At 54.7% G+C, this 56,726-nt stretch carries 53 protein-coding genes, 4 tRNA genes, 1 rRNA gene and 1 other annotated feature (1 of these 59 running past the window's edge); of the genes, 46 read left to right on the top strand and 12 right to left on the bottom strand.

Annotated elements, in window-relative coordinates; translation table 11 throughout:
* Window positions 1–432, top strand: partial view of a phosphoadenylyl-sulfate reductase gene (locus ACTJKZ_RS12970; RefSeq protein WP_222925048.1) — the 3' portion only. It extends 303 nt beyond the left edge of the window; 432 of the gene's 735 nt are visible here — the last part of the coding sequence; its start codon lies beyond the left edge, outside the window; it ends in the stop codon at window positions 430–432.
* Between the two features lie 63 nt (window positions 433–495).
* Here the strand turns inward: ACTJKZ_RS12970 and ACTJKZ_RS12965 are convergent, their stop codons facing one another.
* Window positions 496–780 (bottom strand): YciI family protein, encoded by a 285-nt coding sequence (locus ACTJKZ_RS12965; protein WP_161732792.1) that lies wholly within the window; start codon window positions 778–780, stop codon window positions 496–498.
* A 9-nt stretch (window positions 781–789) separates the two neighbouring features.
* Window positions 790–1,803, bottom strand: coding sequence for an aminopeptidase (locus ACTJKZ_RS12960; protein WP_161732790.1), 1,014 nt, complete (start codon window positions 1,801–1,803; stop codon window positions 790–792).
* 365 nt (window positions 1,804–2,168) lie between these two features.
* On the opposite strand from ACTJKZ_RS12960, the gene cysG reads away from it, so the two are divergent.
* From cysG to rpoS, 13 genes are all read left to right on the top strand, one after another.
* Window positions 2,169–3,584, top strand: coding sequence for a siroheme synthase CysG (cysG, locus tag ACTJKZ_RS12955; RefSeq protein WP_253419877.1), 1,416 nt, complete (start codon window positions 2,169–2,171; stop codon window positions 3,582–3,584).
* Window positions 3,585–3,593: 9 nt separating this feature from the next.
* The gene (gene cysD / locus ACTJKZ_RS12950) at window positions 3,594–4,502 is read left to right on the top strand and encodes a sulfate adenylyltransferase subunit CysD (protein ID WP_013358871.1); all 909 of its coding nucleotides are present in this window, start codon (window positions 3,594–3,596) and stop codon (window positions 4,500–4,502) included.
* Window positions 4,503–4,513: 11 nt separating this feature from the next.
* Window positions 4,514–5,941 carry a sulfate adenylyltransferase subunit CysN gene (cysN, locus tag ACTJKZ_RS12945; RefSeq protein ID WP_161732786.1) on the top strand — a complete coding sequence of 476 codons (1,428 nt, stop codon included), beginning with the start codon at window positions 4,514–4,516 and terminating at the stop codon, window positions 5,939–5,941.
* Window positions 5,941–6,546, top strand: a complete 606-nt coding sequence (cysC, locus tag ACTJKZ_RS12940) for an adenylyl-sulfate kinase (protein WP_161732784.1) — start codon at window positions 5,941–5,943, stop codon at window positions 6,544–6,546. Before cysN ends, cysC begins: the two co-directional genes overlap by 1 nt.
* A gap of 54 nt (window positions 6,547–6,600) precedes the next feature.
* Entirely contained in the window at window positions 6,601–6,921 is a 321-nt protein-coding gene (locus ACTJKZ_RS12935; RefSeq protein ID WP_150014624.1) for a DUF3561 family protein, read from the top strand.
* Between the two features lie 169 nt (window positions 6,922–7,090).
* Complete coding sequence (gene ftsB, locus ACTJKZ_RS12930; RefSeq protein ID WP_003849108.1) at window positions 7,091–7,408, top strand: cell division protein FtsB; 318 nt, start codon at window positions 7,091–7,093, stop codon at window positions 7,406–7,408.
* Between the two features lie 3 nt (window positions 7,409–7,411).
* Window positions 7,412–8,128, top strand: coding sequence for a 2-C-methyl-D-erythritol 4-phosphate cytidylyltransferase (gene ispD, locus ACTJKZ_RS12925; protein ID WP_161732782.1), 717 nt, complete (start codon window positions 7,412–7,414; stop codon window positions 8,126–8,128).
* Entirely contained in the window at window positions 8,128–8,610 is a 483-nt protein-coding gene (ispF, locus tag ACTJKZ_RS12920) for a 2-C-methyl-D-erythritol 2,4-cyclodiphosphate synthase (RefSeq protein ID WP_008927107.1), read from the top strand. The genes ispD and ispF overlap by 1 nt, the downstream gene beginning before the upstream one ends.
* The gene (gene truD, locus ACTJKZ_RS12915) at window positions 8,607–9,647 is read left to right on the top strand and encodes a tRNA pseudouridine(13) synthase TruD (protein ID WP_440829696.1); all 1,041 of its coding nucleotides are present in this window, start codon (window positions 8,607–8,609) and stop codon (window positions 9,645–9,647) included. Before ispF ends, truD begins: the two co-directional genes overlap by 4 nt.
* A gap of 191 nt (window positions 9,648–9,838) precedes the next feature.
* Complete coding sequence (gene surE, locus ACTJKZ_RS12910; RefSeq protein WP_440829695.1) at window positions 9,839–10,600, top strand: 5'/3'-nucleotidase SurE; 762 nt, start codon at window positions 9,839–9,841, stop codon at window positions 10,598–10,600.
* Entirely contained in the window at window positions 10,594–11,220 is a 627-nt protein-coding gene (locus ACTJKZ_RS12905; RefSeq protein ID WP_253419867.1) for a protein-L-isoaspartate(D-aspartate) O-methyltransferase, read from the top strand. The genes surE and ACTJKZ_RS12905 overlap by 7 nt, the downstream gene beginning before the upstream one ends.
* 162 nt (window positions 11,221–11,382) lie before the next feature.
* Complete coding sequence (nlpD, locus tag ACTJKZ_RS12900; RefSeq protein WP_161732888.1) at window positions 11,383–12,483, top strand: murein hydrolase activator NlpD; 1,101 nt, start codon at window positions 11,383–11,385, stop codon at window positions 12,481–12,483.
* A 57-nt stretch (window positions 12,484–12,540) separates the two neighbouring features.
* Window positions 12,541–13,533 (top strand): RNA polymerase sigma factor RpoS, encoded by a 993-nt coding sequence (gene rpoS / locus ACTJKZ_RS12895; RefSeq protein ID WP_161732776.1) that lies wholly within the window; start codon window positions 12,541–12,543, stop codon window positions 13,531–13,533.
* 133 nt (window positions 13,534–13,666) lie between these two features.
* Here the strand turns inward: rpoS and mutS are convergent, their stop codons facing one another.
* Together mutS and narL are read right to left on the bottom strand one after the other, a co-directional pair.
* The gene (mutS, locus tag ACTJKZ_RS12890) at window positions 13,667–16,228 is read right to left on the bottom strand and encodes a DNA mismatch repair protein MutS (RefSeq protein ID WP_161732774.1); all 2,562 of its coding nucleotides are present in this window, start codon (window positions 16,226–16,228) and stop codon (window positions 13,667–13,669) included.
* A gap of 307 nt (window positions 16,229–16,535) precedes the next feature.
* A complete protein-coding gene (gene narL / locus ACTJKZ_RS12885) occupies window positions 16,536–17,183 on the bottom strand; it encodes a two-component system response regulator NarL (RefSeq protein ID WP_222925053.1) in 648 nt (215 codons plus the stop codon).
* A 311-nt stretch (window positions 17,184–17,494) separates the two neighbouring features.
* On the opposite strand from narL, the gene ACTJKZ_RS12880 reads away from it, so the two are divergent.
* The 7 genes from ACTJKZ_RS12880 (at window position 17,495) to ACTJKZ_RS12850 (ending at window position 27,338) form a co-directional block, all read left to right on the top strand.
* The gene (locus tag ACTJKZ_RS12880; protein ID WP_260059931.1) at window positions 17,495–18,886 is read left to right on the top strand and encodes a NarK family nitrate/nitrite MFS transporter; all 1,392 of its coding nucleotides are present in this window, start codon (window positions 17,495–17,497) and stop codon (window positions 18,884–18,886) included.
* A 101-nt stretch (window positions 18,887–18,987) separates the two neighbouring features.
* Window positions 18,988–22,749, top strand: a complete 3,762-nt coding sequence (locus tag ACTJKZ_RS12875) for a nitrate reductase subunit alpha (RefSeq protein WP_440829694.1) — start codon at window positions 18,988–18,990, stop codon at window positions 22,747–22,749.
* Window positions 22,746–24,290 (top strand): nitrate reductase subunit beta, encoded by a 1,545-nt coding sequence (gene narH / locus ACTJKZ_RS12870; protein WP_161732766.1) that lies wholly within the window; start codon window positions 22,746–22,748, stop codon window positions 24,288–24,290. Before ACTJKZ_RS12875 ends, narH begins: the two co-directional genes overlap by 4 nt.
* The gene (narJ, locus tag ACTJKZ_RS12865; RefSeq protein ID WP_161732764.1) at window positions 24,287–25,015 is read left to right on the top strand and encodes a nitrate reductase molybdenum cofactor assembly chaperone; all 729 of its coding nucleotides are present in this window, start codon (window positions 24,287–24,289) and stop codon (window positions 25,013–25,015) included. The genes narH and narJ overlap by 4 nt, the downstream gene beginning before the upstream one ends.
* Window positions 25,012–25,689 carry a respiratory nitrate reductase subunit gamma gene (gene narI, locus ACTJKZ_RS12860; protein ID WP_098052529.1) on the top strand — a complete coding sequence of 226 codons (678 nt, stop codon included), beginning with the start codon at window positions 25,012–25,014 and terminating at the stop codon, window positions 25,687–25,689. The genes narJ and narI overlap by 4 nt, the downstream gene beginning before the upstream one ends.
* A gap of 150 nt (window positions 25,690–25,839) precedes the next feature.
* Window positions 25,840–26,922, top strand: coding sequence for a lytic murein transglycosylase B (gene mltB, locus ACTJKZ_RS12855; protein WP_161732760.1), 1,083 nt, complete (start codon window positions 25,840–25,842; stop codon window positions 26,920–26,922).
* An 80-nt stretch (window positions 26,923–27,002) separates the two neighbouring features.
* A complete protein-coding gene (locus ACTJKZ_RS12850; protein WP_222925060.1) occupies window positions 27,003–27,338 on the top strand; it encodes a zinc ribbon domain-containing protein YjdM in 336 nt (111 codons plus the stop codon).
* 33 nt (window positions 27,339–27,371) lie between these two features.
* Here the strand turns inward: ACTJKZ_RS12850 and ACTJKZ_RS12845 are convergent, their stop codons facing one another.
* Window positions 27,372–28,259 (bottom strand): dihydrodipicolinate synthase family protein, encoded by an 888-nt coding sequence (locus tag ACTJKZ_RS12845; protein ID WP_161732756.1) that lies wholly within the window; start codon window positions 28,257–28,259, stop codon window positions 27,372–27,374.
* Window positions 28,260–28,424: 165 nt separating this feature from the next.
* Here ACTJKZ_RS12845 and tam point away from each other — a divergent pair, with 165 nt between their 5' ends.
* From tam to luxS, 14 genes are all read left to right on the top strand, one after another.
* A complete protein-coding gene (gene tam / locus ACTJKZ_RS12840; RefSeq protein WP_440829764.1) occupies window positions 28,425–29,237 on the top strand; it encodes a trans-aconitate 2-methyltransferase in 813 nt (270 codons plus the stop codon).
* A gap of 68 nt (window positions 29,238–29,305) precedes the next feature.
* Window positions 29,306–29,800, top strand: coding sequence for a nicotinamide-nucleotide amidase (pncC, locus tag ACTJKZ_RS12835; protein WP_161732754.1), 495 nt, complete (start codon window positions 29,306–29,308; stop codon window positions 29,798–29,800).
* Window positions 29,801–29,895: 95 nt separating this feature from the next.
* The gene (gene recA, locus ACTJKZ_RS12830) at window positions 29,896–30,966 is read left to right on the top strand and encodes a recombinase RecA (protein ID WP_161732752.1); all 1,071 of its coding nucleotides are present in this window, start codon (window positions 29,896–29,898) and stop codon (window positions 30,964–30,966) included.
* A gap of 120 nt (window positions 30,967–31,086) precedes the next feature.
* Window positions 31,087–31,605: a regulatory protein RecX gene (locus tag ACTJKZ_RS12825; RefSeq protein ID WP_150014588.1), complete on the top strand. Its 519-nt coding sequence runs from the start codon at window positions 31,087–31,089 to the stop codon at window positions 31,603–31,605.
* Between the two features lie 133 nt (window positions 31,606–31,738).
* Window positions 31,739–34,366 (top strand): alanine--tRNA ligase, encoded by a 2,628-nt coding sequence (gene alaS / locus ACTJKZ_RS12820; RefSeq protein WP_440829693.1) that lies wholly within the window; start codon window positions 31,739–31,741, stop codon window positions 34,364–34,366.
* A gap of 250 nt (window positions 34,367–34,616) precedes the next feature.
* Window positions 34,617–34,802 carry a carbon storage regulator CsrA gene (gene csrA / locus ACTJKZ_RS12815; RefSeq protein WP_008927091.1) on the top strand — a complete coding sequence of 62 codons (186 nt, stop codon included), beginning with the start codon at window positions 34,617–34,619 and terminating at the stop codon, window positions 34,800–34,802.
* A 282-nt stretch (window positions 34,803–35,084) separates the two neighbouring features.
* Window positions 35,085–35,177, top strand: a tRNA-Ser gene (locus ACTJKZ_RS12810).
* A gap of 8 nt (window positions 35,178–35,185) precedes the next feature.
* A tRNA-Arg gene (locus ACTJKZ_RS12805) sits at window positions 35,186–35,262 on the top strand.
* Between the two features lie 209 nt (window positions 35,263–35,471).
* Window positions 35,472–35,548, top strand: a tRNA-Arg gene (locus ACTJKZ_RS12800).
* 209 nt (window positions 35,549–35,757) lie between these two features.
* Window positions 35,758–35,834: transfer RNA gene (locus tag ACTJKZ_RS12795), tRNA-Arg, on the top strand.
* Between the two features lie 609 nt (window positions 35,835–36,443).
* A complete protein-coding gene (gene yqaB / locus ACTJKZ_RS12790) occupies window positions 36,444–37,010 on the top strand; it encodes a fructose-1-phosphate/6-phosphogluconate phosphatase (protein ID WP_440829692.1) in 567 nt (188 codons plus the stop codon).
* Window positions 37,007–37,435: a YqaA family protein gene (locus tag ACTJKZ_RS12785; protein ID WP_010248498.1), complete on the top strand. Its 429-nt coding sequence runs from the start codon at window positions 37,007–37,009 to the stop codon at window positions 37,433–37,435. Before yqaB ends, ACTJKZ_RS12785 begins: the two co-directional genes overlap by 4 nt.
* A 31-nt stretch (window positions 37,436–37,466) precedes the next feature.
* Window positions 37,467–39,074 carry a glutamate--cysteine ligase gene (gene gshA, locus ACTJKZ_RS12780; RefSeq protein ID WP_161732746.1) on the top strand — a complete coding sequence of 536 codons (1,608 nt, stop codon included), beginning with the start codon at window positions 37,467–37,469 and terminating at the stop codon, window positions 39,072–39,074.
* A 150-nt stretch (window positions 39,075–39,224) separates the two neighbouring features.
* Window positions 39,225–39,740, top strand: a complete 516-nt coding sequence (gene luxS, locus ACTJKZ_RS12775; RefSeq protein ID WP_003849049.1) for an S-ribosylhomocysteine lyase — start codon at window positions 39,225–39,227, stop codon at window positions 39,738–39,740.
* Between the two features lie 60 nt (window positions 39,741–39,800).
* Here luxS and ACTJKZ_RS12770 read toward each other — a convergent pair whose 3' ends face one another.
* A complete protein-coding gene (locus tag ACTJKZ_RS12770; RefSeq protein ID WP_013358821.1) occupies window positions 39,801–41,087 on the bottom strand; it encodes an HlyC/CorC family transporter in 1,287 nt (428 codons plus the stop codon).
* A gap of 15 nt (window positions 41,088–41,102) precedes the next feature.
* A complete protein-coding gene (locus tag ACTJKZ_RS12765; RefSeq protein ID WP_010248489.1) occupies window positions 41,103–41,903 on the bottom strand; it encodes a cytochrome C assembly family protein in 801 nt (266 codons plus the stop codon).
* 164 nt (window positions 41,904–42,067) lie between these two features.
* Here ACTJKZ_RS12765 and ffh point away from each other — a divergent pair, with 164 nt between their 5' ends.
* The 5 genes from ffh to rplS all read left to right on the top strand — a co-directional run bounded on the left by ffh (window position 42,068) and on the right by rplS (window position 45,576).
* Window positions 42,068–43,429, top strand: a complete 1,362-nt coding sequence (gene ffh / locus ACTJKZ_RS12760; RefSeq protein ID WP_013358819.1) for a signal recognition particle protein — start codon at window positions 42,068–42,070, stop codon at window positions 43,427–43,429.
* Between the two features lie 141 nt (window positions 43,430–43,570).
* Window positions 43,571–43,819 (top strand): 30S ribosomal protein S16, encoded by a 249-nt coding sequence (rpsP, locus tag ACTJKZ_RS12755; RefSeq protein ID WP_003849041.1) that lies wholly within the window; start codon window positions 43,571–43,573, stop codon window positions 43,817–43,819.
* Between the two features lie 18 nt (window positions 43,820–43,837).
* Window positions 43,838–44,386 carry a ribosome maturation factor RimM gene (rimM, locus tag ACTJKZ_RS12750; protein ID WP_013358818.1) on the top strand — a complete coding sequence of 183 codons (549 nt, stop codon included), beginning with the start codon at window positions 43,838–43,840 and terminating at the stop codon, window positions 44,384–44,386.
* Window positions 44,387–44,421: 35 nt separating this feature from the next.
* Entirely contained in the window at window positions 44,422–45,186 is a 765-nt protein-coding gene (gene trmD, locus ACTJKZ_RS12745; RefSeq protein ID WP_050496505.1) for a tRNA (guanosine(37)-N1)-methyltransferase TrmD, read from the top strand.
* A 42-nt stretch (window positions 45,187–45,228) separates the two neighbouring features.
* The gene (gene rplS / locus ACTJKZ_RS12740) at window positions 45,229–45,576 is read left to right on the top strand and encodes a 50S ribosomal protein L19 (RefSeq protein ID WP_003849035.1); all 348 of its coding nucleotides are present in this window, start codon (window positions 45,229–45,231) and stop codon (window positions 45,574–45,576) included.
* A 96-nt stretch (window positions 45,577–45,672) separates the two neighbouring features.
* Here rplS and ACTJKZ_RS12735 read toward each other — a convergent pair whose 3' ends face one another.
* On the bottom strand, window positions 45,673–46,209 hold the full coding sequence (locus tag ACTJKZ_RS12735) for a GNAT family N-acetyltransferase (protein WP_440829691.1): 537 nt from the start codon (window positions 46,207–46,209) through the stop codon (window positions 45,673–45,675).
* A 288-nt stretch (window positions 46,210–46,497) separates the two neighbouring features.
* On the opposite strand from ACTJKZ_RS12735, the gene ACTJKZ_RS12730 reads away from it, so the two are divergent.
* Both ACTJKZ_RS12730 and tyrA read left to right on the top strand, forming a co-directional pair.
* Entirely contained in the window at window positions 46,498–47,577 is a 1,080-nt protein-coding gene (locus tag ACTJKZ_RS12730) for a 3-deoxy-7-phosphoheptulonate synthase (RefSeq protein ID WP_161736782.1), read from the top strand.
* A gap of 5 nt (window positions 47,578–47,582) precedes the next feature.
* Window positions 47,583–48,704, top strand: a complete 1,122-nt coding sequence (gene tyrA / locus ACTJKZ_RS12725) for a bifunctional chorismate mutase/prephenate dehydrogenase (RefSeq protein WP_161736781.1) — start codon at window positions 47,583–47,585, stop codon at window positions 48,702–48,704.
* Between the two features lie 57 nt (window positions 48,705–48,761).
* Here the strand turns inward: tyrA and pheA are convergent, their stop codons facing one another.
* The 4 genes from pheA to bamD all read right to left on the bottom strand — a co-directional run bounded on the left by pheA (window position 48,762) and on the right by bamD (window position 51,510).
* Entirely contained in the window at window positions 48,762–49,925 is a 1,164-nt protein-coding gene (pheA, locus tag ACTJKZ_RS12720) for a bifunctional chorismate mutase/prephenate dehydratase (RefSeq protein ID WP_253419727.1), read from the bottom strand.
* Between the two features lie 22 nt (window positions 49,926–49,947).
* Window positions 49,948–50,072: a sequence feature (Phe leader region), on the bottom strand.
* Entirely contained in the window at window positions 50,024–50,071 is a 48-nt protein-coding gene (pheL, locus tag ACTJKZ_RS12715; RefSeq protein ID WP_193555295.1) for a pheA operon leader peptide PheL, read from the bottom strand. (Overlaps the previous feature by 48 nt.)
* Window positions 50,073–50,160: 88 nt before the next feature.
* Window positions 50,161–50,496 (bottom strand): ribosome-associated translation inhibitor RaiA, encoded by a 336-nt coding sequence (raiA, locus tag ACTJKZ_RS12710; RefSeq protein ID WP_161736779.1) that lies wholly within the window; start codon window positions 50,494–50,496, stop codon window positions 50,161–50,163.
* Between the two features lie 282 nt (window positions 50,497–50,778).
* Window positions 50,779–51,510 carry an outer membrane protein assembly factor BamD gene (gene bamD, locus ACTJKZ_RS12705; RefSeq protein WP_009086788.1) on the bottom strand — a complete coding sequence of 244 codons (732 nt, stop codon included), beginning with the start codon at window positions 51,508–51,510 and terminating at the stop codon, window positions 50,779–50,781.
* 129 nt (window positions 51,511–51,639) lie between these two features.
* Here bamD and rluD point away from each other — a divergent pair, with 129 nt between their 5' ends.
* From rluD to ACTJKZ_RS12685, 4 genes are all read left to right on the top strand, one after another.
* Window positions 51,640–52,617 carry a 23S rRNA pseudouridine(1911/1915/1917) synthase RluD gene (gene rluD / locus ACTJKZ_RS12700; RefSeq protein WP_440829690.1) on the top strand — a complete coding sequence of 326 codons (978 nt, stop codon included), beginning with the start codon at window positions 51,640–51,642 and terminating at the stop codon, window positions 52,615–52,617.
* Window positions 52,617–53,345: a purine nucleoside phosphorylase YfiH gene (gene yfiH / locus ACTJKZ_RS12695; RefSeq protein ID WP_440829689.1), complete on the top strand. Its 729-nt coding sequence runs from the start codon at window positions 52,617–52,619 to the stop codon at window positions 53,343–53,345. The genes rluD and yfiH overlap by 1 nt, the downstream gene beginning before the upstream one ends.
* Window positions 53,346–53,458: 113 nt before the next feature.
* Window positions 53,459–56,044, top strand: a complete 2,586-nt coding sequence (gene clpB, locus ACTJKZ_RS12690; protein WP_202605109.1) for an ATP-dependent chaperone ClpB — start codon at window positions 53,459–53,461, stop codon at window positions 56,042–56,044.
* Window positions 56,045–56,517: 473 nt separating this feature from the next.
* Window positions 56,518–56,726 (top strand): 16S ribosomal RNA (locus ACTJKZ_RS12685); the annotation flags it as partial.

The raw sequence follows: 56,726 nt of genomic DNA, 5'->3' as shown, positions 1-56,726 counted from the left end.
AAAGTGTTCCGTGCCGAAACCTCACCGGCCTGGCAGGAAGCGCGCTATGGCAAACTGTGGGAGCAGGGGGTCGAAGGGATTGAGAAGTATAACGAGATCAATAAAGTCGAGCCGATGAACCGGGCTATTGAAAGCCTGGGTGCCCAGACCTGGTTTGCCGGTCTGCGCCGCGATCAGTCCGGCAGCCGGGCGAATCTGCCGGTGCTGGGCGTGCAGCGAGGCGTCTTCAAGCTGCTGCCGATTATCGACTGGGATAACCGCCAGATTCATCAGTATCTGGAGCAGCACAAGCTGAAGTATCATCCGCTGTGGGATGAAGGCTACCTTTCGGTGGGCGATACCCACACCACCCGCAAGTGGGAGCCGGGTATGGCAGAAGAAGAGACGCGCTTCTTTGGTCTTAAACGCGAGTGTGGTCTGCACGAAGGCTGATGCCGTGCTTCTCTCCCCCGCCAGGGGGAGAGAATGTCTTCGTGCAGTCAGTCAGGCAGGAAGTTAAACGCCTTTTAATCCGGCAAACGCCTCCGCTGCACGGGTCACATTCACTTTCGTCACCTCATACTCCGCCACCGCGACAAACGGATCTTCCGCTAAGATCGCATCCAGCTTTTCACGTTCCATCTCCCTGACCATCAGCATGCCGCCCGTGCGTGGATCTTTACGTCCCGCGGCAATAAAAAAGCCCGCATCAAAATAGCGATCGAGCCAGTCGATATGGCCTGCCAGCAGCGCTTCAACCTCTTCTATCGGACGAACGTAATTCAGAAATACCACGTACATGTCAGATCCTCACACTTTGGGATTGGTCAGTTCGCTGAGCAGCGGCAGCAGCACGCGAACACTGTCGCGGGTTCGCAGGGTTATCTGGCCCGGCAGCCAGCGGTCGAGATAGCTCAGATTATCCAAATCAGTCTGATGACGGGTTACGCCATCAGGAAAGTGGTGGCTGCGATGACGCTGTAACGCGCCATCTTTATTTCCCAGCGTCCAGTTGCTGGCGGTGACATCCAGCAGCGGAAAGCCCGCCCTGTCGAAGGCATTCAGACCGTTGAAGTCTTTGCGATTCAGCTGGTGGCTGGCAGCGGGAATGCCCAACTGACGGGCCAGTAGCAGAGCGCGGTCGCTGGTCTGCTTGCGCACCGCCCGAGGCGTGTTCATGCCGCTGTTGAAATAGAGATGATCGCCGGTGATCAGGCTGTTCAGATCGATGACCAGCAGCGTATTTTTCTTCTCACGCGTGCTCATCCGCTCAACATAATCATCCATGCCGTGCAGATCGGTTTCTCCGGCGCTGAGCGCCACAAAGCGGATGCCGTAGTGCAGCGGTTTGTGACTCAGCTGCTGTGCCAGCTCCAGCATCACGCCAAGACCCGACGCATTATCGTCGACGCCCTGCAGACGCAAGCCGCCCAGATTATGATGGACCTGGCTGCTGTTCTGCGGCGTCCAGGTATCCAGATGCGCCACGATCAGAATCTCCTGCGGCACGCTGCCTGCACGCGCGGCTATCACCGAGGTGGCCGTGAGCTTATGCCAGCGCTGCGTACCGTCATCCTCCTGCCATTTATAGCCGGTGTTGAACTGGCGGGTATCGGTTTTATACCCCAGCGCGGTAAATTGCTGTTGCAGATAGTCAGCGGCCATCAGTTCAGCCGGACTTCCGCTCATCCGGCCAGGAAAATAGGTGGCGATGTGCCGGACCTGCTGTTCGGCAAACTGACCCGCTGGCGCGGCCAGGACCAGCGGGGAAATGAGTGCGCTAAACAAAACTGTCGCGACCCTCAGGCGGAGGGAACAAAACATAGTGCATCCTTTTTTTTCATTATCCGGGAGCCAACAGGCATGCGGGCCAGGGCCAGCCATGCCGCGCGCATTATACGCCTTTTGTTCTGTGAGCTGGTTAGCGGAATCGGGCGCTGCTCTGAGCGAAAGCACGAACACACATTTATTACTGGCACTTATCTGGTTTTGCAGACGCAGGCGCGGCCCTGAATGTGTGAACCTGTTCACAAAAAAGCCATTAAATACATCTGCTAAGAACAAATTGTTCTGTGCTTTGCGGCGTCGTTATTCCATTCGGTAACTACTCATTCCAATTCGTAATTTCATCTGGATAAACTCAGCGACGTATAGTCGCGTTAATACAAAGTTAAATCATCAGGGTTAACGTGGACTATTTGCCTCTTTTTGCCGATCTCTCTGGCCGCCCGGTTCTGGTTGTCGGCGGTGGAGATATTGCGGCGCGAAAAATTGAACTGCTGCGTCGCGCGCGCGCGCGTATTCAGATCGCCTCTCGTGAACTCTGCCCTGAACTGCAGGCACTGCTGGATAAGCAGGAGCTGGAGTGGGTGGCGACCGCATTTGACCCGACCCAGCTGGATGGTGTTTTCCTGGTGATTGCCGCCACCGACGACAACCAGCTTAATACCCAGGTTTTTGAAGCCGCAAACGCGCGGCATAAGCTGGTTAACGTGGTCGACGACCAGCCAAAATGCACCTTTATCTTCCCGTCGATTGTTGACCGCTCACCGCTGGTGGTGGCGATCTCCTCCAGCGGCACCGCACCGGTGCTGGCACGCATGCTGCGCGAAAAAATCGAAACGCTGCTGCCCGCCAGTCTTGGTCAGATGGCGGAGGTAGCCGGACTCTGGCGCGATAAGGTCAAACAGCGCTTCAGCCGCATGTCCGATCGTCGGCGTTTCTGGGAGCGTGCCTTCGACGGTCTGTTCGCCAGTCAGATGTCCGCCGGTAACGTCGAAGAGGCGAAGCGCACGCTGGATCGTGAACTGCTGGAAGAGCCAACCCGTCAGGGCGAGATCTTTCTGGTCGGTGCCGGGCCGGGCGACAGCGGCCTGCTGACGCTGCGTGGCCTGCAGGTAATGCAGTTAGCCGATGTGGTGCTCTACGACCATCTGGTCAGCGAAGAGGTGCTGGACCTGGTGCGTCGCGACGCCGACCGCATCTGCGTCGGTAAACGCGCCAGCGCGCATACGTTGCCGCAGGAAGAGATTAATCAGTTGCTGGTTTCACTGGCGCTGAAAGGTAAGCGCGTTGTCCGCCTTAAGGGCGGCGATCCCTTTATCTTTGGCCGCGGCGGCGAAGAGCTGCAGGCGGCACAGCAGGCGGGCGTGCCGTTCCAGGTGGTGCCGGGCGTCACCGCGGCTGCCGGCGCGACAGCCTATGCCGGGATTCCGCTGACCCATCGCGATTACGCGCAGAGCGTGATGTTTATTACCGGTCACTGCCGTCCCGATGGCGATGATATTGACTGGCCATCGCTGGCGCGTGCGCGTCAGACGCTGGCGATCTACATGGGCACGGTTAAAGCAGCCGCTATCAGCGCAGCGCTGATTCAGCACGGTCGCGCGCCATCAACGCCAGTGGCGGTGATCAGTCGCGGCACCCGTCAGGATCAACAGGTGCTGACCGGCACCTTAGAACAACTTGAGGCGCTGGCCGCCTCGGCACCTACTCCGGCGCTGCTGGTGATTGGAGAGGTGGTTAATCTGCACGGGCAACTCGCCTGGTTTAAACATTCAGCACAACAGGGGACTCGCGAGTCCGCCGTTGTCAATCTGGCTTGAGGGAAAATCATGGACCAAAAACGACTCACTCATCTGCGTCAGCTGGAGGCGGAGAGTATCCACATCATTCGCGAAGTGGCAGCAGAGTTCAGCAACCCGGTGATGATGTACTCCATCGGCAAAGACTCCTCGGTGATGCTGCATCTGGCGCGTAAAGCCTTTTATCCGGGCACGCTGCCGTTCCCGCTGCTGCATGTGGATACCGGCTGGAAATTCCGTGAAATGTACGCGTTTCGCGACCGCACCGTGAAAGCGATGGGCGCAGAGTTGCTGGTTCACCGCAATCCGGAAGGCGTGGCGATGGGGATTAACCCTTTTGTCCACGGCAGTGCCAAACACACTGACATTATGAAGACCGAAGGGCTGAAGCAGGCGCTGAACAAATATGGTTTTGATGCGGCCTTTGGTGGCGCTCGTCGCGATGAAGAAAAGTCACGCGCCAAAGAGCGTATCTACTCCTTCCGTGACCGCTTCCATCGCTGGGATCCGAAAAACCAGCGTCCTGAGCTGTGGCACAACTACAACGGCCAGATCAACAAAGGCGAGAGCATCCGTGTCTTCCCGCTGTCGAACTGGACCGAACTGGATATCTGGCAGTACATCTTCCTGGAAAACATCGAGATCGTGCCGCTCTATCTCGCCGCGCCGCGTCCGGTGCTGGAGCGTGATGGCATGCTGATGATGATCGATGACGATCGCATCAACCTGCAGCCGGGTGAAGAGATCACCCAGCGGATGGTCCGTTTCCGTACGCTCGGCTGCTGGCCTCTGACTGGGGCGGTAGAGTCCGAAGCGCAGACGCTGCCGGAGATCATCGAAGAGATGCTGGTCTCCACCACCAGCGAGCGTCAGGGCCGCATGATCGATCGCGATCAGTCCGGTTCGATGGAACTGAAAAAACGCCAGGGTTATTTCTAAGGAGACGCCAGATGAATACCGTAATTGCACAACAGATTGCCGACCAGGGCGGCGTTGAAGCCTGGCTGACCGCTCAACAGCATAAGAGCCTGCTGCGTTTTCTGACCTGCGGCAGCGTGGACGACGGAAAAAGTACCCTGATTGGGCGTCTGCTGCATGACACCCGTCAGATCTATGAAGATCAGCTTTCATCACTGCACAACGACAGCAAACGACACGGCACCCAGGGCGAGAAGCTCGATCTGGCGCTGCTGGTGGATGGCCTGCAGGCGGAGCGTGAGCAGGGCATTACTATTGATGTGGCCTACCGCTACTTCTCGACCGAAAAGCGTAAATTTATTATCGCGGACACGCCGGGACATGAACAGTACACCCGCAACATGGCGACCGGCGCGTCAACCTGCGATCTGGCGATCCTGCTGATCGATGCACGTAAAGGCGTACTGGATCAGACCCGCCGTCACAGCTTTATCTCAACGCTGTTGGGCATCAAACACCTGGTGGTGGCGATCAACAAGATGGACCTGGTGGAGTACGATCAGGCACGCTTCGAGCAGATCAAACAGGATTACCTGGATTTTGCTGCCCAGCTGCCGGAAGACCTTGATATCCGCTTTGTGCCAATGTCAGCGCTGGAAGGGGACAACGTTGCCTCTGCCAGTCAGACCATGCCGTGGTACAGCGGACCGACCCTGCTGGATGTACTGGAAACCGTGGAGCTGAAGCGCGTTGTCGATCATCAGCCGATGCGTTTCCCGGTGCAGTATGTGAACCGTCCCAACCTGGATTTCCGTGGCTATGCCGGTACTCTGGCGTCGGGCAGCGTGCAGGTGGGCCAGCGGGTAAAAGTGCTGCCGTCTGGCGTGGAGTCGACTATTGCCCGTATTGTGACTTTTGATGGCGATTTGCAGGAAGCGGGTGCAGGCGAAGCGATTACGCTGGTACTGCAGGATGAGATTGATATCAGCCGTGGCGATCTGCTGGTGGATGCCAGCGAAGCACTGGCTGCGGTGCAGTCTGCCAGCGTTGATGTGGTCTGGATGGCGGAACAGCCGCTGCAGGCCGGTCAGAGCTATGACCTGAAAATCGCCGGTAAGAAAACCCGTGGTCGCGTTGAGAAGGTGCTGCATCAGGTCGAGATCAATTCGCTGGAGACGCGTCAGGTCGATTCGCTGCCGCTGAACGGTATTGGTCGCATTGAGATCACCTTTGACGAACCGATGGTGCTCGATAGCTATCAGCAGAACCCGGTAACCGGCGGCATGATCTTTATCGATCGCCTGAGTAACGTCACCGTGGGTGCTGGCATGATCCATCAGCCAAACCATGATGCGCCGGTTAACAGCGGTGAGTTCAGCGCGTTTGAGCTGGAACTGAATGCGCTGGTGCGTCGTCACTTCCCACACTGGAACGCGCGCGACCTGCTGGGCGGTCAATAATGGCGCAGCACGATGATAACGTGGTGTGGCATGACCATCCGGTAACACGTGCTTCTCGCGAGCAGCAGCACGGCCATCAGGGCGTGGTGCTGTGGTTCACCGGGCTTTCGGGCTCGGGGAAATCCACCGTCGCAGGTGCGCTGGAGCAGGCGCTGCACCGCATCGGTGTCAGCACCTATCTGCTGGATGGTGACAATGTGCGTCACGGCCTCTGTCGTGACCTCGGCTTCAGCGATGATGACCGCAAGGAGAACATCCGTCGGGTCGGTGAAGTGGCGAAGCTGATGGTGGATGCCGGACTCGTGGTGCTCACCGCCTTTATTTCGCCGCATCGCGCCGAGCGTCAGATGGTGCGCGACCTGCTGGAGCCAGGGCAGTTTATCGAGGTGTTTGTCGATACACCGTTAGCGGTGTGTGAAGCGCGCGATCCGAAAGGTTTATATCGCAAAGCGCGCGCCGGTGAGCTGCGTAATTTCACCGGCATCGACAGCGTCTATGAGGCGCCAGACAGCCCGGAAATCAAGCTGGATGGCGAACAATTGGTTACAAAACTGGCTGCCCAATTGTTAGACCTGCTGCGTGACCGCGATATCATCAGATCCTGAAGAGACAGCGGCAGATCGGGTCTGATCTGCCGCCCTCGCGCCAACAGGATGCCTATGCAGAACATTACCCCAATGCTCGCCCGTAAAGATGACTCAGCCCCGGATGAGCCACGCTCACTGCTGCCGGGCGGCGTTATCGGCTTTCTTGCTTACTGGTGTGCGCTGGCGATTCCATTCCTGCTGTTCGGCTCTAACACGCTGTTTTTCTTTCTCTATACCTGGCCATTCTTTCTGGCGCTGTTGCCGGTCGCCGTGGTGACGGGTATTGCACTGAATACGCTGCTGAGCGGGCAGTGGCTCTGGGCCGCGCTTGCCACAGTGATTATGGTGGTCACGCTCTTCTGGTTAATGTTCTCATTTCTTTCTGGCTGGTAAGCCATCACTGCGCCTGTGCTGATGTGCAAACGCATCGGCAGGTTACAAATCTTTTCCCGCCAGAATCGGTACTGATTACCCGGACGCGCAGCAAAGCATGCCATTTTCGCCGCTGGTGTGGAGTCCTGTGCAAAGTTATGGGATGATTGGGCCGTTTTTAGGGGGCGGGATGGGAAAACTGACGTTACTGTTATTGGTGCTGCTAGGCTGGCTGCAATATTCATTGTGGCTGGGGAAAAATGGCATCCATGACTATACGCGCGTCAATGATGATGTCGCGGTGCAACAGGCAAACAATGCCAAACTGAAATCGCGAAACGATCAGCTGTTTGCCGAAATTGATGACCTCAATGGCGGCTCGGAAGCGATCGAGGAGCGTGCGCGCAATGAACTGGGCATGATTAAGCCCGGTGAGACCTTCTATCGTCTGGTGCCTGACCAGAATAAACGCAACGCGCAACAATCAGCGCAAAACCTACAACGATAAATCATGAACACTCTGGCCTCCCTTGCGGATGTGATTGCCGTGGTGCCCGCTGCCGGGATCGGCAGCCGCATGCAGGCAACCTGTCCAAAGCAGTATCTGACGATTGGTCAGCACACCCTTCTGGAACACAGCATTGCACGTCTGTTTTCCCATCCCGCTATCAGACAGGTGATTGTTGCCCTTAGCCCCGATGACGAGCACTTTGCTTCCCTGCCGCTGGCACGCGATCCGCGCGTGGTCAGGGTCACAGGCGGAGAGACCCGTGCCGAATCGGTGCTGGCAGGACTCCAGGCCGCACAGGGTTCCGCCTGGGTGCTGGTCCATGACGCTGCGCGTCCCTGTCTGCATCCCGACGATCTCCAGCAACTGCTCAACGTGCGCGAACAGAGCCACGTAGGCGGAATTCTGGCCGCGCCCGTGCGCGACACGATGAAGCGGGGCGAGCCGGGCAAAGCGGCAGTGGCCCATACCGTAGAACGTGACGATCTCTGGCACGCTTTAACACCGCAATTTTTCCCTCATGCACTGCTCACCGCCTGCCTGACGCGGGCGCTGGCAGAAGGCGCGACCATCACCGATGAGGCGTCGGCGCTAGAGTATTGCGGCTACCATCCGCTGTTAGTCAGCGGACGCAGTGATAACATCAAAGTCACCCGGCCAGAAGATCTGGCGCTGGCGGCTTTTTATCTGAGTCAGATTCAATTAAAGGAGAGCGCATGATGCGTATCGGTCACGGTTTTGACGTTCACGCCTTTGGCGGAGAAGGTCCGTTAGTGATTGGCGGTGTGCGGATCCCGTTTGAACACGGTTTTATCGCCCATTCGGATGGCGATGTAGCGCTGCATGCGCTGACTGACGCGCTGCTTGGCGCAGTAGCGATGGGCGACATCGGCAAGCTGTTTCCCGACACCGATCCGGCCTTTAAAGGGGCAGACAGCCGCGGCCTGTTGCGAGAGGCCTGGCGTCGTATCGAAGCCAAAGGCTATCGTATCGGTAATGTCGACGTTACGATTATTGCTCAGGCTCCGAAAATGCTGCCGCACGTGCCACAGATGCGCATCAACATTGCAGAAGATTTAGGCTGCCATATGGATGCGGTCAACGTCAAAGCGACCACCACCGAGAAGCTCGGCTTTACCGGGCGCGGCGAAGGCATCGCCTGTGAAGCGGTCGCGTTAGTTCTGAAAGCTGACAGCCAATGACGCTGAATTACCTGCACGGCACGCCCGTCGCTTCCGGCGTGATCAAAGCCAACCCGGAAGATTTCGTGGTGGTGGAAGACCTCGGGTATGGCGCGGATGGGGAAGGTGAGCATCTGCTGGTGCGTATCCGTAAGGTCGGGGCCAATACCCGCTTTGTGGCGGAGGCGCTGGCTAAGTATCTTGGTATTCATCAGCGCGACATGAGCTATGCCGGGATGAAAGACCGCCATGCGGTCACGGAGCAGACCCTCTGTTTTCGTCTGCCAGGCAATGCGATGCCCGATCTGCGTGGTTTTTCGCTTGAGGGCGTCGACATTCTGCAGGTGGTGCGCCACAAGCGTAAGCTGCGCATCGGCGCACTGGCAGGGAATGCGTTCCGGCTGGTCATTCGCCAGATCAGCGATCGTGATGCGGTTGAAACGCGTCTGGCGCAGATTCGCGATGCGGGCGCGCCCAACTATTTTGGTGAACAGCGTTTTGGTCGCGGCGGCAATAACCTGGTGATGGCGGAAAAGTGGGCGCGCAATGAGATCATTATTCGCGACCGCAACAAGCGCAGCCTGATGCTTTCTGCCGCACGCAGTGCGCTGTTTAATCAGGTGACCAGTGCGCGTCTGCAACAGCAGGGCAGCCTGACGCAGGTGCTCAACGGCGATGCTTTGCAGCTGACTGGCCGTGGCAGCTGGTTTGTTGCCCAGCCTGATGAACTTGCAGAGTCACAGCGCCGGGTTGAACAGCATGAGCTGCGCATTACCGCGCCGCTGCCCGGACGCGGTGAGCCTGGCCCGCAGGCTGACGCGCTGGCCTTTGAGCAGCAGGCGCTGGCGGATGAGTCGCTGCTGCTGGAATTAATGGAACGTGAGAAGGTCGATGCCGCCCGCCGCGCCATGCTGGTGGTGCCGCGCGATATGCAATGGAGCTGGTGGGATGACGTCACGCTGGAACTGGCGTTCTGGCTGCCTGCGGGTAGCTTTGCCACCAGCGTGGTCCGGGAGCTGCTGACTCAAACGGATGCGCCCGATCAGCCTGATGAGTAATCTTCGCTGCAACATGACCCGACTTGTGGGTAATGTTGCGGCAAACCCCCACCGTCGTGTGATTTACGCCTACCACTTCCTTGCGTGCCTCGCTAGAATGCAAAAATCGCTGTCCATTCATCACCTGTTGCCATGCCGTTGAAACAGGTTCAGTCACGGCGACCAGTCGAATAAAAAAAGGTCAGAACGAAATGCGGATATTGCTCAGCAACGATGACGGCATTCATGCGCCAGGCATTCAGACTCTGGCAAACGCTCTGCGGCAGATTGCTGACGTGCAGGTTGTTGCTCCCGATCGTAACCGAAGCGGTGCCTCCAACTCCTTAACGCTGGAAACACCTCTACGTACTTTCACCCATGAAAACGGCGATATCGCGGTTCAGATGGGCACCCCGACCGATTGCGTCTATCTGGGGGTGAATGCGCTGATGCAGCCGCGTCCTGACATTGTGGTGTCAGGCATCAATGCCGGCCCTAATCTGGGCGATGATGTCATCTACTCCGGCACGGTGGCGGCGGCGATGGAAGGGCGACATCTTGGTTTACCGGCGATAGCGGTTTCGCTTAACGGCCATCTGCACTACGCCACTGCGGCAGCGGTGACCTGCGCAATCCTCAGGGCGCTGACGCATGAACCGCTGCGCACCGGCCGCATTCTCAACATCAATGTCCCCGATCTGCCGCTGGCCGAACTTAAAGGCATCCGCGTGACGCGCTGTGGCAGTCGCCATCCAGCGGATCAGGTGATTGCGCAGCAGGATCCGCGTGGCAATACCCTCTACTGGATTGGCCCGCCGGGCGAAAAACTGGATGCGGGCCCGGATACGGACTTTGCCGCCGTGGATCAGGGCTACGTTTCTGTGACCGCACTACATGTCGATTTAACGGCGCACAGCGCGCAGAATGTGCTCAGTGACTGGCTGGCTAAAGCTGAGGTGAACCTGGCATGGTGAATCGGCGTATTGAGACATTGCTGTCACAACTGCGTCAGCAGGGTATTGATGATGAGAACCTGCTGAAAGCCATCAGCGAGGTGCCACGCGAACGGTTTATTGACGAGGCGTTTGAGCATAAAGCCTGGGACAATGTAGCCTTGCCTATCGGCTCCGGTCAGACGATCTCACAGCCCTATATGGTCGCGCGGATGACCGCGTTACTCGGCCTGAATCCGCATTCGCGTGTACTGGAGATTGGTACGGGGTCCGGGTATCAGACAGCGATTCTTGCCCATCTGGTAGACCATGTTTATTCAGTGGAACGCATCAAAGGGCTGCAGTGGCAGGCCAAGCGTCGTCTGAAACAGCTGGATCTGCATAATGTCTCAACCCGCCATGGCGATGGCTGGCAGGGCTGGCCTTCTCGCGGGCCGTTCGATGCCATTATCGTTACAGCCGCTCCACCGGAAATTCCGATTGCGCTGATAGCACAACTGGCAGAAGGCGGCATTATGGTGCTGCCGGTTGGCGAAGATCAGCAGGTACTGAAGCGCCTGCGTCGCCAGGGCGCAGAAGTTACGGAAGAGATCATTGAACCGGTGCGTTTTGTTCCGCTGGTGCAGGGCGATCTCGCCTGACGCTCTTCGTATTTCTTCACAACTGTTTCATGGCACCACCTGGTTGATATTGTTACTATCCAGTTTATTCAACGAAAACACAGATTTTATCGCGCCGCGCAGAGCATTCTGCTGGCCGGTGCAGTGAAACAGATAGATCAGCGTTGCCATCACGGGGGATTAATGAGCACGGGAAGCACACTTTTTCAGTTACGCCGTCTGGCGGCACTTTCACTGGTAGGATTCTGGCTTGCAGGCTGTAGCTCCGGCGACAACTCACAGGCACCCATCAGTCGCGTTGGCGATGATGGTGGCATGATGAACAGCCAGGCTGGCGCAGGCCCGGTTTCGGGTGGTGTTCCTGCCGCGCCGTCTCAGGGACAAATGTTAAGCAGAAATTCAGCATCTGTTCCCAGCAATGGTGGAATGATTAGTACCAACAGTAATGTTGAGACGCAGAACGGCCGGATAGTGTACAACCGCAGTTACCAGAATATTCCTAAGGGTAGCTACTCCGGTGAAACGTATACCGTTAAGCGCGGAGACACCTTGTTTTACATTGCCTGGATTACCGGCAATGATTTCCGTGATTTAGCCCAGCGCAATAACGTTGCCGCGCCATATAGCCTGAATGTAGGCCAGACTTTACAGATTGGTAACGGATCGGGCCAGCCGATTACCGGTGGAAATCCCATTACCGTTGCTGATGCAACGCAGGGCGGCGTGCCGGCCGCGCCACAAATTAAATCGCCTGCTGTTGCACAGCAACCTGTTATTACGTATTCTGATGATTCAGGTAATTCGGGTGGCAGCAAATTGTTGCCTTCGAAAGGAGCAAATGTTGCAACGACAACAGCTCCGGTGATTACCGCACCCCCAACGGTTAGCAGTACTACCAACAGTTCAACGCCGGTCGGAAGCTGGCGCTGGCCGACTGACGGGAAGATTATCGATAACTTCTCTGCCGCCGAAGGTGGCAATAAAGGTATCGATATCGCCGGGACGCGCGGACAATCTGTGGTTGCCACTGCTTCAGGACGAGTGGTTTACGCAGGTAACGCACTCCGGGGTTACGGTAATTTGATCATCATTAAACACAACGATGATTACCTGAGCGCCTACGCCCACAACGATACAATGCTGGTTCGGGAACAACAGGAAGTTAAGGCGGGGCAAAAGATCGCTACCATGGGTAGCACCGGAACCAGTTCAGTCAGATTACACTTTGAAATTCGTTACAAGGGGAAATCCGTAAACCCGTTGCGTTATTTACCGCAGCGATAATCCGGCAGAACAAAACTGTTTTATGTTCTGCCCTGGAATCACGGGTAGGAGCCGCTTATGAGCCAGAATACGCTGAAAGTAAACGAGTTACATGAGAACGCGGAATTCGATGAGAATGGAGCTGAAATTTTTGACGAGAAGGCACTCGTTGAAAACGAAGCCAGTGATAGCGACGTAGCGGAAGAAGAGTTGCTATCACAGGGTGCGACGCAGCGTGTATTAGATGCGACGCAGCTCTATCTTGGGGAGATTGGCTATTCTCCGTTGTTAACGGCAGAGGAAGAGGTTTTCTTCGCTCGCCGTGCATTGAGAGGTGACATCCCTTCCCGTCGCCGCATGATCGAAAGTAACTTACGCCTGGTAGTGAAAATCGCCCGTCGTTACAGCAATCGTGGTTTAGCCCTGCTGGACCTGATTGAAGAAGGTAACCTCGGCCTGATTCGTGCCGTTGAGAAATTTGACCCCGAGCGCGGGTTCCGTTTCTCAACCTATGCTACCTGGTGGATTCGTCAGACCATTGAACGGGCGATCATGAATCAAACCCGTACCATTCGTCTGCCGATTCACATTGTAAAAGAACTGAATGTTTATCTGCGAACTGCGCGTGAACTTTCCCACAAGCTCGACCATGAGCCGAGTGCGGAAGAGATCGCCGATCAGCTTGATAAACCTGTTGAGGACGTAAGCCGTATGTTACGTCTCAACGAACGCATTACCTCAGTTGATACGCCATTGGGCGGTGATTCTGAAAAAGCGCTGCTGGATATTCTGGCCGATGAGAAAGACAACGGCCCTGAAGACACCACGCAGGACGATGATATGAAACAAAGCATCGTCAAATGGCTGTTCGAACTGAACGCCAAGCAGCGTGAAGTGCTGGCACGTCGTTTCGGCCTGTTAGGCTATGAAGCGGCAACGCTTGAGGATGTGGGTCGTGAAATCGGCTTAACCCGTGAGCGTGTACGTCAGATTCAGGTTGAAGGTTTGCGCCGTCTGCGAGAAATCCTGCAGGCGCAGGGCCTCAGCATTGAAGCACTGTTTCGTGAATAATCGTCTGTAAGATGGTCTGAGTTCGAATGCAAAAAGCGGTGGTGAAAACCACCGTTTTTTTTATGCCTGCAGAAAAGTGATTTACAGAAGTGTGCCAGCGCCGCACCGTGCGTTCACACGATGCGGCGTGCTATCACACCAGTGATTTAAGCCGGTAAATCCAGTCGAGCGCCTGACGCGGTGTTAGCGTATCCGGATCCAGCGCCTCAAGCGCCTCCACCGCTGGCGAGGTCTCTTCAACCAGCAGCGGCAGCTGAGAACCATCTACCGTTGATGATGCCGAGTGATTTGAAACGGTTTCCAGCTCTTTCAGCTTGTTGCGCGCTCGCTTGATCACCTCTTTAGGCACGCCGGCCAGCGCGGCTACGGCCAGACCATAACTCTTGCTCGCTGCACCTTCCTGAACGCTGTGCATAAAGGCAATAGTGTCGCCATGCTCAACCGCATCCAGATGGACGTTGACCACGCCTTCCATTTTTTCCGGCAATGTTGTCAGCTCAAAGTAGTGGGTGGCAAACAGCGTCATCGCCTTGATGCGGTTCGCCAGGTTTTCGGCGCATGCCCAGGCCAGCGATAAACCGTCGTAGGTCGAGGTGCCGCGTCCAATCTCATCCATTAGCACCAGACTGTTTTCAGTGGCGTTATGCAGGATGTTTGCGGTTTCGGTCATCTCAACCATAAAGGTCGAGCGCCCGGAGGCGAGATCGTCAGCGGCACCGACGCGGGTAAAGATGCGATCCAGTGGTCCAATCAGCGTCTCATCGGCAGGAACGAAACTGCCAATCCATGCCATCAGCGCAATCAGTGCCGCCTGTCGCATATAGGTACTTTTACCACCCATGTTAGGACCGGTAATAATCAGCATTCTGCGCTGGGGTGCCAGTGACAGCGGGTTAGCAATAAACGGCTCTTTCAGGACCTGTTCAACCACCGGATGGCGACCGCCACTGATTTTAATGCCGGCTTTATCCTGCAGCACAGGACGGCAATAGTTCAGGGTCCAGGCACGTTCTGCCAGGTTGCTCAACACGTCCAGTTCGGCCAGCGCGGCGGCACTCAGCTGTAGCGCTTCAAGGTGCGGCAGCAGCTGATCGAACAGCGCCTCATACAGGCTCTTCTCCAGCGACAGCGCTTTACCCTTCGAGGTGAGAACTTTATCTTCGTACTCTTTCAGTTCCGGGATGATGTAGCGCTCAGCGTTTTTCAGCGTCTGACGACGGACATAGTGCATCGGAACCTGATGACTCTGTCCCCGACTCACCTGGATGTAATAACCATGCACACCGTTAAAGCCGACCTTCAGCGTATCCAGTCCCAGCTTCTCGCGTTCACGGATCTCCAGCCGGTCAAGGTAGTCGGTAGCGCCATCGGCCAGCGCGCGCCACTCATCCAGCTCCGCGTTGTAGCCTGGCGCAATCACCCCGCCGTCGCGAATCAGCACCGGCGGTGACTCAATCACCGCCTGTTCCAGCAGCTCACGTAACGCGCTGAATTCGCCCATCTGCGTGCGCAGCTTCTGTAGCTGTGGCGCTTTAACGTCGGCCAGCAGTTGGTTGAGTTCCGGCAGTTGCTGAAACGCATGACGCATGCGGGCCAGGTCGCGCGGACGCGCGGTGCGCAGTGCGAGACGCGCCAGGATACGCTCCAGATCGCCGACCTGACGCAGCACCGGCTGCAGCACGTCGCTGAGATTCTGCAGTTCAGCAATCGACTCCTGACGCTGGTTAATGATGCGCACATCACGCAGCGGCATATGCAACCAGCGCTTCAGCATCCGGCTGCCCATCGGGGTGACGGTTTTATCCAGCACAGCCGCTAAGGTGTTGTCAGTACCGCCAGCCAGGTTCTGGGTAATCTCCAGATTGCGGCGGGTGGCGGCATCCATGATGATGCTGTCCTGCTGCCGCTCCATGCTCAGCGAGCGGATGTGGGGCAGCGTGGTGCGCTGGGTATCTTTGACATATTGCAACAGGCAGCCCGCCGCACTCAGTCCGAGGTGCGCGTTCTCTACGCCGAAGCCATTGAGGTCGCGGGTGCCGAACTGCAGATTCAGCTGCTGGCGCGCGGTGTCAATTTCAAACTCCCACAGCGGACGACGGCGCAGGCCACGACGCTGATCGATCAGCGACATCGCCTGAAAATCTTCAGGGTAGAGCAGCTCAGCAGGATTGGTGCGCTGTAGCTCTGCCGCCATGGTTTCGGCATCAGCCGGTTCGCTTAATCGAAAACGGCCTGAGCTGATATCCAGCGTGGCGTAGCCAAAACCGCGCGGACTTTGCACAATCGCCGCCAGCAGATTGTCATGCCGCTCCTGCAATAGCGCCTCATCACTGATGGTGCCGGGTGTTACAATGCGCACCACTTTGCGCTCGACCGGTCCTTTGCTCAGCGCCGGATCGCCTATCTGCTCGCAGATGGCAACCGATTCGCCCAGCTGAACCAGCTTAGCCAGATAGCCTTCAACCGCATGATAGGGCACACCTGCCATCGGGATCGGTTCGCCCGCGGACGCGCCGCGTTTGGTGAGTGAAATCTCCAGCAGCTGTGAGGCGCGTTTTGCGTCGTCATAAAACAGCTCGTAGAAGTCACCCATACGGTAAAACAGCAGAATATCAGGATGCTCAGCCTTGAGGCGCAGGTACTGCTGCATCATGGGCGTATGGGAAGGAAAGTCCTTTTCGGTTGGCTCTTGCATAAGGTTTTAACTCATCTTTAATGCGGTAAATTTCTGGCGGTCAACGCCCATGAAACCGAAAGGATTCGCGTCGGCGCGCAGGATAACCAGATGATAACGAATAGGGCAGGGCATATGCCAGCCTGATAATCGCCCTGATCCTGACCGGGTGTAACCTGACAGGCATCCTGGCAAATGTGGCGACGGCTGGCGACAGAAAAGTGGCGTTTTTCATGATGCTGGCGTGGTGCTGCGAGACGGCTCGCGATTTCTGCGTCAGTTTATGGCGGAAGGGGCGGCGCTACAGCGCACAGCAGAAGGAAAATACTCAGTGCAGCCCGTTCTGCAGCGCCCAGACGGCGGCTTCAAGGCGGGATTTGAGGTTCATTTTTTTCAGCAGATATTTGACGTGAACCTTGACCGTGCTTTCACTGATAGCCAGTTTGCGGGCAATCGCTTTGTTGGTCATTCCATCGCTGATCAGTTGCAGGATGTCGCGTTCACGTCGGGTCAGCTGGCTGATATCGCGCGTCTGCGCAGGCTGTGAATTGCGCAACCGCGCAACCAGAATTGGGGTTAACGCTTCGCTCAGTACGATCTGCCCGGCGGCCGCCTGATGCAGCGCTTTCAGCAAGGCTTCGGGTTCCATATCTTTCAGCAGATAACCATCCGCACCGCGCTTCAGCGCGCTGACCACATCCTCTTCATTATCGGAAACGCTGAACACCACCACCCGGCCAGAAAGGGCGATTTGGCGCAGTTGGGTGAGGGTATCCAGCCCGCTCAGACCCGGCATATTAAGATCCAGCAGGATCAGGTCGGGATCGTGCTGTTGTGCCAGCGCCAGACCATCAATGCCGTTACCCGCTTCGGCCACTACCTGCAGTCGTTCATCCAGCGCAATCAGCTGCTTCAGACCGTTGCGCAGCATAGGATGATCATCGATTAATAAGAGCGTAAATTTCTCTGCCGTCACAATCTTTCCTGTCCTATACGCCAGCCCTGTACGGGCGAAGGTGCCTATCTTACCGGTGAAGCGGGGTCGCTATATACCCCCAAAGGACTACTCCTTTATTTCCATTCAGATGCCCTTTTGCTGAAGATGTTCGCAGCTGCAATTAAACCGCATGATTTATAAGGGTTATCTGCATTCAGTTAACTACTTAACCGGGATGAGCTGAGATTGCCACGCCTTTGTAACCTGCATTGCCGTTGATTTGTATCAAGCAAGCCACCAGGCCGGATGCGCAGGATATGCACAATTATTATTCTGCTGATGAGAGATTTATGACCCAATCTGCCCCATTGCAAACCCCGACGCGCGGCGCGTTAATCCAGGACTGGCAACCTGAAAATGAGGCGTTCTGGCAGACGCGCGGCAAGCGTATCGCCAGCCGTAACCTGTGGATTTCTGTTTTTTGCCTGCTGCTGGGCTTCTGCGTCTGGATGCTGTTCAGCACCGTCGCGGTGAATCTGAATAAAGTCGGCTTTAACTTCACTACGGAGCAGCTCTTTTTGCTGACCGCGCTGCCGTCTGTGTCCGGCGCGCTGCTGCGTGTGCCTTACTCTTTTGTTATTCCCATCTTTGGTGGTCGCCGCTGGACTGCTTTCAGCACCGGCATCCTGATTATCCCCTGCCTGTGGCTCGGCTTTGCGGTACAGGACAGCCAGACCTCATTCGCCACATTTATGGTGATCTCCCTGCTGTGCGGATTTGGTGGCGCTAACTTTGCTTCGAGCATGGGCAACATCAGCTTCTTCTTCCCTAAAGCCCATCAGGGGGGCGCGCTGGGTATCAACGGCGGCCTTGGTAATCTTGGCGTCAGCGTGATGCAGTTTGTCGCACCGCTGGCAATCTCCTGTGCCATTTTTGGCTTTGCCGATGTGGGTCAAACCACCGTCACCGGCGACAGCATCTGGCTGGAAAATGCGTCCTGGATCTGGGTGCCTTTCCTGGCGATCGGCACGCTCGCAGCCTGGTTCGGCATGAACGATCTCGCGGCGGCGAAATCCTCGCTGCGTGAGCAGTTGCCGGTGCTGAAACGTCCACATTTGTGGATTATGGCACTGCTCTATCTGGCGACCTTCGGTTCCTTTATCGGATTTTCTGCTGGTTTCGCCATGCTGACGAAAACGCAGTTTCCAGATGTTGTGATCATGCATTACGCCTTTTTCGGCCCGTTAATTGGTGCGCTGGCCCGTTCAGCAGGCGGCATCGTTTCTGACCGCCTCGGCGGTACCCGCGTCACGCTGGTTAACTACATCCTGATGGCGCTGTTTGCCGCACTGTTGTTCCTCACACTGCCGGGAGATGGACATGATGGCTCGTTCATTGCCTTCTTCGCCGTGTTTATGGGCCTGTTTCTGACCGCCGGTCTGGGCAGTGGCTCCACCTACCAGATGATTGCGGTGATCTTCCGCAAGCTGACGCTGGAACGTATCAAAGCTGAAGGTGGTGACGATGCGCATGCGCAGCGTGAAGCGGCAACTGAAACCTCGGCTGCGCTGGGCTTTATCTCCGCCATTGGTGCACTGGGCGGCTTCTTTATTCCACAGACCTTTGGCCTGTCGCTTGCCATGACAGGTTCACCTGCTGGCGCGATGAAAATCTTCCTGGTCTTCTATCTCTGCTGCATCGCCGTGACCTGGCTGGTTTACGGACGAAAAGCCCGCGCCTGATAACGACAAAGCCGGTGTGGCGCACCGGCACCATTTTACTTTCTGTATCGCGACAGATGCAGAGTCAGCAATGTCATACCAGGCCTTCAGGAGTATTCCGGATGAGCAAGTTTCTTGATCGATTTCGTTATTTCAAACAGCTGGCTGAGCCCTTTTCCGGCCAGCATGGGCAGACTTTAAACAGTAACCGCGACTGGGAAGATGGTTATCGCAGCCGCTGGCAGCACGATAAAGTCGTACGCTCTACCCACGGTGTTAACTGTACCGGCTCCTGCAGCTGGAAAATCTACGTCAAAAATGGATTGGTCACCTGGGAGACCCAGCAGACCGACTATCCGCGTACGCGTCCCGATCTGCCTAACCATGAGCCGCGTGGTTGCCCACGTGGAGCCAGCTACTCCTGGTATCTCTACAGCGCTAACCGCCTGAAATATCCGCTGATGCGTAAGAAGCTGATTCAGCTGTGGCGCGACGCGAAAGCGCAGCACAGCGATCCGGTGGAGGCATGGGCATCCATTATCAGCAATCCAGAGAAAGCGAAAAGCTACAAGCAGGCGCGCGGACGCGGCGGCTTTGTGCGTTCCAGCTGGCAGGAAGTGAACGAGATGATCGCTGCTGCGAACATCTGCACCGCGAAGACCTACGGCCCTGACCGAATTATGGGATTCTCGCCGATTCCGGCGATGTCGATGGTCTCTTACGCTGCCGGCGCTCGTTATCTGTCACTGATCGGCGGAACCTGCCTGAGCTTCTATGACTGGTATTGCGATCTGCCGCCTGCGTCACCGATGACCTGGGGCGAGCAGACCGACGTGCCGGAATCGGCCGACTGGTACAACTCCTCTTACATTATTGCCTGGGGCTCCAACGTGCCGCAGACCCGTACCCCGGATGCGCACTTCTTTACGGAAGTCCGCTATAAAGGGACAAAAACCGTGGCAATCACCCCGGACTATGCAGAAGTCGCGAAGCTGTGCGACCAGTGGCTGAGTCCGAAGCAGGGCACCGACAGCGCGATGGCGCTGGCGATGGGCCATGTGATGCTGAAAGAGTTTCATCTTGATCGCGAAGTCGGTTATTTCCGCGACTATGTGCGCCGCTACACCGATATGCCGATGCTGGTCATGCTGGAGCCACGTGAGGGCGGCTACTACGCCGCAGGCCGTCAGCTACGCGCCAGCGATCTGGTGGATGGTCTGGGTCAGGAGAATAACCCGGAGTGGAAAACCGTGGCGCTGGATCAGGCGACCGGTGAATTGATTGCGCCGCAGGGCTCTATCGGCTTCCGCTGGGGCGAAAAAGGGAAATGGAACCTGGAGCAGCGCGACGGCCTGTCACAAAAAGAAGTGGAGCTGCAACTCAGCCTGCTCGGCAGCCACGATGAGGTCGTTGAAGTCGGTTTCCCTTACTTTGGCGGCATCACCAGCGAGCATTTTAACAGCGTCGCGCTGGATGAGATTCTGCTGCACAAGCTGCCGGTGAAACGCCTGAAACTGGCGGATGGCAGTGAAGCGCTGGTCACCAGCGTCTACGATCTGACGCTGGCGAACTACGGTCTGGATCGCGGCCTTGATGATACTAACTGCGCGCAAAGCTACGACGAAATTAAAGCCTACAGTCCGGCCTGGGCAGAGCAGATTACGGGTGTTTCCCGGCAGAACATCATCCGCATTGCCCGTGAGTTTGCCGAAAACGCCGAGAAAACCCGTGGCCGTTCAATGATTATCGTCGGTGCCGGTATGAACCACTGGTACCACATGGACATGAACTACCGCGGCCTGATGAACATGCTGATTTTCTGCGGCTGCGTCGGTCAGAGCGGCGGGGGCTGGGCGCACTATGTCGGTCAGGAGAAACTCCGTCCGCAGACTGGCTGGGCCCCGCTGGCCTTTGGCCTCGACTGGCAGCGTCCGCCGCGTCAGATGAACAGCACCTCTTTCTTCTACAACCACTCCAGTCAGTGGCGCTATGAAACCCTGGCTACCAGCGAACTGCTGTCACCGCTGGCGGATAAAAGCCGCTACAGCGGCAGCCTGATCGACCTCAACGTGCGTGCCGAACGCATGGGCTGGCTGCCTTCCGCACCGCAGCTTAACGTCAACCCGCTGCACATCGCGGCGCAGGCGAAAGCCGCCGGTCAGTCCCCGCTGGATTACACCGTGGAAAGCCTGAAGCAGGGCACCATGCGGTTTGCCGCTGAGCAGCCGGACGACCCGCAGAACTTCCCGCGTAACCTGTTTGTCTGGCGCTCTAACCTGCTCGGCTCCTCAGGTAAAGGGCATGAGTACATGCTCAAGTACCTGCTGGGCACCGAAAACGGCATTCAGGGTAAAGATTTAGGTCAGCAGGGCCGCGTGAAGCCGGAAGAAGTGGAATGGCTGGATCAGGGTGCCGAAGGCAAGCTGGATCTGGTGGTCACACTCGACTTCCGTATGTCGAGCACCTGTCTCTACTCCGATGTCGTACTGCCAACCGCCACCTGGTATGAAAAAGACGATATGAATACCTCGGATATGCATCCGTTTATTCATCCGCTGTCGGCGGCCGTCGACCCGGCCTGGGATTCAAAAAGCGACTGGGAGATTTATAAAGGCATCGCGAAAGCCTTCTCCGATCTCTGCCCTGGCCATTTAGGTGTTGAAACGGATGTGGTGACGCTGCCGGTGTTGCATGACTCACCGGCCGAACTGGCGCAGCCGTTCGAGACTAAAGACTGGAAAAAAGGCGAGTGCGACCTGATTCCGGGCAAAACCGCGCCACACATTATGGTGGTAGAGCGCGACTATCCGGCGATCTGGGAACGCTTTACCTCGCTGGGACCGTTGCTGGATACCCTGGGTAACGGCGGCAAAGGCATCAGCTGGAACACCAGCAAAGAGGTCGATTTCCTCAAGCTGCTTAACTATGTCAAAGCCGATGGTCCGGCAGCGGGGCGGCCAAATATTGACACGGCGATCGATGCAGCAGAAGTGATCCTGGCACTGGCACCAGAAACCAATGGTCAGGTGGCGGTGAAAGCCTGGCAGGCGCTGGGGGCGATTACCGGTCGTGACCACACGCATCTGGCACTGAACAAAGAAGATGAGAAGATCCGCTTCCGCGATATCCAGGCACAGCCGCGCAAAATTATCTCCAGTCCGACCTGGTCAGGTCTGGAAGATGAACATGTCTCCTACAACGCCTGCTACACCAACGTTCATGAGCTGATCCCGTGGCGTACCCTGAGCGGTCGGCAGCAGCTCTATCAGGACCATGAGTGGATGCGCGCCTTCGGTGAGAGCCTGATGGTTTATCGTCCGCCAATTGATACCCGTGCGGCGAAGCCGTTGCTGAACAGCAAACCCAACGGTAACCCGGAGAAGGCGCTGAACTTCCTGACGCCACATCAGAAATGGGGCATTCACTCCACCTACAGCGACAACCTGCTGATGCTGACGCTATCACGCGGCGGCCCGATTGTCTGGATGAGTGAAGATGACGCCCGCGAGCTGGGCATTGTGGATAACGACTGGATCGAGGCGTTCAACGCCAACGGTGCACTGACCGCGCGTGCGGTGGTGAGCCAGCGTATCCCGGCCGGTATGACCATGATGTATCACGCTCAGGAACGCATCGTGAATATCCCCGGTTCGGAGATCACCAGCCAGCGCGGCGGCATCCATAACTCCGTGACGCGAACCTGCCCGAAACCGACCCATATGATCGGCGGTTATGCCCAGCTCTCCTGGGGCTTTAACTACTACGGCACCGTCGGCTCTAACCGCGATGAGTTCGTGGTGGTCAGAAAAATGAACAACATTAACTGGTTAGATGGGGAAGGCAACGATGCCTGCCAGGGCAGCCAGCAGGAGGTAAAACCATGAAAATTCGTTCACAGGTCGGCATGGTGCTGAATCTCGACAAATGTATCGGCTGCCACACCTGTTCGGTGACCTGTAAAAACGTCTGGACCAGTCGCGAGGGCATGGAATACGCCTGGTTCAATAACGTCGAAAGCAAACCTGGCGTCGGCTATCCGCACGCCTGGGAAAATCAGCAGAAATGGAAGGGTGGCTGGATCCGTAAGATCAACGGCAAGCTGGAGCCGCGCATGGGCAGTCGCGTCGGCCTGCTGTCGAAGATCTTCGCTAACCCGGATGTGCCTGCACTGGATGATTACTACGAGCCGTTCGATTTCGATTATCAGCATCTGCACAACGCGCCTGCCGGTAAACATCAGCCGATCGCACGTCCGCGCTCACTGATCACCGGTGAGCGGATGAAAAAGATCGAAAACGGCCCGAACTGGGAAGAGATCCTTGGCGGCGAATTTGCCAAGCGCTCGCAGGATAAGAACTTCGATAATATCCAGAAGGAGATCTACGGCCAGTTTGAGCATACCTTCATGATGTATCTGCCGCGCCTGTGTGAGCACTGCCTCAACCCGGCGTGCGTGGCGACCTGCCCCAGTGGCGCGATCTACAAGCGCGGCGAAGATGGCATTGTGCTGATCGACCAGGATAAATGTCGCGGCTGGCGGATGTGCCTGACCGGCTGTCCGTACAAGAAGATCTACTTCAACTGGAAAAGCGGCAAATCGGAAAAATGCATTTTCTGTTATCCACGTATTGAAGCGGGCCAGCCCACCGTCTGCTCGGAAACCTGTGTCGGCCGCATCCGCTATCTCGGCGTGCTGCTCTATGACGCTGACCGCATTGAACAGGCGGCCGCAGCGGAAAACGAGAAAGATCTCTATCAGAGCCAGCTGGATATCTTCCTTGATCCCCACGATACGGCCGTGATCGCCCAGGCACTGAAAGATGGCGTTGCGCAGAGCGTGATCGACGCCGCGCAACGCTCTCCGGTCTACAAAATGGCGATGGAATGGAAGCTGGCGCTGCCGCTTCATCCTGAATACCGCACGCTGCCGATGGTCTGGTATGTGCCGCCATTATCACCGATTCAGTCGGCGGTGGATGGCGGGGCGCTGGCGCATACCGGCGTGCTGCCGGATGTGGAAAGCCTGCGCATTCCGGTTGAGTACCTGGCGAACCTGCTGACCGCAGGCGACACCGCACCGGTGCTGCTGGCACTGAAACGCATGCTGGCGATGCGCCATTACAAGCGCGCAGAAAGCGTGGACGGTGAGCATGATGTCCGGGCGCTGGAGCAGGTCGGTCTGACCGAAGCGCAGGCGCAGGAGATGTACCGTTATCTGGCGATCGCTAACTATGAAGATCGCTTTGTGGTGCCTTCCAGCCATCGTGAACTGGCGCGTGAAGCCTTCCCGGAAAGCAAAGGCTGTGGCTTCAGCTTTGGCGATGGCTGCCACGGCAGCGACAGCAAATTTAACCTGTTCAACAGCCGCCGTATTGATGCCATTGACGTCAGCAGGAAAACCAGCCGTCCGGAGGATGCCTCATGATCACGCTGCGTGTTGTGTCGCGTCTGCTGGACTACCCGGATGAGGCGCTGTTTACCCACTATCCCGACCTGATCGCGGCGCTGGAAGAGGCCAGCGAACTCAACCTGCAACAGAGCGCACGGCTGGTGCGCTTCATCAATCAGCTCTGCACCCGGCCCATGCTGGATGTGCAGGCTGACTACTGCGAACTGTTTGATCGCGGCCGCGCCACCTCGCTGCTGCTGTTTGAACATGTGCACGGTGAGTCCCGCGATCGCGGTCAGGCGATGGTTGATCTGCTGGAACAGTACCGGGCTGACGGTCTGGAACTGGACAGCAAAGAGTTGCCCGATTATCTGCCGCTCTACCTGGAATATCTCGCCTGTAAAAGCGATGAGGCCGCGCGTCAGGGGCTGGAGGACATCGTGCCAATCCTGGCCTTGCTGGCCGCGCGTCTGGAAGAGCGACAGAGTCCTTATGCTGACCTGTTCACCGTGTTACTGACGCTCTCCGGCAGCGCAGTCGATCCTGCGGCCCTCAAGCCCCAGGTGGCGCAGGAAGCGCGTGATGATACCCCGGCAGCACTCGATGCGGTCTGGGAAGAGGAGCAGATTAAATTTCTCGGCGAACAGGGCTGTGCCTCAGCGCAGCAGGCGAGGCATCAGCGTCGCTTCGCCGATGCGGTCGCGCCGCAGTATCTGGATATCGCCGCGGCGACGGCGCGCACCACAGGAGAATCAGCATGAATTTTATTAACACTTTCTTCTTCGATATTTACCCTTACCTGGCCGGGACGGTTTTTCTGGTTGGGAGCTGGCTGCGCTATGACTACGGGCAGTACAGCTGGCGGGCCGGTTCCAGTCAGATGCTGGACAAAAAAGGAATGCGGCTTGCCTCTAACCTTTTCCACATCGGCATCATCGGTATCTTCTTCGGTCATATCGTCGGGATGCTGACCCCGCACTGGATGTATGAATCCTTCCTGCCGATCGACGTGAAGCAGAAGCTGGCGATGATTGCCGGTGGCCTGTTCGGTGCGATGACGCTGGCGGGTGGGGCGCTGCTGCTGAAGCGCCGTCTGACCAATCCACGAGTGCGGGCGACCAGCAGCGTCGGCGACATTCTGATCCTGACGTTGCTGGTGGCTCAGGCCACGCTGGGTCTTCTGACCATTCCGTTCTCTGCTCAGCATATGGACGGCAGTGAGATGATGAAGCTGGTGGGCTGGGCACAGGCGGTGGTGACCTTCCACGGTGGCGCGTCGCAACATCTTGAGGGCGTCGCGTTTATCTATCGCGTGCACATGGTACTGGGCATGACGCTGTTCCTGCTGTTCCCGTTCTGTCGTCTGGTGCATATCTGGAGCGCACCAGTTGAATATCTGACCCGCCGTTATCAGCTGGTGAGAAACCGCCGCTAATCCCGAAAAGGCTGTGGGGGGAGATACCGCCCCGCAGCCATGTTAACCCACGGCTGCGTTGACGTTTTTTTAAGATTCCGGACTGTATGTCAACGCGCTGAACGACTACTATTACCGCATCTGAATTTACCCTTCGTTTATGGATAACCGATGCGTCTCAAGTTAGCCCTCCTTGCGTTCATCCCGCTTCTGGCCTCCTGCAGCAGCAAACCTGACGTTCCTTCCCAACAGAAGATGCTGGCTGCGCCACAGGGCGGTTTCTTACTGCAGCCGTCGCACAGCGGGCAGGCGATGTTCGGCGACTTTGCCGGTAATCCGGCCGCAGAGCAGTTTATCGATAAGATGGTTGAGAAGCATGACTTCGACCGTGAGCAGCTGCACAACATCATCGGTCAGGCTAAGCGACTTGATTACGTGCTCCGGCTGATGGATCGTCAGGCACCGAGCTATACGCCTGCACCGGGACCTAACGGTGCCTGGATCCGCTATCGCAACAAGTTCATTACGCCGGATAACGTGCAAAACGGCGTGGCGTTCTGGAACCAGTATCAGGATGCGCTGCAACGCGCGCAGCAGGTCTATGGCGTGCCGCCGGAAATCATTGTCGGCATCATTGGCGTGGAAACCCGCTGGGGTCGCGTAATGGGGAAAACGCGGATTCTGGATGCGCTTGCAACCTTATCGTTTAACTATCCGCGCCGTGCCGCGTACTTCAGCAGCGAGCTGGAAACCTTCCTGCTGATGTCGCGTAAAGAGCAGGATGATCCGCTGGCGCTGAAAGGCTCTTTCGCCGGGGCGATGGGCTATGGTCAGTTTATGCCTTCCTCTTACAATGATTACGCGGTTGATTTCAACGGCGACGGCCATGCAAACCTGTGGGATCCGGTGGATGCGATCGGCAGCGTGGCGCACTACTTCCAGAAACACGGCTGGCGCAGCGGTGAAAATGTGGCGGTCCCGGCAAGCGGTCAGGCACCGATGCTGGAAGATGGCTTCAAAACCCGTTACAGCGTGAGCATGCTGGCGGCGTCAGGCCTGTCACCTCAGGGTTCGCTGGACGGTAACAATCAGGTCAGTCTGCTGCGCCTCGACTTAGGCACCAGCTACCAGTACTGGTACGGCTTACCCAATTTCTATGTCATTACCCGCTACAACCACAGTACTCATTATGCGATGGCGGTATGGCAACTGGGTGAGGCGGTGAGCAAGGCACGGCAGGGCGGCCTGTTATAAAGGCTATCCTTGTTAACTGTAAGGTTATATGATGACGCCCTTTTTCAGGCCATACAGCCACTGATACCTCTGGAGTCGTTATGTCTTTACCTGCCTGCCCAGCTTGTCACGCCGATTACACCTGGCAAGATGGTGATAATCTCAACTGCCCCTCCTGCGGCCATATCTGGACCGAAGGAGAGGGGGACAGCAGCAACGGCTCGCTGGAAGTGCGTGATGCCAACGGCAATCTGCTGGCAGATGGCGACAGCGTCACGGTGATCAAAGATCTCAAGGTGAAGGGCAGTTCCTCATCGTTGAAGATCGGCACCAAAGTGAAAAGCATTCGCCTGGTTGAAGGGGACCACAACATCGACTGTAAAATCGACGGTTTTGGCCCGATGAAATTAAAATCTGAGTTTGTAAAAAAGAACTGAGATCCGGGGCGCAGGGATGCGCCCGCCTTTCTTTTAGCTGAACAGCCGATCGATTGCGGCGCACTGTTCCGCGTTCAGAGCACCACCGTAATTACGCGAATTACTGCTCATTGAGTCATAGCGACGCGCTACAGCCGTTTTAATCGTTGTCACAAAATCATCCCCAATACTGTAAATCGCCATCAGCCGACCAATCTGCTGCTGCAGACGCGTCAGCTCAGGAAGATTGCCTGTCCGCCACGCGTTCATCATTCCGGCGAAGTACTCCGGCACAATATTATTCAGGCCTGAAATCACCCCGGCCCCCCCCGCCAGCAGATTGGGAAGCAGGTATTCGTCATATCCTGACAGCACGGCAAAATCACTGCGTACCTTGCGGGTCTCCTCAATCATTGCCCGGTTATGCGACAGGCAATCCACCGTATCTTTGATACCGACAAAGTTGGGCAGCTTTGCCGCCAGAGCGGCAATCAGCGTTGGCGTCAGATCGCAGCCGGTGCGAGCCGGGAAGTTGTAGGCAAACCATTTGCCACCCAGCTGCGCATCAAGCGCTTCGAAGTAGTGCAACAGCTGCTGTTGCGTCTGTCCGTAGTAGTAGGGCGGCAGCACCATCACCGCGTCAAAGTCATTTTTCCAGGCGGCTTCGGCCAGTGTCAGCATGTCCGGGATACAGGTTGCCGAGATGTTCGCCACCATTTTTAGTGGTGACAAGGGTCTGGCTTCCTGAATCAGCTGTAAACGCTCCTGCTGCGTCAGTGAGGCAAACTCGCCAATGCTGCCCATCACCAGCAGGGTGTCAATACCGGAGTCATTGAGGCGGGAGAAGTGTCGCCCGAGCGCGTCGATATCAAGGCCGCCCTGCGCACTGAAAGGGGTGACGGTAGGGCACCAGACACCGGCAAAGGCCGATTTTTCACGCATAGCTGTCTCCTGAAGTAAATGTTAAAAATGAAACAGTGTTTTAACTTAATGGCTCCAGCCAGTCTCTGCCAGCGCGTGATGCAAAAATGAGCAACGAGTCGCACTTTTTCGCCTTTCATCCGTCTCAGTAAGCGAATACTTCTTACAACTGAGCGAGAGGTGATGATGAAAGAGTGGGATCCCGTGCTGTATCGCAAATTTGAAGCGGAACGAACCCGTCCAGCCCGCGAACTGCTGGCTCGGATCAGCCTGGAACAGGTTGAGCAGGTGACGGATCTGGGCTGCGGACCCGGCAACAGCACCGAGCTGCTCGCCGATGCCTGGCTGCTGGCGCAGATCACAGGACTAGACAGTTCAGCGACGATGCTAACTCAGGCCCGTGAACGTCTGCCGCACTGCCGTTTCGTCCAGGCAGATATCCGTACATGGCAGGCGGATACGCCGCAGCAAGTGATTTATGCGAACGCATCTCTGCAATGGCTGGATAATCACGCCACGCTGTTTCCTCATCTGGTCAGCCAGCTTGCACCCGATGGCGTGCTGGCGATACAGATGCCTGATAACCTCAATGAGCCGTCGCACCAACTGATGCGCGAGGTGGCGGCTGGAGATCGCTGGTCGTCACTCATTAATGCCAGTGTCGCTGAACGTACACAGCTGCTTTCTACGGGCGAGTACTACAATCTGCTGACCGAGGCTGGCTGTGAGGTAGATATCTGGCGGACCACCTATTATCACGTGATGGCCGATGCACAGGCGATTATCAGCTGGTTGCAGGCGACCGGCCTGAGGCCTTTCCTGGCTATGCTGAATGAATCTGAACAGTCGGCTTTTCTGTCTGATTATCATCAGCGCTTACTTACTGCTTATCCGGCTCAGGCCGATGGTCAGATTCTGCTCGCCTTTCCGCGACTTTTTATGGTTGCAGTGAAAAAAGGTGATGGCGCTGGAAAGCCTGCCGCAAAATCAGGGCAATAATGATAAGAGCCCTTGAAAAAGTGGTTTTTCTGCACCACCTTCAACCTACGACCAAAGGGAGAGTTGCAATGGACGATCAGCAATTGCAGGCGTTAAGCGCGCAGATAGGTGAGAAGCTGAAGCAGCGTAATGCTACCGTAACCTGTGCGGAATCCTGTACCGGCGGCTGGATTGCCAAAGTCTTTACCGATATCAGCGGCAGTTCCGCCTGGTTCGAACGCGGTTTTGTCACCTACAGTAATGAGGCTAAACAGCAACTGGTCAATGTGCAGACAGACTCGCTGGCGCAGTATGGCGCGGTGAGTGATGCGGTGGTACGTGAGATGGCGCTGGGTGCCCGTAAGGCGGCCCATGCTGACTACGCGATCTCCGTAAGCGGCATTGCCGGTCCGGATGGCGGCAGTGAAGAAAAACCGGTCGGCACAGTGTGGTTTGGCTTTGCCGGGCCGCAGGATAACGTATTGACTTTTCAACAGCATTTTAGCGGCGGTCGTGATGCCGTCCGCCGCCAGTCGGTGGCATGGGCCCTGCAGAAACTGTATGGCGAATTTCTGACAAATTAAACTTGATACTGTATGACTATACAGTATAATTGTCGGCAACAGAAAGAGTGCAGGCACCCTGAGTGCGTGTTTACCCGGCTTGATTAGGAGTTGAAATGGCGATTGATGAAAACAAACAGAAGGCTTTAGCTGCCGCGCTGGGCCAGATTGAGAAACAATTTGGTAAAGGCTCCATCATGCGCTTGGGTGAAGACCGCTCAATGGATGTGGAAACCATCTCTACCGGTTCGCTCTCGCTGGATATTGCATTAGGTGCAGGCGGTCTGCCAATGGGACGTATCGTTGAGATCTACGGACCAGAGTCTTCCGGTAAAACCACGCTGACCCTGCAGGTTATCGCATCTGCACAGCGTAAAGGCAAAACCTGTGCCTTTATCGATGCTGAGCATGCGCTTGATCCGGTTTACGCCAAAAAACTGGGCGTAGATATCGAAAACCTGCTCTGTTCTCAGCCCGACACCGGTGAGCAGGCGCTGGAAATCTGTGATGCGCTGGCGCGTTCTGGTGCTGTTGATGTCATCATCGTCGACTCCGTTGCGGCGCTGACGCCGAAAGCGGAAATTGAAGGTGAAATCGGTGACTCACATATGGGCCTCGCGGCACGTATGATGAGCCAGGCGATGCGTAAACTGGCCGGTAACCTGAAGCAGTCCAATACGCTGCTGATCTTCATCAACCAGATCCGTATGAAAATTGGTGTGATGTTTGGTAACCCGGAAACCACTACCGGTGGTAACGCGCTGAAGTTCTATGCGTCTGTCCGTCTTGATATCCGCCGTATCGGTGCCATCAAAGAGGGCGATAACGTGGTCGGTAGTGAGACCCGCGTTAAGGTAGTGAAAAACAAAATCGCCGCGCCATTTAAACAGGCTGAATTCCAGATCATGTACGGCGAAGGTATCAACACCTTTGGTGAGCTGGTCGACCTGGGCGTTAAGCACAAGCTTATTGAAAAAGCGGGTGCATGGTACAGTTACAATGGCGACAAGATTGGTCAGGGTAAATCGAATGCCGGCAACTTCCTGAAAGAGAATGCTGCTGTGGCAAACGAAATTGATCTGAAGTTGCGTGAGATGTTGCTCAACGGCGCAGATGAGAAACTCGCAGCAGCCGACAAAGCTGCTGAGAAAGAAGACGCGGCAAGTGAAGCAAACGAAGACTTCTGATTTATGATGCGGGAGGGGCAAAAGCCTCTCCCGCTGTTTTATCCCCCTCATACCTTTCCTGCCTTCCCTCTGTCCTGTTCTGTCGCCATAATCTCCCTCTGTTTGTAGAAGGTGCGCAGTATGACTGAATCCTCTCAGCCCCAACCCAATGTTGTCTCTTATTCTCGTCTGCTTGACCGTGCGATGCGCATTTTGGGTCAGCGCGACCACAGCCGTGCAGAGTTATCCCGTAAGCTACAACAGTCAGCTCAGCGTGCCGCATGGGCGCAGAAAAAAGAGCCTGAAATTATTACTGAAGCGCTGCTGGAGCAGGTACTGGACTGGTGTCAGGAAAGCGGCTGGTTAAACGACGAGCGTTTTACCGATCGGTTTATTCAGAGCCGAAGCCGTAAAGGTTTTGGGTCGCAGCGCGTACGGCTTGAACTGGCCCAGAAAGGCATCGATCGTGAAGCCATTGATATTGCGATGGAAGAGACTGAAGTCGACTGGGCGGCCTGCGCGGCTCAGTTGGCTGAAAGAAAATTCGGACATCCGCTGCCTACAGAGTGGAAAGAGAAAGCGAAAGTACTACGCTATCTGCAGTCAAAGGGCTTTCAGACCGACGATATCCAGTCCATTTTCAGAAATTTTGATGACTAAAAGCCGATGTAATTTTACTTCCCACCGAAGAAAATTTATCTTATTCCCACTTTTTGTTCCGCTAATCAGGCACCACGAGAATGTGGCCGCGCCGATCAGAGGGAACGTTCGTTAGCGTGATTCCAGGACATATATGAGCAAGAGCACTGCTGAGATCCGTCAAGCGTTTCTCGACTTTTTTCATAGCAAGGGACATGAGGTTGTAACCAGCAGCTCCCTCGTACCGAATAACGATCCAACGTTGTTGTTTACTAACGCCGGGATGAACCAGTTTAAAGATGTGTTCCTCGGTCAGGACAAACGTGATTATACACGTGCGACCACGTCACAGCGCTGCGTACGCGCAGGCGGCAAACACAACGATCTTGAAAACGTCGGCTACACCGCACGTCACCACACCTTCTTTGAAATGCTGGGTAACTTCAGCTTTGGTGACTACTTCAAGAAAGAGGCGATTGGTTTTGCCTGGGAACTGCTGACGAGCGAGCAGTGGTTCAGCCTGCCGAAAGAGCGTCTGTGGGTGACGGTCTATGAAACCGATGATGAAGCCTACAATATCTGGGCGGACGAAATCGGCGTGCCACGCGAGCGCATTATCCGCATCGGCGACAATAAGGGCAGCGCGTACGCGTCAGATAATTTCTGGCAGATGGGCGATACCGGTCCTTGTGGTCCGTGCAGTGAAATTTTCTACGATCATGGCGATCACATCTGGGGTGGCCCGCCAGGCAGCCCGGAAGAAGATGGTGACCGTTATATTGAGATCTGGAACATCGTCTTTATGCAGTTCAATCGTCAGGCTGATGGCACTATGCTGCCGCTGCCAAAACCGTCGGTTGATACCGGAATGGGCCTTGAGCGTATTTCTGCCGTTCTGCAACACGTTAACTCCAACTATGAAATCGACCTGTTCCAGAAACTGATTCAGGCTGTGGCACAGGTTACCGGCGCGACCGATCTGAGTAATAAATCGTTGCGCGTGATTGCCGACCATATCCGCTCCTGTGCTTTCCTGATTGCCGATGGCGTGATTCCGTCGAATGAGAACCGTGGCTACGTGCTGCGTCGTATCATTCGTCGTGCCGTACGTCATGGCAATATGCTGGGCGCCAAAGAGGCTTTCTTCTATAAGCTGGTTGCGCCACTGGTTGAGGTTATGGGGGCTGCGGGCGAAGAGTTACAGCGTCAGCAGGCTCAGGTTGAGCAGGTGCTGAAAAGCGAAGAGGATCAGTTTGCCAGAACGCTGGAGCGCGGACTGGCGCTACTGGACGAAGAGCTGGAAAAACTGCAGGGCGACACGCTGGATGGCGAAATCGTCTTCCGTCTTTACGATACCTTTGGCTTCCCGGCTGATTTAACGGCTGACGTCTGCCGCGAACGCAACCTGAAAATTGATGAAGCGGGCTTTGAGCAGGCGATGGAACAGCAGCGTCAGCGTGCACGTGAAGCAAGTGGCTTCGGCGCTGACTACAGCAACGTTATCCGCATTGATGCCGCCTCCTCCTTCAAAGGCTACGACCAGCTTCATCTGGCCGCCACGGTGAAAGCGCTCTACGTTGCGGGCGAGGCGGTTGATGAAGTGACCGCCGGTCAGGATGCTGTAGTCGTGCTGGATGAAACGCCATTCTATGGCGAATCCGGTGGTCAGGTAGGCGATACCGGTCTTCTGAAAGGGAAGAATGCTGAATTTAGCGTCCAGGATACACAAAAATATGGTCAGGCAATCGGTCATGTCGGTAAGCTGACTGCAGGGCAGTTGCGTATCGGAGATCGTCTTGAGGCCCAGGTTGATGCGGCACGCCGTGCACGCATCCGTCTTAACCACTCCGCGACCCACTTATTGCATGCCGCATTGCGTCAGGTTTTAGGTGAGCATGTGGCGCAGAAAGGCTCGCTGGTTAACGACAAATACCTGCGTTTCGATTTTTCGCATTTCGAAGCGATGAAACCTCAGGAGATTCGTCAGGTCGAAGATATCGTCAATGCGCAGATTCGTCGCAACCTGCCGGTTGAAACTGAAGTGATGGATCTGGATGCGGCAAAGTCTAAGGGTGCGATGGCACTGTTTGGCGAGAAATATGATCAGCGCGTACGCGTTCTGACCATGGGTGATTTCTCTGTTGAGCTGTGCGGGGGGACTCATGCTGCGCGCACGGGTGATATCGGCCTGTTCCGTATTCAGGCTGAGTCAGGAACGGCGGCAGGCATCCGTCGTATCGAAGCCATTACCGGTGAAGGGGCGCTGGCGCAGGTCAATGCGCAGAGCAGCCAGCTGCAGGATCTTGCGCAGCTGGTCAAAGCGAACAGCAGCAACCTGAACGAGAAAGTACGTGGTCTGGTTGATCATGTGCGGGCTCTGGAGAAAGAGTTGCAGCAACTGCGCGATCAGCAAGCCGCGCAGGAGAGCGCTTCACTGAGCAGCAATGCCATCGACGTTAAGGGAGTGAAACTGCTGGTCAGTGAGCTCAACAATGTTGAACCTAAAATGTTGCGTACCATGGTTGATGATCTTAAGAATCAGCTGGGGTCGGCGATTATTGTGCTGGCAACGGTTACTGAAGGTAAGGTGTCGCTGATTGCGGGTGTGACCAAAGATCTGACTGACCGTGTTAAAGCGGGTGAGTTGATTGCCGGTCTGGCTCAGCAGGTTGGCGGGAAGGGCGGTGGCCGTCCTGATATGGCACAAGCTGGTGGTAACGATGCGGGTGCTCTGAAAGGCGCATTAGCAGGGGTTGAGGACTGGGTCAGCAGCCGTCTGTAAGTGAATTAAAACAAGGCATCGTAAAAAGCGTCAGAACGGTTGTTCCGGCGCTTTTTAATACGATGCTAAAGCAGCAAATGACAAAGTCAGGTTGATGTAGTGTATTTCGGCTAAACTAACTATCAGCAGAATGTATTGGCGCATCGATGTGCATTGGTGTATTTCTCATACACATTGTGCAGCGTTAAATGATGGATAATGCCGGGAGCCTGTACAAGCCCGACTCTTTTAATCTTTCAAGGAGCAAAGAATGCTTATTCTAACTCGTCGAGTTGGTGAAACCCTCATGATCGGTGATGAGGTAACTGTAACGGTGCTGGGTGTTAAGGGTAACCAGGTTCGTATAGGGGTTAACGCGCCGAAAGAAGTGTCTGTGCATCGCGAAGAGATCTATCAACGCATCCAGGCTGAAAAAACGCAACAAACCAGCGTTTAACGGATTCAGCGTCTCGCACAAGTGCGAGGCGCTACCGCTTTGTTAAAAATCCTGCTTTTTCTTTTCTGCTTTCTCTTCCCGGTTTCGTTAACGACATCACCTTTCATTGTTGATAATTCACTCTTTTTGTCGCCATTTTGTCCCAATTGTGTGTGATTTGCGCAATCAAACAAAGTTTCGGAAAAATTGTTTGACTTAAAAGTCCGGGAAAGTAATATGTGCGCCACGCAGTGCCGATGAGCAGAAACAACGTTCAGACGCACAGTTCGAAAGAAAGCGTAAGGTGAGGTGGCCGAGAGGCTGAAGGCGCTCCCCTGCTAAGGGAGTATACGGTCAAAAGCTGTATCGAGGGTTCGAATCCCTCCCTCACCGCCATTTTCGATGCATCCATAGCTCAGCTGGATAGAGTACTCGGCTACGAACCGAGCGGTCGGAGGTTCGAATCCTCCTGGATGCACCATATTTTCGAATATGGAAAAGTGCCTCGGTGTGACATGACGCATTAGCGTTCAGGCCGCACTAAGGAGGATAACGTTGCTTTAGCAACGGCCCGCAGGGCGAAGCGCAAGCTGAGTAATCCTCCTGGATGCACCATCGAAACAAAGCGAATTAGCAATTCCTTTCATGGTGAGTAGTTAGCACCCTGCGTTGTACAAGAATTTGATTTATGCATCCATAGCTCAGCTGGATAGAGTACTCGGCTACGAACCGAGCGGTCGGAGGTTCGAATCCTCCTGGATGCACCATATTCTTCCCGAATATGGACAGTGCCTCAGTGTGTCATGACGTGATTATCGTTCAGGCCGCACTAAGGAGGATAACGTTGCATCAGCAACGGCCCATAGGGCGAAGCGCAAGCTAAGTAATCCTCCTGGATGCACCATTCTTTGTAACATCCTCAGGTTGGTTTCCGAAAGTCCATAAAAAAGTGTGACCCCCAAAGATAGACCCCAATGCATCCATAGCTCAGCTGGATAGAGTACTCGGCTACGAACCGAGCGGTCGGAGGTTCGAATCCTCCTGGATGCACCATCTTCTCGAATGTTGGCAGTTCCTCAGTGTGACATGACGCAATAAGCGTTCCGGCCGCACGAAGGGGGATAACGTTGCATCAGCAACGGCCCGCAGGGCGAAGCGCAAGCTGAGTCATCCTCCTGGATGCACCATCTTCTTCTTTAGTCTCAAAATCCAGTCTTAAAATCCCTCAAAGTATCATGGCGCGATGATCGCTAAGACCTCACTAAACACGCTAGCGTTACTTCCGTAACCGCCCGTACAGCAAACGCTGAGTGAGTATCCTGAAAAACCTCTGCAGTTTCCCTCTGGCTTCACACGCCCTCTTTTCCTGTTTAATCTGCCCCATTGATTCATCATCCTGACTTAAGCGATCCGAAACGCCTGTTTCCCGCATCAACGCCTTCTGTTTTGCTGCCCACGCCCGTCCGCCGCCGCCTGTCAGCCAAAAGAATGTTAAAAATTCGCTTAAAATTCGTACTGTTATCACTGGCCGCGCACGATCACCTTTATCTGAAAACAAAAATTGCTAATGCTTTCAAAGCATTTGCTGTTCATCCCCCCTGGCGACAACCTGTCCACATTAGGCTAAAGTAATGTCTCATTTGGTGGATGTCCGGAGTGACAATGTACGATCAATATGACGCCCTGATTTTCGATATGGACGGCACGATTCTTGATACTGAGCCGACACATCGAAAAGCGTGGCGTCAGGTACTGGCGCGTTATGGATTAACGCTGGATGAAGCTCGTATTATCGACTTCAATGGCGCACCAACCTGGCGGCTGTCGCAGTTCATCATTGAATCCAATCAGTCGTCACTCGACCCTCATCTTCTTGCCGCAGAAAAAACCGCTGCCGTGAAAGCGATGCTGCTGGAAAACGTGAAGCCACTGCCTTTAATGGAGGTGGTGAAAGCGTATCACGGGCGGCGTCCGATGGCGGTGGGTACCGGAAGCGAACACAGTATGGCAGAGGCGTTACTGACGCAGCTGGGCGTGCGTGAGCTCTTCTCTGCAGTCGTTGATGCTGACGACGTACAGCGTCATAAACCTGAGCCTGAAACCTTCTTACGCTGCGCTGAGCTGATGGGTGTGACGCCGGCACGCTGTGTGGTGTTTGAGGATGCGGACTTTGGTATTCAGGCAGCGAAGGCGGCAGGTATGGCTGTGGTGGATGTCCGCTTACTGTGAGTGACGTTCTTACCTATGCCTCAATGTTCGGCAGCAGCTTTTTAAGTGCAACGCTCCTGCCGGGAAGTTCTGAAGCACTGCTGATAGCATTATTGATAGCAAAAAAGACATCAGTTTACGGGTTGCTTTTGGCCGCATCACTGGGAAACACCTTGGGCGGCTTAACCAACATTCTTATTGGTCGCTTGCTGCCGTTAAAACGTCAGGGGCGATGGCATGACACAGCAATGACGTGGTTGCACCGACTGGGACCTGCAGCACTGTTATTCAGCTGGCTGCCAGTGATAGGTGATCTGCTCTGCGTTCTGGCAGGCTGGTTACGTTTCGCCTGGCTACCCGCGATGCTGTTTCTCGCTGTCGGCAAAACACTGCGTTATATCGTTATCGCGACTGCCACATTACAGGGTATGCAATGGTGGCATTGATTCGCATAGATTCGAGGCTACGGTTAACATTATGCTGAACAAAAATAAATTATTATCACAGCGGGGGGGTAATGTGATCCCGGACGTATCTAAAGCGCTCTCCTGGCTGGAAGCGCATCCCAATGCCCTTAAAGGTATTGGCCGTGGCATCGAGCGTGAAACGCTGCGTGTACAGGCAAATGGCGAACTGGCAAAAAGCGGCCACCCAGAATCTCTGGGGTCGGCGCTGAAACATGACTGGATCACCACTGACTTTGCCGAAACGTTGCTGGAATTTATTACGCCAGTGGATCACAGCATTGATCATATGCTGGCATTCCTGCGCGATATTCATCGTCACGTGGCCCGTGAACTGGGTGATGAACGCATGTGGCCTTTCAGTATGCCATGCGAGATTGACGACGCAGACAATATTGAGCTGGCGCAATATGGCACGTCCAATATCGGTCAGATGAAGACGCTCTACCGCGAAGGCCTTAAAAACCGCTACGGCGCGTTGATGCAGACCATCTCCGGCATTCACTATAACTTCTCGCTGCCACTCTCATTCTGGCAGGAGTGGGCTGACGTGAAAGATCAGGAAAGCGGAAAAGAGACGATTTCGGCGGGCTATCTGCGGCTGATCCGCAACTATTATCGCTTCGGCTGGGTCATCCCCTATCTGTTTGGCGCATCGCCTGCTATCAGCTCCAGCTTCCTGCAGGGCCGTGAGAGCGCGCTGCCGTTCGAAACCAACGACAAAGATACGATGTGGCTGCCGTACGCCACCTCGCTGCGTCTGAGCGATTTAGGCTACACCAATAAATCACAGAGCTCTCTGGGCATCACGTTTAACTCGCTGGAAGGCTATGTCACCGCGCTGAAAAAAGCGATTAAGACGCCGTCAGAAGAGTATGCCGCGATGGGCACTAAAGATGCCGACGGTAACTGGCTGCAGCTCAACACCAACGTGCTGCAGATTGAAAACGAGCTCTATGCGCCAATCCGGCCTAAGCGTGTGACACGCTCGGGTGAAGCCCCATCTGATGCGCTGCTGCGTGGTGGTATTGAGTACATTGAAGTGCGTTCGCTGGATATCAACCCATTCTCTGCCATCGGCGTTGATGAAAATCAGGTTCGCTTTCTCGACCTGTTCCTGATCTGGTGTACCCTGGCGGATGCGCCGGAGATGAGTGCCGATGAGCTGCAATGCACCCGCATAAACTGGAACCGGGTTGTGCTGGAAGGGCGTAAACCGGACCAGAAAATTGCCGTAGGATGCGGAGAAGCGGAACATTCGCTGGTGGAAGTCGGCAAAACCCTGTTTGCCGATCTGCGTCGGGTTGCTGAAGTCTTAGACAGCAATAATCAGGACAGCACGGAATATCAGCAGGTTTGCGATCAACTGGTAGCATCGTTCGACGATCCTGAGCTAACCTACTCGGCGCGCATCCTTCAGGCAATGAAGGACAATGGTGTAACCGGAACCGGCGTGGCGCTGGCTGAACAGTATCGCCATCTGCTCTGCGAAGAGCCGCTGGAAGTGCTGACAGAAGACGATTTCACGCGTCAGGCGCAGGAATCTGTTGCTGCACAGCAGCAGCTGGAAGCGAGTGATAAGCTGGATTTTGAAGCATATCTGGCGAGCCGGGAAGGGTAGAAAAGAAAAAGGCCACATCAATGTGGCCAAATTAACATCTCTGTTGTCAGGGATGATGATAACAAATGCGCGTCTTTCATATATTCAGACGTTGGGCGAACAGAAAAGTTTCATCGTTTTAAAAAAAATTCTCAGAACAGGAGGTGACGTATGCCACTACTGGACAGTTTTACCGTTGATCACACCATCATGGGCGCACCGGCAGTACGCGTTGCAAAAACCATGAAGACTCCGCATGGCGATACGATTACCGTTTTTGACCTGCGTTTTTGCCGCCCGAACATTGATATTCTCACTGAGCGTGGCATTCATACGCTGGAGCATCTCTTTGCCGGATTCATGCGCGATCACCTGAATGGTGACGGTGTGGAAATCGTCGATATCTCGCCAATGGGTTGCCGTACCGGCTTCTACATGAGCCTGATTGGTACGCCAGACGAGCAGCGCGTTGCGAAAGCGTGGAAAGGGGCGATGGAAGATGTTCTGAAAGTGAAAGATCAGAACCAGATCCCTGAGCTGAATGAATACCAGTGTGGCAGCTACAAGCTGCACTCACTGGATGAAGCGCAGCAGATCGCGCGCAATGTGCTGGCGCATGAGATCGGCGTTAACCGCAACGACGATCTGAAGCTGCCTGCTGAAAAGCTGAAAGAACTGCACATCTAGCCAGAGCCTCTCTGCTAAAAAAAACGCCGCATCATGTCGATTGCGGCGTTTTTTATGGCTTCAGGAACCGACCGATTTTTTCAGTGGCGTCTTTGGCGTGATGCGCACCTGTTTAATCATGTTGTCCTGCACGTCCAGAATATCGACGTTGTAATGGCCGATCTGAACACGGGTGGCGATGGCAGGGATCTCTTCCAGCGCTTCCAGCAGCATGCCGTTAATAGTGCGGGCTTCCTGCTCTGGCAACTGCCAGTTAAATGCCTTGTTGATTTCACGCACGTTAGCACTACCCTCAATCAGCACCGAGCCATCATTCTGCGGCATTACTTCTTCTGCCAGTGACGGTGACATGGAGGTAGTGAAGTCACCGACAATCTCCTCCAGAATGTCCTCAATCGTCACCAGCCCTTTGATGTCGCCATATTCATCCACCACCACGCCCGCTTTCTCTTTATTGCGCTGAAACTTCACCAGTTGGGTGTTAAGCGGTGTCCCTTCCGGGATGTAGTAGATCTCATCGGCGGCACGCAGCAGCGTCTCTTTGGTGAACTCTTTTTTCTCCGTCATCATGCGCCAGGCTTCGCGTACCCGCAGCATGCCGACGCAGTCATCCAGCGAGTCCCGGAACAGCACGATGCGGCCGTGTGGCGAGTGGCTTAATTGACGTACGACCGACTTCCAGTCATCGTTGATGTTGATGCCGACAATCTCATTACGCGGCACCATGATGTCGTCAACGCTGACTTTCTCCAGGTCGAGAACAGAGAGCAGCATGTCCTGGTTCCGGCGTGACATCAGGCTACGCGACTCATAGACGATAGTACGTAACTCCTCTTTGCTCAGCGCAGAGTTAATGGCACCGTCAGCGCGGATACCCGCTATCCTCATCAGCAGCCGGGTAATGGTGTTAAGCAACCAGACCAGCGGCAGCATGATATATTGCAACGGGACCAGCAGCAGGCTGCTGGGAAAGGCGACACGCTCAGGATAGAGCGCCGCCACGGTTTTTGGCAGCACTTCAGCGAAGACCAGCACCACAAAGGTCAGGATGCCGGTCGCAATCGCGACGCCTTCATCACCGTGAATACGCATGCCTACGATGGTGGCAAGGGCAGAGGCCAGAATATTGACCAGGTTGTTACCGATTAAAACCAGACTGAGCAGCCGGTCAGGACGACGCAGTAGCTTCTCCACCCGGCGTGCGGCGCGATTACCGTTTTTTGCCTGATGGCGCAGCTTATAGCGGTTAAGCGTCATCATTCCGGTTTCCGACCCGGCAAACCAGGCGGAAACCAGGACCATGACGCAGAGAATAATAATCAGCGTGGTGGTTGAAACATTCTCCAACGCAGAACTTCCTTTTTAACGAGAGGTAGGGACAAGCAGATGCTGCAGGATGCGACTGCCGAAGTAAGCCATGGTTAACAGCACCGCACCGCTGCAGTTAAACCAGACAACGCGGCGACCACGCCAGCCTTCATGATAGTGCCCCCAGAGCAAAACGATATAAACAAACCACGCAATGATGGAGAGAACGGCTTTATCGACGTTTTCTGCGCTGAAGAGATCCTGCATATAAAACAGACCGGTGCAGAGCACCAGCGTCAGCAGCACGACGCCGACCTGAGTAATGTGAAACATCTTACGTTCGATGGTCAGCAGTGGCGGCATATCCTGAGTAAACGCCAGTCGCTTGTTTTTTAGCTGGTAATCAATCCACGCCAGCTGCAGCGCATAGAGCGCGGCAATAATCAGTGTCGCATAGGCGAACAGCGACAGACCGATATGGATCATCATGCCTGGCGTGGTTTCCAGATGGGTAATGAACGCATTGGGGACGAAAGTGGCGAAGGCCAGATTAATCAGCGCGAAGCTGTAAACAATCGGCAGCAACAGCCAGCCACGGTTGCGTGACGCCACAATGGTCATGATGGCGCAAATCAACAGGCTGACCAGCGAGCCTATGTTGAGCAGGCTTAAATTCTGTCCGCTATCAACCGCAAATATGCGTTGCTGCAAGGCCACCGCGTGTGTCACCAGCGCCACACAGGCAGAGAGCATCGCCATTCGCCGCCAGCCGCCGTTACGTTTCAACAGGCTGGGAATGATCAGGGCAAGGCTTAAAGAGTAGGCGAATAGCGCCACTATCGCGAAAACGAACATAGATCCTTTCAGGTTCAGTCAGATAAGGAAAAAGGCAGTATAGCGCCAGCCGAAGCAGGCTCCAAACGATCTGAGGGGCAATTGCAGAGATCGCCGAGGCTTCGTGTTATAATCCGCCGCATTCTGCCGATCAGGCGCCTCGCGATCTTTTTAAGTGAGAGACCATGTTTGATAATTTAACCGATCGTTTGTCGCAAACCCTGCGAAATATCAGCGGCCGCGGAAGGCTGACTGAAGAGAACATCAAAGAGACCCTGCGTGAAGTGCGCATGGCGCTGCTTGAAGCTGACGTTGCCCTGCCAGTGGTACGTGACTTCATCAACCGTGTGAAAGAGAGCGCGGTCGGCCATGATGTGAATAAAAGCCTGACGCCAGGTCAGGAGTTTATCAAAATCGTTCGCAACGAGCTGGTTGCGGCGATGGGTGCAGAGAACAACGCACTCGACCTGGCGGCTCAGCCACCAGCCGTAGTACTGATGGCGGGCCTGCAGGGTGCCGGTAAAACCACCAGCGTCGCTAAGCTGGGTAAGTTCCTGCGTGAAAAACACAAAAAGAAAGTCTTAGTGGTTTCTGCCGACGTCTATCGTCCGGCGGCAATCAAACAGCTGGAAACGCTGGCACAGCAGGTTGGCGTGGATTTCTGTCCGTCCGATCTCAGTCAGAAGCCGGTCGATATCGTCAATAATGCGCTGCGTGAAGCCCGCCTGAAGTTTTACGATGTGTTGCTGGTGGATACCGCCGGTCGTCTGCACGTTGACGAAGCGATGATGGACGAAATCAAACAGGTTCATGCCGCGATTAAGCCGGTAGAAACGCTGTTTGTGGTCGATGCCATGACCGGTCAGGATGCCGCAAACACGGCTAAGGCCTTTAATGAAGCCCTACCGCTGACCGGGGTTATCCTGACCAAGGTTGACGGTGATGCCCGCGGTGGTGCAGCGCTGTCGATTCGCCATATCACCGGCAAGCCGATTAAATTCATGGGTGTCGGTGAAAAAACCGAAGCGCTTGAACCGTTCTATCCTGACCGTATTGCGTCACGTATCCTCGGCATGGGTGACGTGCTGTCACTGATCGAAGATATCGAAAGCAAGGTTGACCGTGATCAGGCGGAGAAACTGGCTAAGAAGCTGAAAACCGGCGACGGTTTTGATCTCAATGACTTCCTTGAGCAGCTGAAGCAGATGCGCAACATGGGCGGCATGGCCAGTCTGATGGGCAAACTGCCCGGTATGGGACAGTTGCCTGACAATGTGAAATCGCAGATGGATGACAAAGTGCTGGTACGCATGGAAGCCATCATCAACTCGATGACACGCAAAGAGCGTGAGAAACCAGAAATCATCAAAGGCTCGCGCAAGCGCCGCATCGCAACTGGCTCCGGAATGCAGGTGCAGGACGTTAACCGCTTATTGAAGCAGTTCGACGACATGCAGCGTATGATGAAGAAAATGAAGAAGGGCGGTATGGCGAAAATGATGCGCGGCATGAAGGGTATGATGCCGCCAGGATTCCCTGGCCGCTAAGCGTTCCACAAAAAAGCCCGGAAAGGCACGGTTTAGGTTGCTTTTTTCGCCAAAATGAGTAAAATTTTCGGGCTTTTTATACAGCACCCGGACCCCGTTCCTCGATGGGGGCCGGGTGTTTTATTAACTGAAGAGGATGTTATGGTAACAATTCGTTTGGCACGTCACGGCGCTAAAAAGCGTCCGTTCTATCAGGTCGTCGTCACTGACAGCCGCAATGCACGCAACGGTCGTTTCATCGAGCGCGTTGGTTTCTTCAACCCGATCGCATCTGGTCAGGCTGAAGGTCTGCGTCTGGATCTGGACCGTATCGAGCACTGGGTTGGCCAGGGCGCAACACTCTCTGATCGCGTTAACGCGCTGGTCAAAGAAGCTAAGAAAGCAGCTTAATCTGTCACGGTGGTGAGCATGAGCAGACAACTTGCCGCACAGCCTCCTGTTAACCCGATTGTATTGGGTAAGATGGGAGCCGCCTACGGTATTCGCGGCTGGCTCAAAGTGTTTTCCTCCACTGAAGACGCTGAAAGCATCTTCAACTACCAACCCTGGTTCATCCAGCGCGCCGGTAAATGGCAGCAGGTCGAACTGGAAGGTTGGAAGCACCACAATCAGGACCTGATCATCAAAGTCAAAGGCATTGACGATCGGGATGCGGCGGCTCAGTTAACCAATTGCGAAATTCAGGTTGACTCGACGCAGTTGCCATCGCTGGAAGAGGGTGATTACTACTGGAAAGACCTTATGGGCTGCCAGGTAGTTAACCTCGAAGGCTACGAGATGGGTAAAGTCATCGATATGATGGAAACCGGCTCGAACGACGTACTCGTCGTTAAGGCAAACCTGAAAGATGCATTCGGTGCTCAGGAGCGGTTAATTCCGTTTCTTGATGAACAGGTTATCAGGAAAGTCGATCTCTCTACTGGCGTCATTGAGGTAGATTGGGATCCTGGTTTTTGATCTCCGAATCGAACGGTAACGTAACGGCGAATACAATGTGGATTGGTGTTATCAGCCTGTTTCCAGAAATGTTTCGCGCTATTACCGATTACGGGGTAACTGGCCGGGCTGTAAAAAACGGTCTGCTCAGCATTCAGAGCTGGAGTCCTCGTGACTTCACGCACGACCGGCACCGTACCGTGGATGATCGTCCTTATGGCGGCGGACCGGGAATGCTGATGATGGTACAACCCTTACGGGATGCCATCTCCGCAGCGAAAGCAGCGGCAGGTGATGGCGCCAGAGTGATATATCTTTCACCTCAGGGCCGCAAACTGGACCAACAGGGCGTTTGCGAACTGGCGGCACGAGACAAGTTAATTCTGGTCTGTGGTCGTTATGAAGGGATTGATGAGCGCGTAATTCATTCCGAAATTGACGAAGAATGGTCAATCGGTGATTACGTTCTCAGCGGCGGGGAACTGCCAGCGATGACGATGATTGACGCAGTTGCCCGGTTTATTCCAGGCGTACTCGGCAAGCAGGCGTCAGCCGATGAGGATTCGTTCTCTGACGGTTTGCTGGATTGTCCGCACTATACCCGTCCTGAAGTGTTAGACGGCGTGGAGGTCCCGGCAGTATTACTGTCAGGTAACCATGCTGATATTCGCCGCTGGCGTCTGAAGCAGTCGCTAGGCCGTACCTGGCTGAGAAGACCTGAACTTCTGGAAAACCTGGCTCTGACTGAAGAGCAAGCAAGGTTGCTGAACGAGTTCCAGCGGGAATCCCGGCAGCAACAAAACGATGATGTGGAAGAGTGATCTTCCCCGACTATCAGTTTACCCAGGATATGAGATTTAATTATGAGCAACATTATCAAGCAAATTGAACAAGAGCAGATGAAACAGGACGTACCTTCCTTCCGCCCGGGTGATTCCGTGGAAGTGAAAGTATGGGTCGTTGAAGGTTCTAAAAAACGTCTGCAGGCATTCGAGGGCGTGGTTATCGCTATCCGTAACCGCGGTCTGCACTCTGCATTCACTGTTCGCAAAATTTCTAACGGCGAAGGCGTTGAGCGTGTATTCCAGACTCATTCACCTGTAATTGACAGCATCGCTGTTAAACGTCGTGGCGCTGTGCGTAAAGCCAAACTGTACTACCTGCGTGAGCGTACTGGTAAGTCTGCTCGTATTAAAGAGCGTCTTAACTAAGGTATCGCTAACGCGACATCTAAAAGTTAATAGCAAACAAGGGGTTGGCATCTGCCAGCCCCTTTTTTTTTCCTGATGGCAGCCAGCTGACAGAAGCTAACTGGCAGCCGGCCGCTGAAAATGATAAATCGCAGTATTAACCGGCCCTTTCTCTAATACGATCAGGCCATAGCGACAGCCAATGAACTGACCACCGCACTTCTCAGCCACGCTCCGACTGGCCAGGTTATCCTCTGCTGCCAGAATCTCAATCACCCGGGTCTCTGGGCGTGAAAACCCCAGCGGCAGCAAAGCGGCCACCGCGCGGCTGGCGATTCCCTGACGCTGTGCATCACTGCGAACCCAGTAACCAATTGCGCTGGTGTCACCCGGATGACGGGCAAAGCGTATTCCTGCGCCCCCCAGCAGCTGGTCATGCTGATCAACGATTGCAAACTCTTCCGCCTCCTCCCTCATCCGTTGCCAGTGAGTAAAGCGGATCCAGCTTTCTGCTTCGTGAGGCTGATAATCGTGATGCGCCCAGACCATCCAGGGGATCAGGCTGTCCAGTGAGTCATTCACCGCAGCAGTAAACGCGGAAACGTCGTTAAGCTCAAAAGGTCGCAGATAGATGTTAAGTGGGGAGGCGTGCATGATGGACTCAGCATTAAAATAAACATTATGTTCATTTTGCCTGCAGCAGGCAGAAACGCAATAAAGCTAATCGTAAACTTAACTTTACGATTAATGGCAATTATTGTAGTGCGGTTATTTTTTATAATATTGATATTTATGGTTTTTATTAAGGTGCTGTTTGTTACTTTTGAACTGTGGTAATGAATGTGTACATATAATATTGCGCTATGTATTGCCTGTGATACAGTATTTGTATTCCTCGATGAGGAGCCCCAATCAGCTAATACGAGCCAAAGGATCGCCATCATGCAAAAAGACGCGCTGAACAATGTGCATATCGCCGGTGAACAGGTACTCATCACGCCTGAAGAGCTGAAAGCGAAGTTTCCACTGACCGCTGAACAGCAGGATCAGGTTGCGGCGTCCCGCCAGACCATCTCTGACATTATTGCCGGCCGCGACCCGCGTCTGCTGGTGGTGTGCGGACCCTGCTCAATTCACGATACCGAAGTGGCACTGGACTATGCTCGTCGTCTGCAAACCCTTTCTGAAGAGCTGAAAGATCAGCTTTTTATCGTGATGCGCGTCTATTTTGAAAAACCTCGTACCACCGTCGGCTGGAAAGGGTTGATCAACGATCCTTTCATGGATAACTCGTTTGATATGGAAGCGGGTCTGCACATTGCGCGCCAGCTGCTGGTGAACCTGGTTGAAATGGGTTTGCCTCTGGCCACTGAAGCGCTGGATCCTAATAGCCCGCAATATCTGGGCGACCTGTTCAGCTGGTCTGCCATTGGTGCACGTACTACTGAATCTCAGACGCACCGTGAAATGGCCTCGGGCCTGTCGATGCCGGTAGGCTTTAAAAATGGCACCGATGGTAGTCTGGGAACGGCAATCAACGCCATGCGTGCTGCCGCAATGCCGCACCGTTTTGTCGGGATCAATCAGGCTGGTCAGGTCTGCCTGCTGCAGACGCAGGGCAATCCGGATGGTCACGTGATCCTGCGTGGTGGCAAAGCGCCGAACTACGGTCCTGAAGATGTCGCGCAGTGTGAAAAAGAGATGCTCAAGGCGGGACTGCGTCCAGCCTTAATGATAGATTGCAGCCATGGTAATTCGAACAAAGACTACAGCCGTCAGCCTGGCGTAGCGGAATCCGCTATTGCGCAGATCAAAGACGGGAACCGTTCTATCATTGGTCTGATGCTGGAAAGCCATATCAATGAAGGTAACCAGTCTTCTGAGCAGCCACGCAGCGAAATGAAGTATGGCGTTTCCGTAACCGATGCATGCATCAACTGGGAAGTGACCGAAACGTTGCTGCGTGAAATGCATCAGGATCTGCAGGGAGTGCTGTCGGCGCGTCTGTCACAAGAGGTGTAAGAGCAATGGTGGCTGAACTGACCGCGTTACGCGATCAAATTGACAGTGTTGATAAAGCGCTGCTGGATCTGCTGGCTAAGCGACTGGAACTGGTGGCCGAAGTAGGAGAAGTGAAGAGCCGTTACGGCCTGCCTATCTATGTGCCTGAGCGTGAAGCGTCGATGCTGGCTTCGCGTCGCAAAGAGGCCGAAGCGCTCGGCGTACCACCGGATCTGATTGAGGATGTGCTGCGTCGCGTAATGCGGGAATCCTATACCAGCGAGAATGACAAAGGCTTTAAAACCCTTTGTCCTGAACTGCGTCCGGTGGTCATCGTCGGTGGTAAGGGCCAGATGGGCCGGCTGTTTGAAAAAATGCTCGGGCTATCTGGCTATACGGTTAAAACGCTGGATAAAGAGGACTGGCCACAGGCTGGGGCACTGCTTAGCGATGCCGGTATGGTGATCATTAGCGTGCCGATTCATCTGACCGAGCAGGTCATTGCTCAGCTGCCGCCACTGCCTGAAGATTGTATCCTGGTCGATCTGGCGTCAGTGAAAAACCGGCCTCTGCAGGCGATGCTGGCCGCTCATAACGGCCCGGTACTGGGTCTGCATCCGATGTTTGGCCCGGACAGCGGCAGCCTGGCAAAACAGGTGGTGGTCTGGTGTGATGGAAGACAACCGGAAGCGTATCAGTGGTTCCTGGAGCAGATTCAGGTCTGGGGTGCGCGTCTGCATCGTATCAGCGCTGTTGAGCATGACCAGAACATGGCATTCATACAGGCGCTGCGTCACTTTGCGACCTTTGCGTATGGTCTGCATTTAGCCGAAGAGAACGTCAATCTGGATCAGCTGCTGGCGCTCTCGTCACCCATTTACCGGCTTGAACTGGCGATGGTGGGGCGGTTGTTCGCGCAGGATCCGCAACTCTATGCGGATATCATCATGTCTTCAGAGAGTAATCTGGCGCTGATAAAACGCTATTACCAGCGGTTTGGTGAAGCGATTGCGCTGCTGGAGCAGGGCGACAAGCAGGCATTTATCACCAGCTTTAACCGGGTTGAACAGTGGTTTGGCGATCACGCAAAACGCTTCCTGGTCGAAAGCCGAAGTCTGCTGCGTTCGGCCAATGACAGCCGCCCATAAATAACAGCCATCCATCTATGAAAAAGGCATCCAGCTGGATGCCTTTTTTTATTCTTTTTATTCGCCAGGGTCAGCGGGCACCACATTTTCGCTGGGGTAGCAGCCCAGTACCTTCAGAGAGCGGGTCATGGTCTGTAATTCCTGAAGCGCCTGCTGCATCCGCTCCGATTGCAGGTTGCCCTGCACATCAATGTAAAACATCTCTTCCCACGGATTGCCATTAATCGGGCGGGACTCCAGCTTGCTCATAATCAGATTGTGCTGACGCAGAACCAGCAGCGCATCAACCAACGCACCCGCCTGCTGGCCGGTTGCCATAATCAGCGTGGTTTTCGCTGGCACCTGATCTGAAACCTCGATGGCTTTGCGGGCCAGCACGATAAAGCGGGTATGGTTCTGCTGCTGATTCGCCAGATTACGCTCCAGCACCTGCAGCTGATAGAGCTCGCCACCGGCTTCACTGCCCAGCGCCGCCACCTTAGGTGAGTTGAGCGCAGCCACTTTCTCCATCGCTGCCGCGGTACTCTCGGTATATTCGATCTTCCAGTGCGGGAAACGGTTAATGAACTGACTGCACTGCTGGAAGGGCTGAGGATGGCTGTACACCGTCTCAATCTGCTGCAGATCGGTAGAACCATTCACCAGCACGCAGTGGTCGATAGGTAAGGTCAGCTCGCCCACAATAGAGAGACTGGTCTGTTGCAGCAGATCGTAGACATCGTTGATCGAACCCGAACTGGTGTTCTCAATCGGCATCACGGCGTAATCAGCCACGCCATTTTCGACCTGCTTAATGATGTCGTGAAACTTCAGGCAGCCACACTCCACCATGCTATCGAAATGACGTGACGCGTAGTTGCGTGCGGCAAGGTGCGAGTAAGAGCCTTTCGGACCCAGGAAAGCGATGCGGGCGGCATGTGCATGGGGATGATTGAGGTTTTTCTGCAGCAATGCCTGCTGCGTCAGTACGGAATCTTCGATGACCAGCTGGAACAGGCGGGTGATGTAGTGCGCATCCAGTTTATGCGCTTTACCCAGCACAATCAGATTCTCCAGCAGCGCGCGTTCGCGCTCCACATCGCGAATCGGGCGATGCGTTGCCAGTTTCGCTTGTGCGACTTCCACTGCCAGCAGACGACGCTCGGCCAGCAGCGTCAGAAGTTTTTTATCCACTGCGCTGATCTTATCGCGTAGTGCCAGCAATGGATTGTCGGGATTCATAGGGCTCACCTGTATGCTATCCAATAAAAAAGCCTCCCGGTTGGGAGGCTTCGTTGTTCGTCTTCGCTTTCATTTTCACACGACGAATAGCCTCCCATTCAGGGGAAGGTAAAAAAGAAAGCGAAGAAAAACAGATCAGGTTTCATGTGAACGTCCGAAAAAAGAGTGACCTGAGAGTAACCGTACTGCTTAAAAGCTGTCAATAAAAAACGCGCCCGGAGGCGCGTTATGAAAATCAGGACTCTTCGTCGGCGGGGATAATGTCTTTTACGCTGGCACTGGCGCGGCGCGCTTCAGACTTATGCTGAACTTTATTCAGCTGACGTTCGAGCTTCGCGATTAAATCGTTGATCGCGGTATACATATCATCATGCTTGGCGCTGGCCACCAGAGTCCCGTTAGGTGTGTTAATAGTGGCGTCAGCCACGAATTCTTTGGGCTCTTTGGAGAGGACAATATGTGGATTAATCAGGTCGGTTTGCCATTTTTCGAGCTTGGCGAGACGGTCTTCAACATGGCTTCGGATTGCCGGAGTGATGTCCATTTGTTTACTGGTAATGTTCAGAACCATCTTTCTTACCTCTCTGTCATTTCCGTCTTGGTCTTTTCAGCATAGCGCGAAAAAGCGTTGAATGTGAGATTTCGGTCACGAAAAAATGTCACTTTTTGTCAGTCACAACATTCTGTGAGAAAGGCAGAGAAACTGGCCGAAATGGCTTGAAGCGAAACGATTAACACGGCATGCTTGATGAGTTAGCTCGCTGGCAGCAGATCCACTTATGACTGTTCTTTGAGCAAAAAAAAGCAGCCATCACAGGCTGCTTTTTTTTATGGCTGAAAAGCTACCGGGCTATCAGCTGTTGTTCGCTGCAATGATTTTCGCCACTTTGTCTGCTTCAGCGTTCAGTTGCAGATTGCGGTAAGCATTTTCCATCAGCGGCAGTGCATCGTGTGTTGCCTGAGTATCCGGATAATCGCGCATCATACCTTCGACACGGTTAACAACCGCGACATACGCCTCGCGCTTAGTATAGAATTGCGCCACTGACAGCTCATATTTCGCCAGGCGGTCTTTCAGATAGACCAGACGTTTCTGAGCATCAGCCGCATACTGGCTGTTCGGGTAACTGCGCAGCAGTTGTGAGAAGTCGCGGAAGGCATCACGAGCGTGCGTCGGATCGCGGTCAGAACGATCAATACCAAAGAAGCCCTGCAGTGCTGAGTCATCCAGCGCCATATCCGTCAGACCTTTCATATAGATGACATAGTCAATGTTCGGATGTGTGGGGTTAAGACGCATAAAGCGGGCAATGGCAGCCTGTGCCAGGGGCAGATCGGCATTTTTATAGTACGCGTAGATTAAATCCAGCTGCACCTGCTGCGAATAAGGACCGAACGGATAACGATTATCCAGCGCTTCCAGTTGCTTAATCGCAGCTTTAAAGTTACCGTCCTGCAGCTTTTGCTGCGCTGTAGCATAGATTTCAGAAGGCGGGCTGTCCGGTACCGCGTCATTTGAGCCGGAACAACCAACAAGTGCCAGGCTCAGTGTGGCAGCAGCCACCAGATGTTTCATACGCGTCATGACGAAGTGATTATCCTCAAATGTTATGGCGGAAGCTGTCCGTATAGCTCCCGGTAATGACCAGGTACGATAGCACATTATATTAAACGGCATCGCCGTGAAAACCCAACGTTAACGAAGAAGCTGTATATGGCACAACAAGTTCAACTCACCGCAACGGTATCCGAATCACAACTCGGACAACGCTTAGATCAGACTTTGGCGGAATTGTTCCCTGATTATTCACGTTCCCGCATAAAAGAGTGGATCCTCGACCGTCGCGTGACAGTAAACGGCATCATGGTCGATACACCTAAAGAAAAAGTGCTGGGCGGCGAGCTGGTCGCGATTGACGCTGAGATCGAAGAGGCACAGCGCTGGGAACCGCAAAATCTGCCACTCGACATCGTTTATGAAGATGAGGACATCATCGTCATCAACAAACCACGCGACTTTGTGGTTCACCCTGGCGCCGGTAACCCGGATGGTACGGTACTCAACGCCTTACTGCATCACTATCCAGCGATTATGGATGTGCCGCGTGCGGGCATCGTACACCGCCTGGATAAAGACACCACCGGTTTAATGGTGGTTGCGAAAACTGTACCGGCTCAGACGCATCTGGTGGACTCGCTGCAACGTCGCGAAATCACCCGTGAATATGAAGCGGTTGCGATTGGTAATATGACGGCGGGCGGTACTGTTGAGCAGCCTATCAGCCGTCACTCAACCAAACGCACCCACATGGCGGTTCACCCGATGGGTAAGCCGGCGGTGACGCATTACCGCATCATGGAGCACTTCCGCGCGCATACCCGTCTTCGCCTGCGTCTGGAAACCGGTCGTACTCACCAGATCCGTGTGCATATGTCTCACATCAGCCATCCGCTGGTAGGCGATCCGCTTTATGGTGGCCGTCCGCGTCCGCCAAAAGGCGCATCAGAGGCATTTATCACTACGCTGCGCGGTTTCGATCGTCAGGCACTGCACGCCACCATGCTGCGTCTGTATCACCCTATCAGCGGGATTGAAATGGAATTCCATGCGGCGCTTCCACAGGATATGGTTGATCTGATCGCGGCGTTAAAAGCAGACACCGAAGAATTCAAAGACCAGATGAACTGGTGATGAATCTGATTACGCCTCAATGGCCTGCTCCGTCACGCGTTCGGGCCTGCTCGACGCAGCGACAGGGCGGCATCAGTACATCGCCCTGGGATGCACTGAATCTCGGCGGGCACGTGGGGGATAATCCGGATACGGTAACGCGTAACCGGCAGTTGCTGATGGAAGAGGCGGGCTTGCCTGCGATGCCGCAGTGGCTGGATCAGGTTCATGGCACTGAAGTTGTGCGTCTGGCTGCAGGAGCAAGTACGCCATTGCATGCCGATGCCTGTATCACCGATCAGCCTGGCGTCGTCTGCGCCATCATGACCGCTGACTGCCTCCCGGTCCTGTTCTGTTCGCAGGATGGGACGGAAGTGGCGGCGGCACATGCAGGCTGGCGCGGACTTTGTGCGAGTGTACTGGAAAATACGCTGGCGCAGTTTCGTTCGCCATCGGATCAGATCCATGCCTGGCTGGGTCCGGCAATCGGGCCGGATGCATTTGAAGTTGGTGCAGAAGTACGTGAGGCCTTTATGGCTCAGGATCCTCGCGCCGTGCAGGCTTTCCGTCCTTCAGGTGGCAAATTTTACGCTGATATCTGGCTGCTGGCGCGTATGCGACTGCAGGCAGCGGGCGTGAAATCAATCAGTGCCGACAGCCGTTGTACCTTCACCCAGCGCGACGATTTCTTTTCCTTCCGTCGCGATGGGATCACCGGGCGTATGGCAACTTTGATCTGGCTGTTATAACCTTACGCCATAAGACGGTCCAGTTAGCGTGTTTTTTACTCAAATCTCAGGTCATTAACCTTGAAAATTTGAGGGATGACCTCATTTAATCTCCAGTAGCATTTTGACCTGTAATGGGAGGAATTATGCGTCTGGATCGTCTTACTAACAAATTTCAGCTGGCTCTCGCCGACGCGCAGTCCCTGGCTCTGGGACACGACAACCAATTCATTGAACCTCTGCACCTGATGAGCGCGTTGCTCAAACAGGAAGGCGGATCGGTTTCACCTTTACTGACTTCTGCGGGTGTCAACGTTACGCCTTTTCGCGCTCACATTGAGGAGGCCATCGATCGCCTGCCACAAGTTGAAGGCAGCGAAGGGGATGTACAACCCTCATCTGACCTCGTACGGGTATTAAACCTGTGCGACAAGCTGGCGCAGAAGCGCAATGATAACTTCATTTCATCCGAATTATTTGTTCTGGCCGCCCTTGAATCACGTGGTGCACTGGCCGATCTGCTTAAAGCCGCGGGCGCAACGCGCGAAAAAATCACCAGTGCGATTGAACAGATGCGGGGAGGAGACAACGTGAACGATCAGGGGGCTGAAGATCAGCGCCAGGCATTAAAAAAATACACCATTGACCTGACCGAGCGAGCCGAGAAGGGCAAACTCGATCCGGTGATTGGTCGTGATGAAGAGATTCGTCGCACTATCCAGGTTCTGCAGCGCCGAACCAAAAATAACCCGGTACTGATTGGTGAGCCTGGCGTGGGTAAAACCGCGATTGTTGAAGGGCTGGCGCAGCGCATCATTAACGGTGAAGTCCCTGAAGGCCTGAAAGGCCGCCGGGTACTGGCGCTGGATATGGGGGCGCTGGTGGCCGGGGCGAAATATCGTGGTGAATTCGAAGAGCGTCTGAAAGGCGTACTGAGTGACCTGTCGAAACAGGAAGGCAACGTCATTCTGTTTATCGACGAGCTGCACACCATGGTGGGAGCCGGTAAAGCGGACGGTGCGATGGATGCCGGTAACATGCTCAAGCCAGCGCTGGCACGTGGTGAACTGCACTGCGTAGGTGCCACTACGCTTGATGAGTATCGCCAGTACATTGAAAAAGATGCCGCGCTGGAGCGTCGTTTCCAGAAAGTCTTTGTGGCTGAGCCGACTGTGGAAGATACCATCGCCATTCTGCGTGGTCTGAAAGAGCGTTATGAGCTGCATCACCATGTGCAGATTACTGACCCGGCGATTGTCGCAGCAGCAACGCTTTCTCATCGTTACATTGCGGACCGCCAGCTGCCGGACAAAGCGATTGACCTGATCGATGAGGCAGCTTCCAGCATTCGTATGCAGATGGACTCGAAGCCGGAGTCACTGGATCGCCTTGAGCGCCGTATCATTCAGCTGAAGCTGGAGCAGCAGGCGCTGAAGAAAGAGGCGGATGATGCCAGTATCAAACGTCTGGAGATGCTGGAAACTGAGCTGAACCAGAAAGAGCGCGAATACGCCGAACTGGAAGATGAGTGGAAGACTGAGAAAGCCTCGCTGTCCGGCACGCAGAATATTAAAGCTGAACTTGAGCAGGCGCGTCTGAACTTAGAGCAGGCTCGTCGTCAGGGCGATCTCGCGCAGATGTCAGAACTGCAGTACGGTAAAATTCCTGAACTGGAAAAACAGCTGGCCGCAGCGACTCAGGCGGAAGGCAAAACCATGAAGTTACTGCGCAACCGGGTAACCGATGTGGAGATTGCCGATGTGCTGGCGCGCTGGACCGGGATTCCGGTGGCGCGAATGATGGAAGGTGAGCGCGATAAGTTACTGCGCATGGAGCAGGATCTTCATGGCCGGGTCATCGGACAGGATGAAGCGGTTGAAGCAGTATCAAATGCGATTCGCCGTAGTCGTGCTGGCCTGTCAGATCCTAACCGGCCTATTGGTTCCTTCCTGTTCCTGGGTCCTACCGGGGTAGGTAAGACCGAACTGTGTAAGTCGCTGGCTAACTTCCTGTTCGACAGTGACGATGCGATGGTTCGTATCGACATGTCCGAATTTATGGAAAAACATTCAGTGTCGCGGCTGGTGGGCGCACCTCCGGGTTATGTCGGCTATGAAGAGGGCGGTTATCTGACCGAAGCTGTACGTCGTCGTCCTTATTCGGTAATCCTGCTGGATGAAGTCGAGAAGGCGCATCCTGATGTCTTCAACATTCTGCTGCAGGTGCTGGATGATGGGCGTCTGACGGATGGGCAGGGTCGTACGGTCGATTTCCGTAACAGCGTGGTGATCATGACCTCTAACCTGGGATCGGATTTAATCCAGGAACGGTTCGGCAATCTCAGCTATCCGGAAATGAAAGATATTGTTATGGGTGTGGTCGGACAGCATTTCCGTCCGGAATTCGTCAACCGTATCGATGAGGTGGTGGTGTTCCATCCGCTGGCTGAGAAACACATTGCTTCTATTGCGCAGATTCAGCTGCAGCGGTTGTACAAACGTCTGGATGAACGTGGCTATCAGCTGCACATCTCCGATGATGCGATCAAACTGCTGGCGGAGAACGGGTATGACCCGGTCTATGGTGCGCGTCCGCTGAAACGGGCGATACAGCAGCAGATTGAGAACCCGCTGGCTCAGCAGATCCTTGCAGGTTCGCTGGTGCCGGGTAAAACCATCGAAATGGATGTCGTAAACGACGTCATAACTGCACATCAGTAAGGGTGCGAGTTGAAAAACGGGCCTCTGGCCCGTTTTTTTTGCCCTTTTGGGGGATTCTTGCTTATTTATTACTCCTTTTGAGCGCAAATTGAACGGTCAGTAAAAAAGTTGTGATTTGCACTTGCGCTATCTGAGCCGTTCCCTATAATGCGCCTCCACTGACACGGCAAACCGGCAACGGGAAACGGGTTGAGAGGCACAGGAGACTGCGCCGCCGGAGAAAAACTTCTGAGAAAGAGGTTGACTCTGCAGGAGGAAAGCGTAATATACGCCACCTCGCGACAGGACGCTAACGCACTGTTCGCACTGCTCTTTAACAATTTATCAGACAATCTGTGTGGGCACTCGCAGGATTGATATCAGCGTCTTTGGACGCACAAAAATATCAAAGCCTCACGAGTGAACACATAATGAAATTCATTATGACGTTTTACAGATGAGCACCGCTTAACTTGTTTAAGCAAATCAAACTTAAATTGAAGAGTTTGATCATGGCTCAGATTGAACGCTGGCGGCAGGCCTAACACATGCAAGTCGGACGGTAGCACAGAGAGCTTGCTCTCGGGTGACGAGTGGCGGACGGGTGAGTAATGTCTGGGGATCTGCCCGATAGAGGGGGATAACCACTGGAAACGGTGGCTAATACCGCATAACGTCGCAAGACCAAAGAGGGGGACCTTCG

The organism is Pantoea sp. 22096, from assembly GCF_052045955.1.
GTDB classification, from domain to species: domain Bacteria; phylum Pseudomonadota; class Gammaproteobacteria; order Enterobacterales; family Enterobacteriaceae; genus Pantoea; species Pantoea alfalfae.
The sequence above is the reverse complement of the archived record's forward strand: the minus strand, read 5'-3'. Positions and strand labels throughout refer to the sequence as shown.

What these genes read in the sequence shown, in the direction of transcription:
- pheA (WP_253419727.1), bottom strand. Translation starts at nt 49,925, where the DNA reads ATGAATCCCGACAATCCATTGCTGGCACTACGCGATAAGATCAGCGCA.
- ftsB (WP_003849108.1), top strand. Translation starts at nt 7,091, where the DNA reads ATGGGAAAACTGACGTTACTGTTATTGGTGCTGCTAGGCTGGCTGCAA.
- ACTJKZ_RS12850 (WP_222925060.1), top strand. Translation starts at nt 27,003, where the DNA reads ATGTCTTTACCTGCCTGCCCAGCTTGTCACGCCGATTACACCTGGCAA.
- ACTJKZ_RS12875 (WP_440829694.1), top strand. Translation starts at nt 18,988, where the DNA reads ATGAGCAAGTTTCTTGATCGATTTCGTTATTTCAAACAGCTGGCTGAG.
- cysC (WP_161732784.1), top strand. Translation starts at nt 5,941, where the DNA reads ATGGCGCAGCACGATGATAACGTGGTGTGGCATGACCATCCGGTAACA.
- yqaB (WP_440829692.1), top strand. Translation starts at nt 36,444, where the DNA reads ATGTACGATCAATATGACGCCCTGATTTTCGATATGGACGGCACGATT.
- clpB (WP_202605109.1), top strand. Translation starts at nt 53,459, where the DNA reads ATGGGAGGAATTATGCGTCTGGATCGTCTTACTAACAAATTTCAGCTG.
- trmD (WP_050496505.1), top strand. Translation starts at nt 44,422, where the DNA reads ATGTGGATTGGTGTTATCAGCCTGTTTCCAGAAATGTTTCGCGCTATT.
- mutS (WP_161732774.1), bottom strand. Translation starts at nt 16,228, where the DNA reads ATGCAAGAGCCAACCGAAAAGGACTTTCCTTCCCATACGCCCATGATG.
- ACTJKZ_RS12935 (WP_150014624.1), top strand. Translation starts at nt 6,601, where the DNA reads ATGCAGAACATTACCCCAATGCTCGCCCGTAAAGATGACTCAGCCCCG.
- luxS (WP_003849049.1), top strand. Translation starts at nt 39,225, where the DNA reads ATGCCACTACTGGACAGTTTTACCGTTGATCACACCATCATGGGCGCA.
- ffh (WP_013358819.1), top strand. Translation starts at nt 42,068, where the DNA reads ATGTTTGATAATTTAACCGATCGTTTGTCGCAAACCCTGCGAAATATC.
- ACTJKZ_RS12765 (WP_010248489.1), bottom strand. Translation starts at nt 41,903, where the DNA reads ATGTTCGTTTTCGCGATAGTGGCGCTATTCGCCTACTCTTTAAGCCTT.
- cysD (WP_013358871.1), top strand. Translation starts at nt 3,594, where the DNA reads ATGGACCAAAAACGACTCACTCATCTGCGTCAGCTGGAGGCGGAGAGT.
- ACTJKZ_RS12960 (WP_161732790.1), bottom strand. Translation starts at nt 1,803, where the DNA reads ATGTTTTGTTCCCTCCGCCTGAGGGTCGCGACAGTTTTGTTTAGCGCA.
- truD (WP_440829696.1), top strand. Translation starts at nt 8,607, where the DNA reads ATGACGCTGAATTACCTGCACGGCACGCCCGTCGCTTCCGGCGTGATC.
- narI (WP_098052529.1), top strand. Translation starts at nt 25,012, where the DNA reads ATGAATTTTATTAACACTTTCTTCTTCGATATTTACCCTTACCTGGCC.
- bamD (WP_009086788.1), bottom strand. Translation starts at nt 51,510, where the DNA reads ATGACGCGTATGAAACATCTGGTGGCTGCTGCCACACTGAGCCTGGCA.
- recA (WP_161732752.1), top strand. Translation starts at nt 29,896, where the DNA reads ATGGCGATTGATGAAAACAAACAGAAGGCTTTAGCTGCCGCGCTGGGC.
- ACTJKZ_RS12735 (WP_440829691.1), bottom strand. Translation starts at nt 46,209, where the DNA reads ATGCACGCCTCCCCACTTAACATCTATCTGCGACCTTTTGAGCTTAAC.
- ispD (WP_161732782.1), top strand. Translation starts at nt 7,412, where the DNA reads ATGAACACTCTGGCCTCCCTTGCGGATGTGATTGCCGTGGTGCCCGCT.
- ACTJKZ_RS12845 (WP_161732756.1), bottom strand. Translation starts at nt 28,259, where the DNA reads ATGCGTGAAAAATCGGCCTTTGCCGGTGTCTGGTGCCCTACCGTCACC.
- rplS (WP_003849035.1), top strand. Translation starts at nt 45,229, where the DNA reads ATGAGCAACATTATCAAGCAAATTGAACAAGAGCAGATGAAACAGGAC.
- rpsP (WP_003849041.1), top strand. Translation starts at nt 43,571, where the DNA reads ATGGTAACAATTCGTTTGGCACGTCACGGCGCTAAAAAGCGTCCGTTC.
- alaS (WP_440829693.1), top strand. Translation starts at nt 31,739, where the DNA reads ATGAGCAAGAGCACTGCTGAGATCCGTCAAGCGTTTCTCGACTTTTTT.
- yfiH (WP_440829689.1), top strand. Translation starts at nt 52,617, where the DNA reads ATGAATCTGATTACGCCTCAATGGCCTGCTCCGTCACGCGTTCGGGCC.
- ACTJKZ_RS12905 (WP_253419867.1), top strand. Translation starts at nt 10,594, where the DNA reads ATGGTGAATCGGCGTATTGAGACATTGCTGTCACAACTGCGTCAGCAG.
- mltB (WP_161732760.1), top strand. Translation starts at nt 25,840, where the DNA reads ATGCGTCTCAAGTTAGCCCTCCTTGCGTTCATCCCGCTTCTGGCCTCC.
- cysN (WP_161732786.1), top strand. Translation starts at nt 4,514, where the DNA reads ATGAATACCGTAATTGCACAACAGATTGCCGACCAGGGCGGCGTTGAA.
- ACTJKZ_RS12880 (WP_260059931.1), top strand. Translation starts at nt 17,495, where the DNA reads ATGACCCAATCTGCCCCATTGCAAACCCCGACGCGCGGCGCGTTAATC.
- gshA (WP_161732746.1), top strand. Translation starts at nt 37,467, where the DNA reads ATGCTGAACAAAAATAAATTATTATCACAGCGGGGGGGTAATGTGATC.
- tam (WP_440829764.1), top strand. Translation starts at nt 28,425, where the DNA reads ATGAAAGAGTGGGATCCCGTGCTGTATCGCAAATTTGAAGCGGAACGA.
- rluD (WP_440829690.1), top strand. Translation starts at nt 51,640, where the DNA reads ATGGCACAACAAGTTCAACTCACCGCAACGGTATCCGAATCACAACTC.
- ACTJKZ_RS12730 (WP_161736782.1), top strand. Translation starts at nt 46,498, where the DNA reads ATGCAAAAAGACGCGCTGAACAATGTGCATATCGCCGGTGAACAGGTA.
- ispF (WP_008927107.1), top strand. Translation starts at nt 8,128, where the DNA reads ATGCGTATCGGTCACGGTTTTGACGTTCACGCCTTTGGCGGAGAAGGT.
- tyrA (WP_161736781.1), top strand. Translation starts at nt 47,583, where the DNA reads ATGGTGGCTGAACTGACCGCGTTACGCGATCAAATTGACAGTGTTGAT.
- narH (WP_161732766.1), top strand. Translation starts at nt 22,746, where the DNA reads ATGAAAATTCGTTCACAGGTCGGCATGGTGCTGAATCTCGACAAATGT.
- surE (WP_440829695.1), top strand. Translation starts at nt 9,839, where the DNA reads ATGCGGATATTGCTCAGCAACGATGACGGCATTCATGCGCCAGGCATT.
- rpoS (WP_161732776.1), top strand. Translation starts at nt 12,541, where the DNA reads ATGAGCCAGAATACGCTGAAAGTAAACGAGTTACATGAGAACGCGGAA.
- csrA (WP_008927091.1), top strand. Translation starts at nt 34,617, where the DNA reads ATGCTTATTCTAACTCGTCGAGTTGGTGAAACCCTCATGATCGGTGAT.
- pncC (WP_161732754.1), top strand. Translation starts at nt 29,306, where the DNA reads ATGGACGATCAGCAATTGCAGGCGTTAAGCGCGCAGATAGGTGAGAAG.
- ACTJKZ_RS12825 (WP_150014588.1), top strand. Translation starts at nt 31,087, where the DNA reads ATGACTGAATCCTCTCAGCCCCAACCCAATGTTGTCTCTTATTCTCGT.
- narJ (WP_161732764.1), top strand. Translation starts at nt 24,287, where the DNA reads ATGATCACGCTGCGTGTTGTGTCGCGTCTGCTGGACTACCCGGATGAG.
- raiA (WP_161736779.1), bottom strand. Translation starts at nt 50,496, where the DNA reads ATGGTTCTGAACATTACCAGTAAACAAATGGACATCACTCCGGCAATC.
- nlpD (WP_161732888.1), top strand. Translation starts at nt 11,383, where the DNA reads ATGAGCACGGGAAGCACACTTTTTCAGTTACGCCGTCTGGCGGCACTT.
- ACTJKZ_RS12965 (WP_161732792.1), bottom strand. Translation starts at nt 780, where the DNA reads ATGTACGTGGTATTTCTGAATTACGTTCGTCCGATAGAAGAGGTTGAA.
- rimM (WP_013358818.1), top strand. Translation starts at nt 43,838, where the DNA reads ATGAGCAGACAACTTGCCGCACAGCCTCCTGTTAACCCGATTGTATTG.